General features: G+C 72.2%; 52 protein-coding genes and 1 pseudogene (1 of these 53 only partly in view). 22 read left to right on the top strand and 31 right to left on the bottom strand.

Annotation, left to right across the window (positions count from 1 at the left end; genetic code table 11):
• The first annotated feature begins 306 nt into the window (after window positions 1-306).
• The 3 genes from ACYUD3_RS18900 (at window position 307) to ACYUD3_RS18890 (ending at window position 4,032) form a co-directional block, all read left to right on the top strand.
• On the top strand, window positions 307-726 hold the full coding sequence (locus tag ACYUD3_RS18900; RefSeq protein ID WP_470971237.1) for a hypothetical protein: 420 nt from the start codon (window positions 307-309) through the stop codon (window positions 724-726).
• A gap of 117 nt (window positions 727-843) precedes the next feature.
• Window positions 844-1,143 carry a hypothetical protein gene (locus ACYUD3_RS18895; protein WP_470971234.1) on the top strand — a complete coding sequence of 100 codons (300 nt, stop codon included), beginning with the start codon at window positions 844-846 and terminating at the stop codon, window positions 1,141-1,143.
• Window positions 1,144-2,742: 1,599 nt separating this feature from the next.
• Window positions 2,743-4,032, top strand: coding sequence for a cytochrome P450 (locus ACYUD3_RS18890; RefSeq protein WP_470971232.1), 1,290 nt, complete (start codon window positions 2,743-2,745; stop codon window positions 4,030-4,032).
• Window positions 4,033-4,336: 304 nt separating this feature from the next.
• Here the strand turns inward: ACYUD3_RS18890 and ACYUD3_RS18885 are convergent, their stop codons facing one another.
• Window positions 4,337-5,461: a M20 family metallopeptidase gene (locus ACYUD3_RS18885; protein ID WP_470971230.1), complete on the bottom strand. Its 1,125-nt coding sequence runs from the start codon at window positions 5,459-5,461 to the stop codon at window positions 4,337-4,339.
• A complete protein-coding gene (locus ACYUD3_RS18880) occupies window positions 5,458-6,474 on the bottom strand; it encodes a LacI family DNA-binding transcriptional regulator (protein WP_470971227.1) in 1,017 nt (338 codons plus the stop codon). Before ACYUD3_RS18880 ends, ACYUD3_RS18885 begins: the two co-directional genes overlap by 4 nt.
• A gap of 219 nt (window positions 6,475-6,693) precedes the next feature.
• On the opposite strand from ACYUD3_RS18880, the gene ACYUD3_RS18875 reads away from it, so the two are divergent.
• The 6 genes from ACYUD3_RS18875 to ACYUD3_RS18850 are packed head-to-tail and all read left to right on the top strand — an operon-like array spanning window position 6,694 to window position 11,912.
• Window positions 6,694-7,680 (top strand): substrate-binding domain-containing protein, encoded by a 987-nt coding sequence (locus ACYUD3_RS18875; RefSeq protein ID WP_470971225.1) that lies wholly within the window; start codon window positions 6,694-6,696, stop codon window positions 7,678-7,680.
• Window positions 7,681-7,691: 11 nt separating this feature from the next.
• Window positions 7,692-8,462 carry an ATP-binding cassette domain-containing protein gene (locus ACYUD3_RS18870; protein WP_470971222.1) on the top strand — a complete coding sequence of 257 codons (771 nt, stop codon included), beginning with the start codon at window positions 7,692-7,694 and terminating at the stop codon, window positions 8,460-8,462.
• The gene (locus ACYUD3_RS18865; protein ID WP_470971220.1) at window positions 8,459-9,472 is read left to right on the top strand and encodes an ABC transporter permease; all 1,014 of its coding nucleotides are present in this window, start codon (window positions 8,459-8,461) and stop codon (window positions 9,470-9,472) included. The genes ACYUD3_RS18870 and ACYUD3_RS18865 overlap by 4 nt, the downstream gene beginning before the upstream one ends.
• Window positions 9,469-10,521 carry a phosphotriesterase family protein gene (locus ACYUD3_RS18860; RefSeq protein WP_470971217.1) on the top strand — a complete coding sequence of 351 codons (1,053 nt, stop codon included), beginning with the start codon at window positions 9,469-9,471 and terminating at the stop codon, window positions 10,519-10,521. Before ACYUD3_RS18865 ends, ACYUD3_RS18860 begins: the two co-directional genes overlap by 4 nt.
• On the top strand, window positions 10,518-11,276 hold the full coding sequence (locus tag ACYUD3_RS18855; RefSeq protein WP_470971215.1) for a glutamine amidotransferase: 759 nt from the start codon (window positions 10,518-10,520) through the stop codon (window positions 11,274-11,276). Before ACYUD3_RS18860 ends, ACYUD3_RS18855 begins: the two co-directional genes overlap by 4 nt.
• A 39-nt stretch (window positions 11,277-11,315) precedes the next feature.
• Window positions 11,316-11,912: a TetR/AcrR family transcriptional regulator gene (locus tag ACYUD3_RS18850; RefSeq protein WP_470971212.1), complete on the top strand. Its 597-nt coding sequence runs from the start codon at window positions 11,316-11,318 to the stop codon at window positions 11,910-11,912.
• Between the two features lie 81 nt (window positions 11,913-11,993).
• Here the strand turns inward: ACYUD3_RS18850 and ACYUD3_RS18845 are convergent, their stop codons facing one another.
• The gene (locus tag ACYUD3_RS18845) at window positions 11,994-12,572 is read right to left on the bottom strand and encodes a TetR/AcrR family transcriptional regulator (RefSeq protein ID WP_470971209.1); all 579 of its coding nucleotides are present in this window, start codon (window positions 12,570-12,572) and stop codon (window positions 11,994-11,996) included.
• Between the two features lie 124 nt (window positions 12,573-12,696).
• Between ACYUD3_RS18845 and ACYUD3_RS18840 the strand changes: the two genes are divergently transcribed.
• The 4 genes from ACYUD3_RS18840 to ACYUD3_RS18825 are packed head-to-tail and all read left to right on the top strand — an operon-like array spanning window position 12,697 to window position 17,314.
• On the top strand, window positions 12,697-13,923 hold the full coding sequence (locus tag ACYUD3_RS18840; protein ID WP_470971206.1) for a cytochrome P450: 1,227 nt from the start codon (window positions 12,697-12,699) through the stop codon (window positions 13,921-13,923).
• Window positions 13,924-13,967: 44 nt separating this feature from the next.
• Window positions 13,968-14,768 (top strand): SDR family NAD(P)-dependent oxidoreductase, encoded by an 801-nt coding sequence (locus ACYUD3_RS18835; protein WP_470971203.1) that lies wholly within the window; start codon window positions 13,968-13,970, stop codon window positions 14,766-14,768.
• Between the two features lie 49 nt (window positions 14,769-14,817).
• The gene (locus ACYUD3_RS18830; RefSeq protein WP_470971202.1) at window positions 14,818-16,245 is read left to right on the top strand and encodes an MFS transporter; all 1,428 of its coding nucleotides are present in this window, start codon (window positions 14,818-14,820) and stop codon (window positions 16,243-16,245) included.
• The gene (locus ACYUD3_RS18825; RefSeq protein WP_470971199.1) at window positions 16,166-17,314 is read left to right on the top strand and encodes an anhydro-N-acetylmuramic acid kinase; all 1,149 of its coding nucleotides are present in this window, start codon (window positions 16,166-16,168) and stop codon (window positions 17,312-17,314) included. Before ACYUD3_RS18830 ends, ACYUD3_RS18825 begins: the two co-directional genes overlap by 80 nt.
• On the opposite strand, the gene ACYUD3_RS18820 is transcribed toward ACYUD3_RS18825, so the two are convergent.
• The 7 genes from ACYUD3_RS18820 to ACYUD3_RS18790 all read right to left on the bottom strand — a co-directional run bounded on the left by ACYUD3_RS18820 (window position 17,304) and on the right by ACYUD3_RS18790 (window position 22,779).
• Window positions 17,304-17,606 carry a MazG nucleotide pyrophosphohydrolase domain-containing protein gene (locus tag ACYUD3_RS18820; protein ID WP_470971197.1) on the bottom strand — a complete coding sequence of 101 codons (303 nt, stop codon included), beginning with the start codon at window positions 17,604-17,606 and terminating at the stop codon, window positions 17,304-17,306. The genes ACYUD3_RS18825 and ACYUD3_RS18820 overlap by 11 nt on opposite strands.
• Window positions 17,607-17,689: 83 nt before the next feature.
• On the bottom strand, window positions 17,690-18,199 hold the full coding sequence (locus ACYUD3_RS18815; protein ID WP_470971194.1) for a nucleoside/nucleotide kinase family protein: 510 nt from the start codon (window positions 18,197-18,199) through the stop codon (window positions 17,690-17,692).
• On the bottom strand, window positions 18,184-19,119 hold the full coding sequence (locus ACYUD3_RS18810; RefSeq protein WP_470971191.1) for a nucleoside 2-deoxyribosyltransferase: 936 nt from the start codon (window positions 19,117-19,119) through the stop codon (window positions 18,184-18,186). Before ACYUD3_RS18810 ends, ACYUD3_RS18815 begins: the two co-directional genes overlap by 16 nt.
• A 19-nt stretch (window positions 19,120-19,138) precedes the next feature.
• Window positions 19,139-19,963 carry a PfkB family carbohydrate kinase gene (locus ACYUD3_RS18805; RefSeq protein ID WP_470971189.1) on the bottom strand — a complete coding sequence of 275 codons (825 nt, stop codon included), beginning with the start codon at window positions 19,961-19,963 and terminating at the stop codon, window positions 19,139-19,141.
• Between the two features lie 17 nt (window positions 19,964-19,980).
• Entirely contained in the window at window positions 19,981-20,790 is an 810-nt protein-coding gene (locus tag ACYUD3_RS18800; RefSeq protein WP_470971186.1) for a hypothetical protein, read from the bottom strand.
• Window positions 20,787-21,455: an aspartate racemase/maleate isomerase family protein gene (locus ACYUD3_RS18795; RefSeq protein ID WP_470971183.1), complete on the bottom strand. Its 669-nt coding sequence runs from the start codon at window positions 21,453-21,455 to the stop codon at window positions 20,787-20,789. The genes ACYUD3_RS18800 and ACYUD3_RS18795 overlap by 4 nt, the downstream gene beginning before the upstream one ends.
• Complete coding sequence (locus ACYUD3_RS18790; RefSeq protein WP_470971181.1) at window positions 21,445-22,779, bottom strand: radical SAM protein; 1,335 nt, start codon at window positions 22,777-22,779, stop codon at window positions 21,445-21,447. The genes ACYUD3_RS18795 and ACYUD3_RS18790 overlap by 11 nt, the downstream gene beginning before the upstream one ends.
• A 365-nt stretch (window positions 22,780-23,144) precedes the next feature.
• Here ACYUD3_RS18790 and ACYUD3_RS18785 point away from each other — a divergent pair, with 365 nt between their 5' ends.
• Both ACYUD3_RS18785 and ACYUD3_RS18780 read left to right on the top strand, forming a co-directional pair.
• Window positions 23,145-23,870, top strand: a complete 726-nt coding sequence (locus tag ACYUD3_RS18785) for a hypothetical protein (protein WP_470971178.1) — start codon at window positions 23,145-23,147, stop codon at window positions 23,868-23,870.
• Between the two features lie 13 nt (window positions 23,871-23,883).
• The gene (locus tag ACYUD3_RS18780; RefSeq protein WP_470971176.1) at window positions 23,884-24,594 is read left to right on the top strand and encodes a hypothetical protein; all 711 of its coding nucleotides are present in this window, start codon (window positions 23,884-23,886) and stop codon (window positions 24,592-24,594) included.
• Between the two features lie 34 nt (window positions 24,595-24,628).
• Here the strand turns inward: ACYUD3_RS18780 and ACYUD3_RS18775 are convergent, their stop codons facing one another.
• The 3 genes from ACYUD3_RS18775 to ACYUD3_RS18765 form a co-directional block, all read right to left on the bottom strand.
• The gene (locus ACYUD3_RS18775) at window positions 24,629-25,186 is read right to left on the bottom strand and encodes an SMI1/KNR4 family protein (RefSeq protein WP_470971173.1); all 558 of its coding nucleotides are present in this window, start codon (window positions 25,184-25,186) and stop codon (window positions 24,629-24,631) included.
• An 85-nt stretch (window positions 25,187-25,271) separates the two neighbouring features.
• Window positions 25,272-25,841, bottom strand: a complete 570-nt coding sequence (locus ACYUD3_RS18770) for a hypothetical protein (protein WP_470971171.1) — start codon at window positions 25,839-25,841, stop codon at window positions 25,272-25,274.
• Window positions 25,842-25,868: 27 nt separating this feature from the next.
• A complete protein-coding gene (locus ACYUD3_RS18765) occupies window positions 25,869-26,195 on the bottom strand; it encodes a hypothetical protein (protein WP_470971168.1) in 327 nt (108 codons plus the stop codon).
• 152 nt (window positions 26,196-26,347) lie between these two features.
• On the opposite strand from ACYUD3_RS18765, the gene ACYUD3_RS18760 reads away from it, so the two are divergent.
• A complete protein-coding gene (locus ACYUD3_RS18760) occupies window positions 26,348-28,012 on the top strand; it encodes a subtype B tannase (RefSeq protein WP_470971166.1) in 1,665 nt (554 codons plus the stop codon).
• 12 nt (window positions 28,013-28,024) lie between these two features.
• On the opposite strand, the gene ACYUD3_RS18755 is transcribed toward ACYUD3_RS18760, so the two are convergent.
• The 4 genes from ACYUD3_RS18755 to ACYUD3_RS18740 form a co-directional block, all read right to left on the bottom strand.
• The gene (locus ACYUD3_RS18755; RefSeq protein ID WP_470971163.1) at window positions 28,025-28,456 is read right to left on the bottom strand and encodes a PPOX class F420-dependent oxidoreductase; all 432 of its coding nucleotides are present in this window, start codon (window positions 28,454-28,456) and stop codon (window positions 28,025-28,027) included.
• A 129-nt stretch (window positions 28,457-28,585) separates the two neighbouring features.
• Window positions 28,586-30,106, bottom strand: coding sequence for an aldehyde dehydrogenase family protein (locus tag ACYUD3_RS18750; protein ID WP_470971161.1), 1,521 nt, complete (start codon window positions 30,104-30,106; stop codon window positions 28,586-28,588).
• The gene (locus tag ACYUD3_RS18745) at window positions 30,103-30,963 is read right to left on the bottom strand and encodes an alpha/beta hydrolase (protein ID WP_470971158.1); all 861 of its coding nucleotides are present in this window, start codon (window positions 30,961-30,963) and stop codon (window positions 30,103-30,105) included. The genes ACYUD3_RS18750 and ACYUD3_RS18745 overlap by 4 nt, the downstream gene beginning before the upstream one ends.
• Window positions 30,960-32,348: a carotenoid oxygenase family protein gene (locus ACYUD3_RS18740; RefSeq protein ID WP_470971156.1), complete on the bottom strand. Its 1,389-nt coding sequence runs from the start codon at window positions 32,346-32,348 to the stop codon at window positions 30,960-30,962. The genes ACYUD3_RS18745 and ACYUD3_RS18740 overlap by 4 nt, the downstream gene beginning before the upstream one ends.
• Window positions 32,349-32,469: 121 nt before the next feature.
• Between ACYUD3_RS18740 and ACYUD3_RS18735 the strand changes: the two genes are divergently transcribed.
• On the top strand, window positions 32,470-33,756 hold the full coding sequence (locus ACYUD3_RS18735) for a PucR family transcriptional regulator (protein ID WP_470971153.1): 1,287 nt from the start codon (window positions 32,470-32,472) through the stop codon (window positions 33,754-33,756).
• A 69-nt stretch (window positions 33,757-33,825) separates the two neighbouring features.
• On the opposite strand, the gene ACYUD3_RS18730 is transcribed toward ACYUD3_RS18735, so the two are convergent.
• A complete protein-coding gene (locus tag ACYUD3_RS18730; RefSeq protein ID WP_470971152.1) occupies window positions 33,826-34,017 on the bottom strand; it encodes a cytochrome P450 in 192 nt (63 codons plus the stop codon).
• A gap of 446 nt (window positions 34,018-34,463) precedes the next feature.
• On the opposite strand from ACYUD3_RS18730, the gene ACYUD3_RS18725 reads away from it, so the two are divergent.
• Window positions 34,464-35,957, top strand: coding sequence for a GAF domain-containing sensor histidine kinase (locus ACYUD3_RS18725; protein ID WP_470971149.1), 1,494 nt, complete (start codon window positions 34,464-34,466; stop codon window positions 35,955-35,957).
• Window positions 35,954-36,616, top strand: coding sequence for a response regulator (locus tag ACYUD3_RS18720; RefSeq protein WP_470971147.1), 663 nt, complete (start codon window positions 35,954-35,956; stop codon window positions 36,614-36,616). Before ACYUD3_RS18725 ends, ACYUD3_RS18720 begins: the two co-directional genes overlap by 4 nt.
• A 20-nt stretch (window positions 36,617-36,636) precedes the next feature.
• Here the strand turns inward: ACYUD3_RS18720 and purU are convergent.
• The 3 genes and pseudogenes from purU to ACYUD3_RS18705 all read right to left on the bottom strand — a co-directional run bounded on the left by purU (window position 36,637) and on the right by ACYUD3_RS18705 (window position 39,719).
• A pseudogene (gene purU, locus ACYUD3_RS18715) lies at window positions 36,637-37,495 on the bottom strand (formyltetrahydrofolate deformylase).
• A gap of 26 nt (window positions 37,496-37,521) precedes the next feature.
• The gene (locus ACYUD3_RS18710) at window positions 37,522-38,805 is read right to left on the bottom strand and encodes a hypothetical protein (RefSeq protein ID WP_470971144.1); all 1,284 of its coding nucleotides are present in this window, start codon (window positions 38,803-38,805) and stop codon (window positions 37,522-37,524) included.
• Window positions 38,806-38,834: 29 nt separating this feature from the next.
• Window positions 38,835-39,719: a bifunctional methylenetetrahydrofolate dehydrogenase/methenyltetrahydrofolate cyclohydrolase gene (locus ACYUD3_RS18705; protein WP_470971142.1), complete on the bottom strand. Its 885-nt coding sequence runs from the start codon at window positions 39,717-39,719 to the stop codon at window positions 38,835-38,837.
• 327 nt (window positions 39,720-40,046) lie between these two features.
• Here ACYUD3_RS18705 and ACYUD3_RS18700 point away from each other — a divergent pair, with 327 nt between their 5' ends.
• Together ACYUD3_RS18700 and ACYUD3_RS18695 are read left to right on the top strand one after the other, a co-directional pair.
• Window positions 40,047-40,541, top strand: a complete 495-nt coding sequence (locus ACYUD3_RS18700; RefSeq protein WP_470971140.1) for a hypothetical protein — start codon at window positions 40,047-40,049, stop codon at window positions 40,539-40,541.
• 28 nt (window positions 40,542-40,569) lie between these two features.
• The gene (locus tag ACYUD3_RS18695) at window positions 40,570-40,893 is read left to right on the top strand and encodes a hypothetical protein (RefSeq protein ID WP_470971137.1); all 324 of its coding nucleotides are present in this window, start codon (window positions 40,570-40,572) and stop codon (window positions 40,891-40,893) included.
• A 94-nt stretch (window positions 40,894-40,987) separates the two neighbouring features.
• Here the strand turns inward: ACYUD3_RS18695 and ACYUD3_RS18690 are convergent, their stop codons facing one another.
• The 6 genes from ACYUD3_RS18690 to ACYUD3_RS18665 form a co-directional block, all read right to left on the bottom strand.
• Window positions 40,988-42,409 (bottom strand): copper resistance CopC/CopD family protein, encoded by a 1,422-nt coding sequence (locus tag ACYUD3_RS18690; RefSeq protein ID WP_470971135.1) that lies wholly within the window; start codon window positions 42,407-42,409, stop codon window positions 40,988-40,990.
• A 729-nt stretch (window positions 42,410-43,138) separates the two neighbouring features.
• Window positions 43,139-44,791, bottom strand: coding sequence for a sensor histidine kinase (locus ACYUD3_RS18685; RefSeq protein WP_470971132.1), 1,653 nt, complete (start codon window positions 44,789-44,791; stop codon window positions 43,139-43,141).
• Complete coding sequence (locus ACYUD3_RS18680; RefSeq protein ID WP_470971130.1) at window positions 44,784-45,437, bottom strand: response regulator; 654 nt, start codon at window positions 45,435-45,437, stop codon at window positions 44,784-44,786. Before ACYUD3_RS18680 ends, ACYUD3_RS18685 begins: the two co-directional genes overlap by 8 nt.
• 105 nt (window positions 45,438-45,542) lie before the next feature.
• Window positions 45,543-45,932, bottom strand: a complete 390-nt coding sequence (locus ACYUD3_RS18675) for a hypothetical protein (protein ID WP_470971128.1) — start codon at window positions 45,930-45,932, stop codon at window positions 45,543-45,545.
• A complete protein-coding gene (locus tag ACYUD3_RS18670; RefSeq protein ID WP_470971125.1) occupies window positions 45,919-47,526 on the bottom strand; it encodes a multicopper oxidase family protein in 1,608 nt (535 codons plus the stop codon). The genes ACYUD3_RS18675 and ACYUD3_RS18670 overlap by 14 nt, the downstream gene beginning before the upstream one ends.
• 7 nt (window positions 47,527-47,533) lie before the next feature.
• A complete protein-coding gene (locus tag ACYUD3_RS18665) occupies window positions 47,534-48,688 on the bottom strand; it encodes a fibronectin type III domain-containing protein (protein WP_470971123.1) in 1,155 nt (384 codons plus the stop codon).
• 728 nt (window positions 48,689-49,416) lie between these two features.
• On the opposite strand from ACYUD3_RS18665, the gene ACYUD3_RS18660 reads away from it, so the two are divergent.
• On the top strand, window positions 49,417-51,516 hold the full coding sequence (locus ACYUD3_RS18660) for an AfsR/SARP family transcriptional regulator (protein WP_470971121.1): 2,100 nt from the start codon (window positions 49,417-49,419) through the stop codon (window positions 51,514-51,516).
• Here ACYUD3_RS18660 and ACYUD3_RS18655 read toward each other — a convergent pair.
• The 4 genes in view from ACYUD3_RS18655 to ACYUD3_RS18640 are tightly spaced (each overlapping or abutting the next) and all read right to left on the bottom strand, a layout consistent with a single transcriptional unit that may run on beyond the window.
• A complete protein-coding gene (locus tag ACYUD3_RS18655; RefSeq protein WP_470971118.1) occupies window positions 51,418-52,317 on the bottom strand; it encodes a prephenate dehydrogenase in 900 nt (299 codons plus the stop codon). The two genes, ACYUD3_RS18660 and ACYUD3_RS18655, sit on opposite strands and share 99 nt — an antisense overlap.
• Window positions 52,281-53,897: a glycoside hydrolase family 13 protein gene (locus ACYUD3_RS18650; protein ID WP_470971116.1), complete on the bottom strand. Its 1,617-nt coding sequence runs from the start codon at window positions 53,895-53,897 to the stop codon at window positions 52,281-52,283. Before ACYUD3_RS18650 ends, ACYUD3_RS18655 begins: the two co-directional genes overlap by 37 nt.
• On the bottom strand, window positions 53,894-54,550 hold the full coding sequence (locus ACYUD3_RS18645; protein ID WP_470971114.1) for an HAD family hydrolase: 657 nt from the start codon (window positions 54,548-54,550) through the stop codon (window positions 53,894-53,896). Before ACYUD3_RS18645 ends, ACYUD3_RS18650 begins: the two co-directional genes overlap by 4 nt.
• Window positions 54,532-54,650, bottom strand: partial view of a sugar O-acetyltransferase gene (locus ACYUD3_RS18640; protein WP_470971111.1) — the final stretch only. The gene runs 466 nt beyond the window's last position; the window shows 119 of its 585 coding nt (coding positions 467-585); its start codon lies off the right edge, out of view — the gene reads right to left on this strand; it ends in the stop codon at window positions 54,532-54,534. Before ACYUD3_RS18640 ends, ACYUD3_RS18645 begins: the two co-directional genes overlap by 19 nt.

Here is a 54,650-nt window from a genome sequence, read left to right as displayed (position 1 = left end):
TTGTCTCCTTCGGGTGGGCAGGACACTCCTAAGTTAGGGGGCGCCACTGACAATGGGCCTTTGGATCAAGGGAGTCAGAGGTCACGAGGAGCTAGCCGCTCGGCGGCTGCTAGGTGCTCGGCCCGGCCGTCGAGGACGCGGCAGTTTCCCGGAGGTGGCGACCTCGCCGAGATGACCTCGCCCTCCGGTCTGATCACCTCCTACACCTACACCTACAGCGGTCTCGGCCGGAAGATCGCCTAGAAGCAGCTCTCCGGCGCCTTCCACGTAGGCGTCACCACCACCTCCGCCTACGCCCGCTGCGGGTTGCTGCTCACCGTTGTCAGTCCGCGCGGCAACAACACCACCTACCGCTACGACACGTTCGGCTGCCTCGTGCAGGAGACCGTCCAGGCCGAGGAGAACGGCAACGCACCCGTCACCTTCAATCCGTCCGCCCTGACCGGCTACAACACCTTCGGCGAAGCCACCGAGGCCAAGGACCCCGCAGCAACGTCACCTGTGGCCAGGTCGACCATCGCGGGCCGCACCAGCGCCGTCACCTTGACGACCTACGGTTACGGCCTCGGTGAGAAGGAGGCAAGCAGCGCAGGCGCCAACCCTCACAACCAGGCCAACCGCATGACTTCCTGTACCAAGGACGGCATGACCACCGCTTATGCCTGGGACGTGTCTGGGAACTGCACCCAAGCCGGCAGCAAGACAGCGATCTGGCGAGGCACTTGAAGAGTGGGGGGCGATTTCTGTTTCGGAATGGGGAAATTTAGTGCCTACTTTGGGGTTTATTCGTCTCCGGGTGGTGAAGTCGTCGAAGCTGTTCAGGTGTTGGAAGATTTTCATCAGATGGCTGACGAGCATCCGGTGGTCCGGCGATTGTATGAACCTTACGGTCTGTTCGTTCCTGGCGAGGGAGGGCTGATTCCCTGGGGAGTTTCAGTGACCGCTGTGGAGTACTACTGGATCGCTCATCCAGATAGTCCCTCCGAGGAGTGGGTGCTGGCTGTTCGAGAGCATGGAGGGGAACTTAAGGAGTACAGGATGCCGATGTCGGAGTTCGTTTACAGAATGCTTACTGATGTGGGATTCGGGCACTTCGGTATCGCTGACCTGGTTCCTGATCCCTTTTATGTTCAGATTCATTGACAGGCGGTCGGGTCATGGGATCGGCCGCGCGCTGGGACGGGCAGAATGTGCGGCGCTGGCTACCTTCGCGGGTGGCCGATGGGCCCCCGAAGCAGGGCGACCAGCCGAAACCGGTGGCACTGCGCGGCAGCCTAGACGCGGAAGAATAGAGGGAGGGGTGGCACCCGGCCGGCCTGTTAACCGGTGTTCCACTCTCATGGCATCGGCCTCGACGGTCAGCGTGAAGGGGGTGTGGCGCCGGCAGCGGGACACCGTATACCCGAGACGCCGTAGGAGTACCGGGCGTGCTCGCCGACCGTCAGCATCCTGGCCGCCGCGAGCACCTCGCCTTGGTGGTGGGTGAGGCAGAGGTATATGCGGCCGGGGTTCTCGGTGTTCAGTACGGTCCGTATGCGTTGGAAATAGGCTGGCGGGTGGGGAGTTGAGTGGCCCAGTTCGGCGGTCTCGGCACCGTCTTCGCTGCCCAGCCCACGGGTCGGCGATCGCCGCTTTGACCTCCTCGGCTCCAGCCACCGCTGAAGATCCGACGCGGCCCGATCACCCGGCCATCGGACAAGTAGGCCAGATAGTGCTTCAGCCTCGGCAATGGCTGCAGCAGCTCCACGCCGACAAGATGGCTGTTCCTCACCCTCGATGCAACGCCCCTCCAATTCCCGTCAGCGGGGTGACACCACAAGAAGTCGGCCTTCCGATCTCACGGCTCCCGCTAAGCTGCGCCAGCATCTGCCGCACCGCTCCGAGTTCTCTAACCCGTCGCCCTGAAGGACGAGCGGCGTGCTTACGAACGCAACGCGCATGGAGTGCGGATCAGAACGAGCAGCGACTGACCGTCTGCCCGCATACCGGAACCGGGGCGCACATCTCACGGAGGTAGAGGGCGGCATACTGCCTCCGCTGGAAAGATGAGGGGAACTCGGTTTGTTCGTCTGCTCATGCCGGCGGCGGTAGTGCGCCTTCGCTCCGGGCCAGGTCCTGAGTGATGCGAAGGCCTGCACATGCCTGGTGCGGTTGAGGCGGTCGTCCTTGATGCCGGCGAACGCCCGGCTGCCAAGCTGGACGCCGAGATCGGGAAAATCGCGTCAGCTCCTGGGCGTTGGAGGAAAGCCTCCTCCAACGTCTTCGTGAGATCGCCCGCAGCCATGCAAGCGGTCTCCAACTGGCGCAGCAGGGCGAGCATCCGCTTGCCGGGTGCGTCCTCGGTTGATGGTGGGCTTCGTGTGCCGGGACCGTGCGCTTTTTCCTCCGGGGTGGTCGGATCCTCGAAGTGCTGCGGACGTTCGCCGACGGCGTCGAACCTCGCCCGCATAGGCATCCCCGACGAGAAACCGCCTGCCCACCCCCCATATGCCGCCAGCTCCACGCCGCTGAGAAGGAACGCGCGCCCCGCGTAACCGCAAGCCCAGACACACGACCTAGGCGCGGCGCCAGCCAGTCAGAGCTCCCCGCGTGCGCTCACACCATCGGGTTATTTCCGGCATACCTCAACTCCGGTGTGGAAGTACCCATTTGGATCCCATCGGCTACCAGAGCCGATCCAGGAAGGCAGTAGCCGGGAGTGCCCCGCGCTGTCGCCGGCTTCTGCTGCAAGGGACCGTCGCCATGCCTGACAAAGAACACCGGACTCGGCTCAGCCCCCGCGCGGGCCTGGTGCGGTCGGGGTACAGGATCCGGCTGCGGCGCGACCCCCTTGCCTACATCGAGGAGTTGAGCCGCCGCAGCACCGCGGGCGTGATGCAACTTCCCTGGGGCGGCTGGTGTGTTCGCGATACCGAGTTGGCGCAGACACTGCTGCGGGACCCGGAGTATCACATCGGCGGGTCGGTTTTCTTCGGTGAGTTGCTGCCCGCCCGCGATGCGCAGATCGAACTGGGGCGTGCGGTGCGCGGGCTGCTGCGCTCCGGACTTCCCCGCTACCGTGCCGCGTTGCCCGAAGCAGTGGCCGATCTGCCAACCGCCAGTCGGTGGCCGGACGCCGGTACGCGGCTGGTCCACCGTTGTCTGGCGGACTTGCTGCTGCATCCCGGTACGCCTAGCGGCAGCCGTGAACTGGTGCGGCAGGCCGCGTACGGAGGTGTCGCGGTGCGGTCGGTGTACGTGTGGCAGCGGGGCCGGGCCGAGGTGGTGCGGGCCAGGTACGTCGCCGCCTTGGCCGAGGAGGCGCGCCGTCGGCGTCGGCAACCTGCCGGTGAGGCACGGGACTTGCTGGACGCGGTGCTCGCCGTGTGCCCGGAAGCGGAGGTGTCCGACCGGACGGTGGCCGGGCTGCATCTGATGATGTTCCGGGCGATCCTGGCTCCCGTCAGCGCCGCGCTGGCGTGGTCGGTGCTGCTGGGCTGTCTGCATCACACCGAGGCTGCGCCGTATCGCACCGAGGTCGAGCCCCATCACACCGGGGCCGAGCCCCATCACACCGAGGCTGCGCCCCATCCCACCGAGGCCGCGCCCTGGCCCTGGCCGGTCGATCACGTCGTGCGCGAGGCGCTGCGCCACCGGCCGGTGCCCTGGATGCTCGGGCGCACCCTCCCGCGCGCCATGGAACTCGGCGGCACCGTCTTCGCGCCCGGCGATCTGCTCTCCGTCTGCCCGTATCTGCTGCACCATGACGAACGGCACTGGGACTCCCCGTACGACTTCCGGCCCGGACGCTGGGCCGACAGCACCGGGCATGGTCCCTACGTCCCCTTCGGCACAGGGCCCTTCAGCTGCGCCGGCGCGGCGGTGGCGCACACGCTGCTCACCGAGTCGCTGGCCGCTCTCACCGATCACGCCCGCCTGGCGGTCACCGGCGCCGAGACGCGTGCCGCCATGTCGGAGGGCAACGTCCCGCGGCCGTTCGTCCTGCACCGCACCCCGGACCACCCGCCCGCACCCGACACGAGAAGGAGGTGAGCAGCATGGCGGCGATGATGCGACGCGTCTTCACCAACAAGCCGGCCCGGCGCTGGTACTGGTACTGATCTGACCGGCCAGGAACCAGGAACCAGGAACCAGGACACGATCGGCCCGGACGTCACCGGCGTCCGGGCCCCCACCCGTCAGCCGCAAAACCCACAAACTCGCAACCTCGCAACTCCGCAAACCCCGCAACCTCACAAACCCGCAAACCCGCAAACCTCACAAACCTGCAAACCCCACAAACCCGCACCCCCAGCCACCCCACACCCCCAGCCACCCCGCCCCCTACAACCCCCCCTCACACCCCACACCACCCCCCAACAACCCCCTCATACACCCCCACCGCCTCCCCCAACCGCCGCACCGAACACCACTCATCCGTCACATGCGCCTGCCCCGGCTCCCCAGGCCCATAGATCAGCGTCGGAGGCGTCCCAAGAGCCGGCGTCAACACCGCCGCGTCCGTGAAGAAGGTCGCCGTGCGCGGCGCGTACGAGGTGTCCGGAGCCGCCGCCGTCGCCAACTCCCCTACAGAGCAGGCCCATTCGTCCCCCGGGTCGGTCCACACCGGCGGCAGGTCGACGAGCGGTTCCCAGCTCACCTCCGGGCCCGCCTGACCGGCGAGCTGGGCCAGCACTTCGGTGTGGTCCTGCCCCGCCACCGTCCGCACGTCGACGGTGGCCGTCGCGAGGTCCGGCACGGAGTTGGCGTTGAGGCCCGCGCTGAGCGTCGCCACGTTGAGGGTGGGCCGGCCCATCACGGGGTGCGCGGGGACGGGGAAGGCGAAGTCGGCGAGGCGGAGTACCGCGTGGGCGAGTTTGTAGGCGGCGTTGTCGCCGAGGTGCGGCATCGAGCCGTGGGCGGTGACCCCGGTCGTGCGGGCCCGCAGCCACAGGGCGCCTTTGTGGCCGTGGACCACTTGGCCCGCGGTGGGTTCGGCGATGAGCAGCGGACCGCTGCGCACGCCCCGCAGCAGGGGCGCGACATGGCGCGCGCCGAGCGCGCCGGTCTCCTCGGCGGCGGTCAGCACGAGCCGCAGACCCGCCCGGCGCGGCCGGTGGGCCGCCACCCGCACGGCGGCCAGCACCATCGCCGCGACGCCGCCCTTCATGTCGCTGGTGCCCCGCCCGTACAGCCGGTCGCCGTCCAACTCGCCCGCGTACGGGTCGTGTTGCCAAGGGGCGGCGCCCAGCGGGACCGTGTCCAGGTGCCCGGACAGGCACAGGGGCGGCACGTCCAAGCCGGTGTGCCATTCGGCGATCAGGGTCGCCCGGCCGGGCGCGTGCTCGTGGACGCGGACGGTGAACCCCGCCCGCTCCAGCAGCGGTGCCACGACCGCCTGGGCGGCCGACTCGGCGGCGTCGACCGTGGGGAGCGCGACGAGCTTGCGGGTGAGTTCGATGACTTCGGTGATGTCCGTCATGCGGGGGCGATCCTCGGTGTCGAGCCTCTGAGCTGGAGGAGCGGGGCGATCGCGATACGGCGGGAGCCGCCCGCGGGGTCCTGGCGCAGCAGCCGGGCGCACTCGTCGGCCATGACGTCCCACTGCTGGCGCATGGTGGTCAGCGGCGGATCGGAGATCTCGGCGAACGCGATGTCGTCGAAGCCGGTGACGGCGACCTCGTCCGGGACGGAGATCCCCGCGCGGGACAGCCCGCGCAGGACGCCGAGCGCGATCAGGTCGTCGCCGCAGACGACACCGTCAGGCCCCCGGTAACCTCCGTCACCGCCGTAGTCGTCGGCCAGCCCCTGCGCCGCCTCAAGCCCCCACGACACGTCGAACCGCCCCAGCAGCGCCGGAGCCGCCGGCTTCAGCCCGTGCCGGGCGAGGGACTTCTCGAAGGCCTGGGCGCGGTCGCGGGCCGAGGAGTTGTCGAGCCGTGAGCTGACGAAGACCAGGCGCCGCCGGCCCCGGGCGACCAGCAGGTCGACGAGCTGGGAGAAGCCCACGGTGTCGTCGACGCCGACCCAGTGCCCCGGCAGGCCCTCCACCTGGCGGTCGATCTGGATCACGGGGACGTGCTCCGCGGCCGTACGGATCGCCGGGGCGCTGTCGGTGGCGTGCAGGGGGCTGATGATGATGCCGTCGACGTGCCGGTCGGTGAGGGTGCGCAGCCGGCGGGCCTCGACGTCGAGGTCGTGGTGCGAGTCGCACAGCAGCAGGTCGACGCCGTCCTGCTGGAGCCGGCGCTCCACCGCCTCGACGAGCAGCGGGAAGAACGGGTTGGAGATCTGCGGGACGACCATGCCGATGGTGCGGGAGCGCTGGGTGCGCAGCGCCCGGGCCAGGGCGTTGTGCCGGTAGCCGAGCCGCTCGGCCGCCTCCTGCACGCGCCGCTTCACCTCGGGGCCCACGGGACGTGAGCCCGACAGGGCGCGGGAGACGGTCGCCGTGGAGACCCCGGCGAGTTTCGCGACGTCCTGGATCGTGGGCATGGACCTTCTCTCCGCGTCGGCCGGCGTCAGGCTCGGTAATCGTTTTCCGGGCGAGCGCCCTTCCTACCACGCGGATTCATTTGGCAGAAATCTCTTGACTGTCCGGATTTCTTCCTTCTACATTCACCGCACCTCGGCAATCGATTACCCGACGGTGGCGACGACGCCCCCGGGGTCGCCGAGCCTCTCTCCACAGCTCTCCCGCCCGAGAGGAACCCCATGCCCAGCACAGCTCTGCGCAGAATCTCCGTCGCCACCCTCACCGCCGCCCTCGCCCTCGGCGTCACCGCCGGCTGCTCCCGCGAGGGCGACTCCACCACCGCCAAGGCCAAGCCCGCGGCCTCCGGCGGCAAGGTCCGCATCGGCCTGGTCCAGGTCAACCAGCAGGCCATCTTCTTCAACCAGATGAACGACGGCGCCAAGGCCGCGGCCGAGAAGACCGGCGCCGACCTGACGGTGTTCAACGCCAACGACGACGCCGTCCAGCAGAACCAGGCCGTCCAGAACTTCGTCCAGCAGGGCTACGACGCCGTCATCGTCGAGGCCATCGACGTCAACGGCATCAAGCCCGCTCTCAGGGCCGCCGCCAAGGCCGGGGTGAAGGTGATCGCCGTCGACGGCATCATCGACGACCCGTCCGTCGACGTGCAGGTAGGCGTCGACAACGCGGCCGCCGGCAAGCTGATCGGCGCGTTCGTCGACGACTACGACAGCGCGGGCAGGATCACCGCGAAGATCGGCGTCGTCGGCGCCCTCAACTCGTACATCCAGAACCTGCGCAAGGACAACTTCGTCGCCACCGTGAAGGCGAAGGGCGCCAGCGTCCTGCAAACCGTCGACGGCAAGAACACCCAGGAGGGCGCGGCCACCGCCGCCGAGAACCTGCTCACCGCCGAGAAGAGCATGAACACCGTGTACGCCACCGGCGAGCCCGCGCTCCTCGGCACCGTCGCCGCCGTCAAGAGCGCCGGTGCGCAGGGCCGCGTCAAGGTCTTCGGCTGGGACCTCACCAAGCAGGCCATCGACGGCATCGACGCCGGGTTCGTCGCCGGCGTCGTCCAGCAGGACCCCAAGACCGAGGGCGGCAAGGCCGTCGAGGCCGCCGTGGCCCTGGCCAAGGGGGAGACCGTGGCCAAGAAGATCGACGTGCCGGTGACCATCGTCACCGAGAAGAACGTCGGCCCCTACCGCTCCGTCTTCAAGTGAGGGCCGCGGACATGAGCACGCAGACCGCTTTGCCCGAGTACCGCGCCGAGATGATCGGCGTACGCAAGCGCTACGGCATGATCGACGCGCTGCGCGGGGTGACCATCCGCGTCCGTCCCGGCGAGGTCGTCGGGCTGGTCGGCGACAACGCGGCCGGCAAGTCGACCTCGATGAAGATCCTCTCCGGGGCGGTGATCCCCGACACCGGGGAGATCCGCGTCAACGGCCGGGCCGTCGCCTTCAGCACGCCGAAGGAGGCCCGGGACGCCGGCATCGGCATGGTCTACCAGGACCTCGCCCTGTGCGACGACCTCGACGTCGCCGCCAACCTCTTCCTCGGCCGCGAACCCCGCACCGCCGGCGGCCTGTTCCTCGACAAGAAACGCATGCACGCCGAGGCCCGCGAACACCTCGACGCGCTGCGCATCCGCATCCCGCTCACCGACGTCGCCGTCCGCAACCTCTCCGGCGGGCAGCGGCAGGCGGTCGCCATCGCCCGCGCGGTCTCCTTCGAGCCGCAGGTGCTCATCCTGGACGAGCCGACCGCCGCGCTCGCCGTCACCGAGGTCGAGACGGTCCTGGAACTCATCCGCACCGTCTCCGCCCGCGGCGTCAGCGTCATCCTCATCACCCACCGGCTCCAGGACCTGTTCCGGGTCTGCGACCGGCTGACCGTCATGTACGAGGGCACCGTGCGCCGCGACCTCGACGCCCGCAGCACGTCCCTGGAAGAACTCGTCGCCGAGATCGTCGGCGAAGGCCACCCGACGGAGGCGGCATGAGCAGCCAGAGCGCGGTGCGCGGCGAACGGGTCGTCACCACCCGCTCCGCCCGCACCCACGCCTATCTCGGCACCCACATCCAGACCGTCGCCATCGGCGGCATGCTGCTGGCCGTCCTCGCGGTCTTCTCGCTGACCGCCGACACCTTCCTCAGCACCGACAACTTCCTCAACGTGCTGCGCCAGAACGGCCCCGCGCTGATCGTCGCCGTCGCGATGACCTTCGTCATCACCACCGCCGGCATCGACCTGTCCGTCGGCTCGGTGCTCGCCCTCAGCGGCTCCCTGCTCGCCATCCTCATCGAGCACGGCACCAGCCCCACCCTCGCCTTCCTCGCCGTCCTCGCGCTCGGCGCCCTGACCGGCGTACTCAACGGCTGGCTCTCCTGCTACCAGGGCATCCCCGCCTTCATCGTCACCCTGGCCACCCTCGGCATCATCCGCGGCACCGCGCTGCGCTCCACGAACGGCTACTCCCTCTCCATCCCGGAGAACAGCTGGGTCGGCTTCCTCGGGCAGGGGCTGATCGGGGGCGTCCCGGTCGCGGCCGTCCTCGCCGTGGCCGCGGCGGTCGCCGGCTGGATCGGCTACGCCAAGACCCCGTTCGGGCAGTACGTCGTCGGACTCGGCAGCAACCGCGAGTCGCTGCGCCGCGCGGGCGTCAACGTCCGGCTGGTCGGACTGTGGGTCTATCTGATCTCCGGGGTGGCCGCCTCCCTCGCGGGCGTCCTGGTCGCGACCCGGCTCGGCAGCGGCTCCTCCAACCAGGGAGTCGGCTTCGAACTCACCGTCATCACCGCCGTCGTGCTCGGCGGCACCAGCCTCTTCGGCGGCCGGGGCAGCGTGCTCGGGACCGTACTGGGTGTGCTCACCCTTGGTTTCATCGAGAACGGCCTCGACCTCAGCCACGTCAACCCGTTCTACGTCCAGATCGTGCAGGGCGCCATCCTGCTCGCGGCCGTCCTCGCCAACACCCGCCTGTTCACCCGCTTCTCCACGGCCAAGTCATGACCGCCGTACAGACCGTCCTCGGCCCGGTGGACTCCGCCGCGCTCGGGGTGACCCTGATGCACGAGCACCTCCTCAACGACTGCTCCGCGTGCTGGCACCCGCCCGCCCCCGACGACGCCGAGGGCCGGGAGATCGCCGAACGGCCGCTGGACATGGCCTACTTGGGCCGGCTGCGCAACGACCCCTTCCTGTCCCGCGACAACATCCGGCTCGCCGACGTGGACCTCGCGGCCGAGGAGGCCGCCCGGTTCGCCGCCGCCGGCGGGCGCACGATCGTCGAGCAGACCTGCTCCGGCATCGGCCGCGACCCGGCCGGACTCGCCGAGATCGCCCGCCGCACCGGCCTCAACATCGTGATGGGCTGTGGCTTCTACCTGGAGCCCAGCCACCCCGCCGCACTGCGCGGCATGACGGCCGAAGACATCGCCGCGCACCTCGAGAGCGAGGTGCGCGACGGGGCCGAGGGCGGCGTCCGGGCCGGACTCATCGGCGAGATCGGGATCTCCGCCGCCTTCACCCCGGCCGAGGAGAAGGTCCTGCGCGGCGCCGCCCGCGCCCAGCGCCGCACCGGCGTCCCCCTGTCGGTGCACCTGCCCGGCTGGGAGCGCCACGGCCACCGCGTCCTGGACGTGGTCGCCGAGGAGGACGGCGACCTCGGCGCGACCGTCCTGTGCCACCTTAACCCCAGCCTCGGCGACCCCGATTACCAGCACGCCCTCGCCGAACGGGGCGCCTGGCTGGAGTACGACATGGTCGGCCTGGAGTTCTACTTCGCCGACCAGGACGCCCAGTCGCCGGCCGACGAGGACAGCGCCCGCGCGATCGCCGCGCTGGTCGCCGCAGGCCACCGCGACCGGCTGCTGCTCTCCGGCGACGTCTTCCTCAAGACCATGCTGACCCGCTACGGCGGCTACGGCTACGACCACCTCATCACCAGTTTCTCCCCCCGCCTGCGCCGCCACGGACTCACCGCGGCGGACGTCCGGCGGCTGCTCGCGCACAACCCCGCGGCCGTCTTCGAGGCCGCGGCGAAAGGAGCCCGTCCATGAACCGCGCACTCCGCGTCCTCGTCGCAGGCGAGTCCTGGGTGAGCGAGGCGACCCACTACAAGGGGTTCGACGCCTTCACCTCGGTCACGTTCCACACCGGCATCGACCCGCTGCGCGACGCGCTGACGGCGGCCGGCATCGAGGTGACCTACCTGCCCGCCCACGAGGTCCCAGGACACTTCCCCGAGTCGGCCGCCGAACTGGCGGCGTACGACGTGGTCGTCCTCTCCGACATCGGCGCCAACAGCCTCCTGCTGCACCCCGACACCTGGCTGGACGGCCGCTCCCGCCCCAACCGCCTCAAGGTCCTGGCCGACTGGACCCGCGCGGGCGGCGGCCTGGCCATGGCCGGCGGATATCTGAGCTTCCAGGGGTTCGAGGGGAAGGCGTTCTACCACCGCACGCCCGTCGACGACGTCCTGCCCAGCGTGATCGCTCCCTACGACGACCGGGTCGAGACCCCTGAGGGGGCGGTGCCCGAACTCGCCGACGGGGCGCACGAGATCGTCGCCGGGGTGCCGGGGGAGTGGCCGGCGCTGCTCGGCTACAACCGGTTCGGGGTCAAGCCCGACGCCCATGTCATCGCCCGGGTCGGCGGGGATCCGCTGCTGGCGGTGCGGGAGGTGGGGGAGGGGCGGACGCTCGCGTGGGCCTCGGACATCGCGCCGCACTGGTGTCCGCAGGAGTTCCTGGACTGGAAGGGGTATCAGCCGTTGTTCGCCAACGCGTGCCGGTGGTTGGCGGGGCGGGGCTGATCGGTGGGGTACAGGTGGGCCCCGGCGTATTCTCGTGCGGTGATCCCTGGTCTGCGTGAGCGCAAGAAGGCGGCGACCCGTCTCGCGCTGCACGACGCCGCCGTGCGGCTGGCCTTCGAGCGCGGGGTCGAGAACGTCACCGTGGAGGCGATCGCCGAGGCGACCTCGGTTTCCCGGCGGACCTTCTCCAACTACTTCGAGGGCAAGGAACAGGCGCTGCTGTACCGGGACCGGGCGCGGGTGACCCGCCTGGTCGAGCTCGTCGGCGCCCGCCCCGGCACGGAGGACCTGCTCACCGCGCTGACCCGCGCGGTGGACGGGCTCGTCGCCGAGTACGCCACCGACCCCGACGCCGACGCGCGGTACGGGGAGCTGTGCCTGCATCCCGCGCTGCGCGCCGAACAGGCGGCTCTGCACGCCGCGGTGGAGCAGGATCTCGCGGTGGTCGTCGAGCGCCGACTCGCTCCGGGGGAGGGGGGTGCTTTGCGGGCGCGGCTGGTGGCGGCGACTTTCCTGGCGGTGATCCGGGTGCTCCGGCAGGAGTCGCTGAGTCGGCCGGACCGGGGGAAGGGGGAGTTCGTGGGGGAGGCGTTGGCGCAGGTGTGCGGGGAACTTCTTCCGGGGGCCCGGAGTTAAGAGGGGTAGCGCGGGGGCGCGGCGGGCGGGTCAGCGGGGGAGTCCGGCGGAGGGCGCGGCGGCTGGCGGGGAGTGCGGCGGCTAGCGGAACCCCTCCCGCACCGTAGCCATGGCCTGCTGGACGAACTCCACCGGATCGAGTTCGCCCTCGCTGATCACCCGCTGCCTGGTGACCCGGAGAACCGTGAGGAAGGCGGCGGCGAGGACCGGCGCGCGCAGGGGGACGTCGGTGGGGGGAAGCCGTTCGGCGATGGCGTCGGCGAGGTCCTGCTCCACGGCGACGTAGGTGGCGACGAGTTCGGTGAGCAGCGCGGGGTGCAGCCGCAGATCCTCGTACCGCGCCTCCTGCTCGGGGGCGGCCGTGTGCTCGGTGACGAGCTGTTCGACGGCCCGGGTGAGGGCGGCGGAGAGGGGTTCGTGCGCGGGGGCGGAGCGGACCAGGCCGGACAGCAGGGCCACGCGGGTCCTGTCCCGGTGCAGCAGCGCCTGTTCCTTGCTGGCGAAGTAGTTGGAGAAGGTACGCCGGGACACCCCGGCGGCGTCGGCGATCGCCTCCACCGTCAGGCTCTCGACACCGTTCTCGGCGGCCAGGCGTACGGCCGCCGCGTGCAGCGCCTCCCGGGTCGCCGCCTTCTTGCGGTCGCGCAGGCTCGTGATCATCCCTGTGAGCGTAGACCAGAGATTTGGTTCCCGTTGGGAAAACTTGCACAGTGGGAAAGTTCCTGGAAGGGTGAACCGGCCGATCGTTGCGCAGCACTGACGACTGTGAAGTGAGGACACGACGATGACCAGCACCCTGAACCCCGCCGCCGCGGACCGGGCCGAGATCCCCGCGTTCCCGATGGCCAGGGCGGCGCGCTGCCCCTTCGACCCGCCGCCGGGACTGCGCGCCAAGCAGCAGGAGGCCCGGCTGGCGCGGGTCCGGCTGTGGGACGGCAGCACCCCCTGGCTGGTGACCCGGTACGCCGACCAGCGCACCCTGCTGGGCGACCCGAGGATCAGCGCCGACAACACCCGCCCCGGCTATCCGCTCCAGGCCCCGATGCGGCTGGGCGGTTCGAGCAGCTTCATCCTCATGGACGACCCCGAACACGCCCGGATGCGCCGGATGGTGACCGCGCCGTTCGCCATCCGGCGGATGGAGGCGATGCGGCCGGCCGTCCAGCGGATCGTGGACGACCTGATCGACGAGCTGCTGGCCGGGCCGAAACCGGTGGACCTGGTGGAGGCGTTCGCCCTGCCCGTGCCCTCGCTGGTGATCTGCGAGCTGCTCGGAGTGCCGTACACCGAGCACGACTTCTTCCAGGAGAACAGCAAGAAGCTCATCCGCTGGAGCCTGCCGGCCGAGGAGCGCGCGGCGGCGCAGGAGCGGCTGTACGCCTACCTCGACGACCTGGTCGGCAAGAAGATGGCCGACCCCGCCGACGACCTGCTGTCCGGACTGGTCGGACGGGTCCGAAGCGGCGAACTCACCCGCGCCGAGGCCGCGCAGATGGGCGTCCTGCTGCTGATCGCCGGGCACGAGACCACCGCGAACATGATCGCGCTCGGCACCCTCGCGCTGCTCCAGCACCCCGAGCAGCTCGCCCAGTTGCGCGACGGCGACAGCCCTGAGCTGGTCGCCTCGGCGGTCGAGGAACTGCTGCGCTACCTCAACATCCCGCACAGCGGGCGCCGGCGCGTGGCGCTGGAGGACATCGAGTTCGCCGGGGAGGTCATCCGCGCCGGCGAGGGCATCATCCTGCCCAACGACATCGCCAACCGCGACCCCGAGGCCTTCGCCGACCCCGACCGCCTCGACATCCGGCGCGACGCCCGCCGCCATGTCGCCTTCGGCTTCGGCGTCCACCAGTGCCTCGGCCAGCCCCTGGCCCGCATGGAGCTCCAGGTCGTCTACAGCACCCTCTACCGCCGCATCCCCACCCTGCGGCTGGCCGCCGATCTGGACAAGCTGCCGTTCAAGCACGACGGGTCGGTCTACGGGGTGTACGAACTGCCCGTGACCTGGTGACCGGGCGCATCACCGAATCCGCCAGGCAAGTCAAGGAGAATCAAGTGGCAACAGCATTCGCCGGCAAGTACGGACCGTGGAGCGTCATCGCCGGCGGTTCCGACGGCGTCGGCAGCGCGTTCGCGCACAAGATCGCCGCCGAGGGCGTCAACGTCGTCCTCGTGGCGCGCCGCGTCGCGGTGCTGGAGGAGGCCGCCGACCGCATCCGGGCGGAGCACGGCGTCGAGGTCCGCACCGTCGCGCTCGACCTCAGCCTCCCCGACGCCCTGTCCCTGCTCGCGCAGGCCACCTCCGACCTCGAGGTCGGCCTGCTGGTGTTCAACGCGGGCGCCGACGACGCCGGCGTCCCGTTCCTCGACAAGGACCTCGACGCCCATCTCCAGCTGGTCCGGCGCAACTGCACCGCGGTGCTGGAGGCGGCCCACCGCTTCGGCGCCCCGATGACGGCGCGCGGCCGCGGCGGCATGGTGCTCGTGACGTCCGGCGCCGCCTGGGCGGGCGGCGCCACCCTCGCCGCCTACGGAGCGACCAAGGCGTTCGACCTCGTCCTCGCCGAGAGCCTGTGGGTGGAGTGGCGCCAACTCGGCGTGGACGTCCTGGCGTTGGTACTGGGCCGCACCGACACCCCGTCCCTGCGGCGCACACTGGAGGAACAGGGCACCACGGCCGGCGAACTCGCGGCCCCGGAGGACGTCGCGGAGTCGGCCCTGAGCAACCTCGGCGCCGGTCCCACCTGGATCCACGGCAGCGCGGATCCGGGCGGGGCGTCTCCGGTGGGGGCGTTGAGGCGGCGGGATGCGGTGCTGGCGATGAGTCGGGGGTGGGCGGGGTTGGGCACGGCGTAGGCGCCTTGCTCCCGTAACGAAATCGCGCGGGGCTGCCGATACAGGTGACATGAAGACGTTTCCCGGTCGGCCGGTCCCGGGCAAGCCCGCGGTGCGGGCTCTTGTCGCGGGGTCGGTGGGGAATTTCATCGAGTGGTACGAGTTCGGTGTCTACGGCTACTTCGCGACGGTGATCGCGGAGCGGTTCTTCACCCCGGACGGCAGCGGCGGCGCCGAGGGGCTGGTGCGGACGTACGCCTCGTTCGCGCTGGCGTTCTTCTTCCGGCCGGTCGGCGCCGCGCTGTTCGGGCGGCTCGGTGACCGGGTGGGGCGGCGGCCGGTGCTGATCGTGGTGATCGCGCTGATGAGCGGGGCGACGACGCTGATCGGGGCGCTGCCGACGTACGCGACCGCCGGCGCCCTCGCGCCCTGGCTGCTCACGTTTCTGAGGGTTGTTCAAGGGCTGTCCGCAGGTGGGGAGTTCGGGGGCGCGGTGTCGGTGCTGACGGAGTTCGCGCCGCCGGGACGGCGCGGGTTGTACGGGGCGTGGCAGTCGTTCACGGTGGCGCTCGGGCTGCTCGGCGGAGCGGGGGTCGCGGCGCTGCTGGCGACCGTCCTGGAACCGGCCCAACTCGCCGACTGGGGCTGGCGGTTGCCGTTCCTGCTGGCGCTGCCGATGGGGCTCGGCGCGCTGTGGCTGAGGCTGCGGCTGGAGGAGACGCCGTCGTTCCAGGGGGAGTTGGCGCGGCGGGTGCCGGCGGGAGGGGTCGGTGCGGCGATCGTACGGGTGCCGGCGGGCGAGGTCCGTGCAGCGACCGTACAGGTGCCGGCGGGTGAGGTCCGTGTGGCGATCGTGCTGGGCGCCGGGCGGGTGATGGGGTGGTCGGCCGCCGGGTACACCTTTCTCGTCGTGCTGCCGTCGTATCTACAGAGCACGCTCGGTGCGAGTTTCCGGCAGGCGCTGCTGGCGACGGTCGTGGCCAATGCGGGGTTCGCGGTGACCGTCCTGCCGGCGGGGTGGCTGAGCGACCGGGTGGGGCGGCGGCCGGTGATGCTGACGGGGGCCGTGCTGGTCGTCGTGCTGTCCGTGCCGCTGCTCAACCTCCTTCAGGACAGCGGGACTTCGGATGTCGTGAAGGGCGCGGGGGTGTTCGGGGCGGGCGCGGTGGTGGGGCTGATGGCGGGGCCGGGACCGGCGATGCTCTCCGAGCTGTTCCCGACGAGCGTGCGCTGCACGGGCCTCGGACTCGCCTACGCCCTGTCCAATGCCGTCTTCTCGGGCTGCGCCGGACTCATCATCACGCAGAGCGTCGCGCGCACCGGCAACGCGGACATCCCCGCGTACTACGCGGCGGCGGCCTGCGCCGTGAGCGCGCTGGCGCTCGCCAAGAACCGTACAGAAAAGGGGAGTCGGACGGATGCGGGTGATCGGGCTGATGTCCGGGACGTCGTACGACGCGATCGACGCGGCGGCGGCCGAGCTGACCCTCGACGGTGACAGCCTCGTACTCAAGCCGCTCGGAATGGTGAGCGAGAGGTACGGCGACGTGCTGCGGGAGGCGCTCGTGGCGGCGTTGCCGCCGGCGGCCACCACGCTGGCCGAGGTGTGCCGGCTGGACACCTGGATCGGGCAGGCGTTCGCCGCGGCGGCCGTCCGTGCGAACGCCGAACTCTGCGACGGGCAGGCCGAGTTGGTGGCCTCGCACGGGCAGACCTGCTACCACTGGGTGACGGACGGCACGGCGCACGGCACCCTGCAACTGGGCCAGCCGGCCTGGATCGCGGAGGCGACCGGGCTACCCGTGGTCGCCGACTTCCGGCCCCGCGACATCGCCGCCGGAGGCCAGGGCGCCCCGCTGGTCAGCCTGTTCGACACCCTCTGGCTGCGCGGCCGTCCGGGCACACCGGTCGCGCTCAACCTCGGCGGCATCGGCAACCTCACGGCACCCGACGGCACGGCGTTCGACACGGGCCCGGCGTGCGCCCTGCTCGACGCGGCGGCCCACGAGTTCGCCGCCGGGCGTCCGCCGTACGACGCCGACGGCGCCCTCGCGGCCTGCGGGACCGTCCACGGGCCTTTGCTGGAGCGGCTGTTGAGTGAGCCGTACTATGCGCTGCCCGCGCCGAAGACGACCGGCAAGGAGCTCTTTCACCTCGGGTATCTCCGGGAGGCGCTGGCTGGTGTGCGGCCCTTGCCGGCCGAGGATGTCCTCGCGACCCTCGCCCTGCTCACGGCCCGCACGGTGGGGGAGGCGGTGCGGTCGGTGGGGGCGACGGAGGTCATCGCGTCGGGTGGGGGTACCCGCAATCCGGTCCTCATGGCGCTGCTTGCCGCTGAGCTTCCGGGTGTTGAGCTGCGGACCTCCGACGAACTGGGGCTGCCGGCTGCGGCGAAGGAGGCGTATGCCTTTGCCGTTCTTGGCTTTCTGACGGCGCATGGGATGCCGGGGACGGTGGCGGTCAGTACGGGGGCTCGGCATGCGAGTGTGTTGGGGGCGGTGACGCCTGGGGGGAGGGCGGGGAGTGGGTGGGAGGTGGGGAGGATCGTGGTGGGGACTACCCCTTGACCCGCTGGAGCGTGCCGTTGGCCCCGGGGGCGTAAGCGCGACGGCTGTTCTTCTCGATCTTGCGGGCGACCTCCTGGGCCAGGTCGACGTTCTGCATCTGGGCGAGGGCGACGAGGTACAGGAACACGTCGGCGAGCTCCTCGCCGGCGTCGGGCAGGCCTTTGCGCCAGGCTGTGAACGCCTCGCCCACCTCGGCGTTGAGGAGCCCGAACTCGAGTGCGACGTCTTGGGTGTTGAAGCCCTTGGCGAGCTTGTTCTCCCAGGCCAGCTTCTGGGCTTCGGTGATGTCCACGATGGGTCCCCTTGACAGTGCCGCGCGACTTGTGGGGAACCCTAGCGAGACACGGGGGCCTGATGTGAGCGAAAGGGCGGGGTTCAGCCGGTGGGGCGGGTCATGTTCGAGACGGTGTCGTACGTCAGGACGGGCGTGTGGTCGCCGAGGGCACGGAACGTACGTGTGTAGGCGTCGGCGAGGGCGGATATCTCCCGCGTCGGGGGCGCCTGTCCGTCACGGTTCTTGAGCCGTTCATGGACGGTCGCCGCGGGGGCGACGAGATGGAGGAAGACGCCGTCGCGGTCGGTGACGAGTTCCGCGAGGTCGAGCGCCTGGCTCCACGAGATGCGGGAGCGGCCGCGGTAGAGGGGGCCGTAGACGAGTTCGCTGAGGAAGCTGCGGTCCAGCACGAGCCGGCCGGGGCGGGCGAGGAGGTCTCGGTAGCGGCTGACGAGGTCCTGGTGGTCGGGGGTGCGGGGGGAGTGGACGCGGACGAAGCCGTGTCCGGTGACGAGGGCGCGGGCGAGGGTGCTCTTGCCGACACCGTCGCCGCCTTCCAGGACGACGGTGCGGTGGGAGGCGATCTCTTCGACGGTCATCCGCGCAGCCACGCGGTCACCTCCTGCTGGGTGTGGAGTGTGCGGTCGACGCCGTACTGGATCATCAGGTTGCGGTGGTTGGGCTCGCGGCCGGCGGCGTGGGTGAAGGTGCTGCGGGGCAGGTAGGCGGCCACCGGCAGGCCGGTGGCACAGGCGGCACCGATCAGCAGGGCGGCACCGGGCGGTGTCTCCGGGCCGCGGACGTCGGCCAGGAGACGCTCCGAGTTCAGGGCGCAGGCCCAGTCGGCGGCCGCGGCCCCCACGGGGTCGGCCGCCGTGAAGCGGTCCGGGCGCCGGACGGTGATGCCGGCGCACCCGGTCCTGGTCGGCCATCTGGAGGAGACCGGGGTGTAGGGGGAGGGCTCGGCGTACACCGTCGCGGCGGTCGGGGCGGTGCGCACCGGTGGGGTCGGATCGGGGAGGTGGAGAGCGGCTTCGAGACAGGCGGCGACGGCCTGGTGGACCTGGGCGTGGTTGCGGGCGGCGAAGTCGGCGTAGCGGGTGGGCCCGGGGGTGTTCGGGGACGGGCCCAGGCGGGGGACGCGGACGATGCGGGTGGCGAGGGCGTCGAGGAGGGGGTCGGGGAAGACGGTGTGCGGTCCGTCGCGGGTGGGGGAGTAGTCCTGGAAGTCGGTGGTCATCAGGATCACGGGCGTACCGAGGGCCGCGGCGTAGCCGATCTCCATGCACACGCCGTCGTCGGGGCCGGGTCCGTGGACGAGGGCGATGAGGGCGGTCAGGCGGCAAAGCCGGTCGCGGTCGAGTTCGAAGAGCCTGCGGCCTTTGACGTCGGCGGTGAGGGTTTCCTCGTCGGTGTCGCAGAAAGGGAGGAAGACCTGCTCCCGGCCGAGCTCGAGGGCGAGCCGATGGGCCAGTCCGGCGGCGAGGGCACGGTCGTGGGCGGCGAAGAGACGGTGGGCGACGTAGTACACCGGGGCCTCCTTGTGCCGGTCAGGACGGGGCGCGGCGTGGGGCGGGAAGGAACAGGGGCGCGCGGGTGAGGTGGCGGCCGGCGGCCCGGACGGCCGAGGTCAGGGCGCGGGCCGGGGGAGTGCCGTGGGCGCGGTGGGCGAGGTAGGTGCCGGCCACGGTGTCGCCGGCGCCGGTGATCTGCCGGACGGCCGCGACGGGGAGCGGGGCGACGGGCGGCAGGGGGCGGCCGTTCAGGAGGACGCGGGCGGGGCGGGGGCCGTCGGTGACGACCAGCTCACGCAGCGGACCGGTCCTGGCGGCCTCGAGGACGGCGTGCTCCTCGGCGTTGACGAAGACGCCGGTGGCCAGGGGGAGCCAGGGAGCGGCGGCCGGAACGAGCTGCGGGGCGCTGGGGAGGTGGAAGTCCACGCTGAACGCGCAGCCGTGCCGGGTGAGCGCGGCGAGGACGGCGGGGACGTCGAGAGGGCGGCGGCAGCAGACGTGGAACACGGCCCCGGGGTGTGTGGCGATCAGGCGCAGGGCGTGGCGGGTGAGGCGGGCGGCGACGGACATGTCGCTGCCGACGGCGCTGACGGTGCCCGCCTGGTCGTAGTGGATGGTGAACGCGGCCGAGGAGCCGTGGGCATGGTGCACGAGGGACCAGTCCAGCGCCGGCAGCCGGACGTCGGCCGTGAGATCGGCGAGGTCGTGGCCGACGACCGCGGCCGGGGCGGCGGGCAGGCCGGCGCGGGCCGCCGCGGCGGACACGTGCAGGGCGGCCCCGCCGAGCTGGTGGGCCACCCGGTGCCCGGGGCGGTGGACGCGGTCGAGGGAGATGTTGCCGATCACGATGATGCGCTGCATACCGCCCCCTGGTGCGGTCAGGTCGTGGTGTGGGCGCAGCCGGTCACGGCGGGGCACAGCGGGCGGCGCCGGCACAGGCGCGCGGGCGGCCGGTTGAGGTAGAGGCGCTTGAAGTAGATCAGCGTCAGGTGCGTGAACCAGGTCGGTGCGGCCCCGGCCGGGAGGGTGACCGCGCAGCCGTCGGCGACGGCGCGCAGTGGCTCGGCGTGGCGGGCGACGGCGTGTTCGAGCAGGGCACGCAGGTGCTCGTGGGCGGCCGGGCCGGCCGGCAGGGTGAAGCCGAGGGCGGGGGCGAGCTTGGTGACCATGCCGGAGTCGACGGGGATGACGCCGCAGTGGTAGCCGCGGACGTACAGGGCGGCGCACTGGGCGACCTTGTAGGAGGCGCCGAGCACGTCGCGGGCGAAGGCGGTGACGAACTGCCCGGTGTCCCAGGCGTCCGGGTCGGTGCCGTCCTTGTCCCAGCGGGTGAGCGTGTCGGCGAGGGAGCGGAGGTAGGACAGGCGGGCCCGGGGAAGTCCGATCGGGGCGGCGAGTTCGCGGACCTGGTCGTCGTCGAGGTCGGCCAGGGCGTCGAAGCCGAGCGTGTCGGCGCGGGCGAGGACGCCGGCGTAGGTGTCGATCATGCGGTAGCCGACGCGGGCCGACCATCCCGCGGCGAGCATCCGCAGCCGCGGGTCGGTGATCGAGGGCGGCCACCAGCGGTTGGTGTCGTGGTTGGCCTCCACCTCGGCGCGGACGTCGGCGAGCCCGGCCGCGTGCGTCACGAGCGCCAGGACCCGGTCGTCGGCGCGCTTGCCGGGTCTCGTCGGGGACTTGGCGGTCATGGCGTTGCTCCTGGGACGGGGACCGGGGTGAGGGCGGCGAGGGCGAGGTTGGAGGAGACCGCCGGGATGCCGTGGCGGGCCTGAAGGAGGGGCAGGGCGGCCAGGGTGCGCCAGCCGGTGCAGGACAGGACGAGCGCGTCGGCGCCGGTGAAGGCGCCTGCGGGCAGCCGGGCGCACAGGTCGAGGACCTGCGCGGCGGGGATGTCCGGGTAGCCGTCCGTGCGGCCGAGGCTGACGTGCGCCGCGACCTGGATGCCGCGCTCGCCCAGGGCGTCGGCCTCGGCGCGGGTCACCGCCTGCGGATAGGGCGTGGCCGGCACGATCCGGGTCAGGGCGCGGCGCCGCAGCAGCGCGGTGAGCGCGTCGAACGCGGTGAGCACACCGTCCGGCAGCGCGGGACCGCCGGTGAACCCGGCGGACGTGCACGCCAGCACGGTCGCCTCGAGCGGGAGGTGGCGCAGCGAGTCCACCGCGCCGGTGGCCGAGGCCCGCAGCCCGTGCCAGAACGCGTCGTCGACAGCGGTGGTGCGGGAGGCCGGCACGAGCCGAGCGTAGTGGAACACCGTGCCCCGCTCGCCGAGTTGCGGCAACTCCTCCTCGACCGCCTGGTTGGCCCACGGCAGCAGCACCCCCACATGCCGCCGTGCCGTCGCGTCAGCGGACACGGTGGGTGCCGTGGATGACGCGCGGGGCGTGCCCGGTGACGGTGATGTCCGCCGGCGTCCCGACCGGGACCCGGGCATCGGCGTCGACGATCTGGATCGCGTAGGAGCCCAGGCGGCGGAACCAGGTGCCCCGCTCGTCGACGAAGTAGCTGTGCACGCCGGGGATCTCGAGACCGGCCGGGTAGACCCGCTGCTTCATCGGCCGGTCCCACAGGGCGTCGAGGTCCGCCTTCCACGTCGCGAAGTGCTCCTTGGACGGCAGCCCGTCCCTCTCCGCCTCCTCGTCCGCCAGCGGGGTGCCGGGGAACGCGCGGGCCAGACGCACGTTGGTGCGGTGGCACAGAAAGCCGGCGTCGAGGATCCGCTTCAGGGCGGTGAGGTTCGCCAGGTGCGTGGCGTGGGACTCCCCGGGCAGCCCGTAGACCAGGTTCAGTCCGGGCAGGAGCCGGGGCAGCCCGCCCGGCCCGCGGGCGGCGCCCGCCTCGTTCACGTGCTCCACCGCCCGCAGCAGGATCTCCTCGGTGCAGGTGAGCGTGTTGCGCTCGATCACGGCCGGGTCGAAGGACTCGATCCCCATCGGCGCGCAATTGCCCTCGGTGCACCACCCGGCGACCAGCGCGGCGATCCGCCGGCCCACGGGAGCGGCCACCGCCAGCGGGTCGGCGTTGTCGATGTGCAGCATCTCCAGCTCCGGACACCGCTGACGGATCCCGGCCAGCAGTGCCTCGATCGCCTTCTCGTCGCGCCCCTGATAGGAGAAGAAACAGGTCTGCTGCCCGAGCCGGAAGTGCCGCACCCCGGCCGCGTACAGCTGCTCGGCCTCGTCGAGGACGTCCTCGACATCGCGGTGCGCGACCGCCGGCGCCTTGCCCGGTTCGTTGCAGAACCGGCAGAACGCCTTGCGGGTGCAGCCCCGGTACAGCTCCAGCTCCGCGACCGGCCGCCACGGCAGCTGCTCGATCAGCCCGCCGAACCCGTCCCGGTCCTGCCGCAGCCGCTCGTACGGCGCGGGGGCCCGGCTGCCCAGCGCGAGCGTGCCGGAGGTGAGCGTGTGGGTGTGCACGGCGTCGAACAGCCCCGCCCACGGGCCGGGTTCGGCCAGCGCCCACGTGGCCATCGGGCCCAGCAGACAGCGGCGCCCGCGGACACGGGCCAGGGCGCGGGCGATGTCCTCGGGCGAGCCGTTGACCGCGTGCAGGTGCACCGAGGGCACCTTGTCCCCGGCCACGACCACCACGGCCTCGGCGTCCCGCAGCAGCTCGACGGCCTTGTCCCGGTTCACCGTCGCCGAGTAGGTCCACCGGTCGCTCAGCGGCGGCTCCACCGCCGGCCAGACACCAGCGCACGTCGTCGATCGTCACGTACCGGACCTCAGCGCCCGGGCGGGACCGGCGCAGCGCCGCATACGCCTGCCGCACATAGGCCGACAGATACGGCGGCACGCCCAGACCACTGGGCTCGACCGTGTAACAGTCCAAGATCACCAAGGGGGCGGTCACCGCAGCTCCTCTCAGGACGTCCGGCCCCGGCGGCCACCGGAGGCGCGGGCGCACAGGCGCAGTCTGCGGCCGTCCGTACCCACCGCAGGAGTGCGCACCGGGGTTGTCCGCGAGCACGCGGGTCGCACACACCCGGGACGGTCCGGCTCGACGGGAGGACGAACCGGCGGGGAAAGGGCACCATCCGTTCATGAGCAAGCACACCGGACAGCATCCGAGAGACAACGTTCCGTTACGGGAAACGATCGAACAGGCCGGCTGCTCCCACGCCCGCCTCGCCGCCCGAGTCAACGAACTCGCGGGCCGGCAGCAGATCACCACCCGCTACACCAAGGCCTCCGTGACCCGCTGGATCCAGGGCAAGCAACCCCGCGACCAGACGCCGCAGTTCATCGCCGAGGCCCTCTCCGAACTCGTCGGCCGCGCCGTCACCCCCGCCGAACTCGGCTACCCCGGCAATCCCCGACAGCCGCTCGCCGCCCGCTCCGCCCTCTTCGACGACGACGTCGCCGACACCCTGCACACCGTCGCCGAACTCGGCTCACTGGACATCTCCCGCCGCAGCCTCCTGGGCGACGTCCCCTTCACCTCCGCGAGCCTGCTCGGCCCGCAACGCCACTGGCTGCTCTGGCTGCTGGAGGACGACCGCGCCCGCACCCTCGCCGCCGCGGCCGGCTCCGGGCCCGTGGGACACGTCCACGCGATGATCGCCACGTTCGACGAGATGGACAACCGCTTCGGCGGCGCCGGTGTCCGCGTCGGCATCATCCAGTACCTCACCACCGGAGTCGTCCCCCTCCTCCAGCGCCGCCGCACGCCTGACACCGAGCGCCGCCCCTTGTTCACCGCCGCCGCCAGGCTCGCGGCCATGGCCGGCTGGTGCTCCTGCCCCCTGATCCGGCCAGTAGGGGGATAGGGGTCTCGCGGCCATGGCCGGCTGGTGCTCCTACGACGCCGCCGAGTACGGCCTCGCCCAGCGCTACATGACCCAGGCCCTGCGCCTGTGCGCCGAAGGCGGCGACCGCGTCCTCGGCGGCCAGATCCTCGCCGGCCTCTCCCACCTCGCCACCGGCCTCGGACACCCGGGCGAGGGCATCGCCCTCGCCCGCGCCGGGCTCGCCACCGCCCGCCGCGCCGGAAGCCCGCTCGGCCAGATGCGCCTGCACGCCATGGCCGCCCGCGGCCACGCGGCCCTCCACCACACCCGCGAGGCCACCGCCGCGCTCCGCCACGCCGAGCACGCCGCCGACACCAGCGTCGGCGCCGCCCACGAAGCCGCCTGGGTACGGTTCCTCGACCACCACTACCTCGAGGCCGAGGCCGCCCTGTGCCAGCGCGACCTGAGCAGCCCCCGCGCCGCCGAACGCCTCGCCGCCGCCTCCGTCCGGGCCAACGCCGACCGTGGCCGCCGCCAGGCCATCAGCCGCTCCGTCCTGGTCACCGCCCAGCTCCAGCAGCACCGCCTCGACGAAGCCCTCGCCACCGCGCACCTCGCCCTCGACCAGCTCGGCGGCGTGCACTCCGAACGCTCCGTCCAAGCCCTGCGCGACTTCCGCGCCCGCCTGGCCCCCCACAGCGACGAACCGGCCGTACGGGCCTTCGAACGCCACGCCCGGCTCGTCCTGGGAACGGCCGCGTGAACCTGGGTCCGGGACGACGGAACGCGGGCGCCCGCTATGCCCCGGAGGACAGCCGGCTCGCGGCCTGGGCCCATGGCTGCGGCTCGGCCAGGTCGTCCCCGTCGAAGGCCCCCTCCTCGAACCAGCCCGTCCCCGCCAGCCATGTCTCCAGCCACGCCACGAGGCCGGTGGCGTCGAGGAACCAGCACCCCTCCCACGATCCGCCGCTGTACGGGTTCGGCTCGAAGAGCAGGACCTGGCCGGCCTCGCTACGGCAATCGACGCCCGCGTACATGGCACAGCCCCAGGTCAGGATCGGTACGACGCCTTCGGGCCACTCCGGGTGCTCCGCTGCGGCGGACGCCTCACGGCGCGTCAGGTATTCGCCGACGACACTGGAGCCCGGACCGAGCAGCGGCAGCAGCCGATAGTCAGGGCCGAAGCCGCCGTCGGCGACCTCGCGGTACAGGCGCGCGAGCAGGGGGTGCAGCGTGATGCCCAGTTGCCTCTCGGCCTCCGCGAGATGGGCGGCGTCGACAGGCCCGGGGAGGTCCTCGCTGTCCGACGCGGCCCGGATGGCGACGCGGCGCACGAGGTCGTCGATATCGGACATGGCCGTGATGCTGTCAGAGCCCACTGACATGACGACGGCCAGGGGCGCCGGGCGGAAGCCTGCCGGTATACGCGACCTCGCGGCCTCAGGCGTGCGGCGGCCGGATCTCGATGATCTCGGCGGTGCCGGCGGCGGGCCGGGCCTCGTACATCGTGATCACGTCACCGGGCTTCAGGTGCCGCCACTGCTCGGGCCGCAGGGGGGCCAGGCGGACGCGGGCTGTCTCTCCCGGGCCGAGTCGCGGCGCGGACTCCACCCAGAGCCGCGCGATGTTCAGACCTTGCTGTCCAGCCGCGGGGCGATGACCGATGCCCCACAGGGGCCTGAGCCGGCCGTCTCCGGGGAAGGCACTCTGACGTCCGCTCGCGTCGGCGCCCAGAAGGGTCAAGGCCGCACGGATCGTGCCGTGCCGGGCTTCCCATCCCCGCCACTCGCACCAACGGCTGCTGCGGTCGAGCATCATCTGCCGGGCGGCTTCGGCGAGCTTCTCCCAGAAGACGAGGGGCACCGGCCGGACATCCGCGATCCCGACGAGCACATCGAGCGCCCTCTCCCACTCCTGGAGCCGGATGTCCCTGCGCACGTCGCTCTCTGCCACGGCGTCCTCGGGCAGCAGCTCGACGGCCTGCCGGAGGAGTGTGAACGCGTCATCCATGTACTGGATGATCTCCCAGGCGCTCTGTCACAGGTGCCCGAGCAGACCCGACCACGCCAGCCCACAGCGGATTGTGCTCCGGCGGCAGGAGCCGTACGTGTGCCCCGAACTGCTCGGGAGTGGCGCGTACGGTGCGGCCGTCGGGGTGTGGAGCGGCAGGAGAGATACGACGCCGCCGCCCGTCGGGCCGACCACGGTCAGGACCGCCCGCTGTCCGCCGTCGCTTCCCGGGCCCACGTGCAGCACTGCCGACAACTGCCGTGCCACGCAGAGCACTTGGGCGTCCCGCCGCAGCAGGTCCAGGCTCCCCTCGTCCCCTCGCGGCGCGCCTGCGAAGACTTCCAGTTCGTGCACGGTGCCGAGCTTAAGGCGGCGGCCCAGCAACTTGAATGTCTGCAATATTGCTGTGCATTTTGTTGACAATCTTGTAGCGTGCCTCACACCCCGCCCCCCAGCGAACAGGAGCCCCCCCCATGCGATGGTCCCCGGCCAGCCTTCTGAACGGCGTGGCGTTAGCAGGCTCGCTCGCCCTGGCGGCCAGTACGGTCCCCGCCCCCGCGGTCGCGGCCCCGGCCGCCGGCAGCCGCGCCTTCGACCCGGCCGCCTACACGACGATCTCGGTCACCGTGGACGGCCGCCCCATGAACGTGCGCTGGTACAAGGAGATCTGCTACGTAGCCAGCCCCGTCGCCGCGGCCCCCCAGCAGCCCGCGGGCCCCGGCGGCGGCACCGCCACGATCCCCAACCCCGCCTGCGGATACCAGAGCATGAACGTGTTCGTGCCCGAGAGCGCGTTCACCGACCAGCGCGCCCCCATCTACTTCGCGGTCAACAACGCGGGCTGGATGGCCAGTTACGTCAAGGCGAGCGTGACCGACGGCGCCTCCTACGACACCTCGACCAGCAACGTCGGCGCGGCGCTGAAGGCCGGGTACGTCTTCGTGGACGTCGCCAGCCGCAGCCGCGGACTGGTCGGCGCCGCCGGAGACTCGCCCGGCAAGGCCCCCGCGGCGGTGGTCGACGCCAAGGCCGCCGTCCGCTACCTGCGCCTCAACGACGCCGTCATGCCGGGCAGCGCCGAGCGGATCGTCGTCAACGGCACCAGCGGCGGCGGCGCCCTGGCGTCGGCCCTGGGCGCGTCCGGCAACAGCGCCGAGTACACCCCCTACCTCGCCGCGATCGGCGCGGCGGGCATCGACGCCAAGGGCCGCAGCACCCTGCGCGACGACGTCTTCGCCGTCAGCGAGTACTGCCCGATCACCGACCTCGGCAACGCGGACAAGGCCTACGAGTGGCTCTACAACGCCCTCGGCACCCGCGCCGCCACCGGCACGAACCCCTCGCCCGCCGACGCCGCCGCGCTCGCCGCCCAGTTCCCCGCGTACGAGAAGAGCCTCGGGCTGCGCGACGCCGACGGCTCCGCGCTCACCGCCGCCACCATGCTGGAGACGATCAGGAAAGAGGTCGTCCGGTCGGCGGAGACCTACCTGCGGGCGGACCCCGCCCACACGATCCCCGCGCTCGGCGCCGACTTCGTCGTCCAGTCCGGCGGGCCCGGAGGCACCACGACGCAGTCCTACGTGAACGACTGGATCGACGTCGACGGCGCCACCGGCAAGGTGGTCTCGCTCGACATGGCGAAGTACCTCGCGTTCGTCGCCACCCAGGCCACCCTCAAGCCCACCCCCGCCTTCGACGCGGTGGGCGTCAACGGGAACACCACCAGCACCGCCGAGACCAACCTCTTCGGCCCGTACACGCAGAAGTACATGAACTTCACCGAGTACAGCTGGGACCACAACAACGTCCCCGGCGACGGCAGCGGTCTCGACGACACCGGTCTGACCTGGGCCCAGTACACCAAGCAGCGCGGCACGACCGTCGCCGAACAGGTCCACCTCGTCAACCCGATGGACTTCATCGGCACCAGCGCCGACACCGCCCCCTACTGGTACATCCGCAACGGCACCCGCGACCGCGACACCGCGTTCACCGTCTCCCTCAACCTCGACCGCGCGCTCACGGCGGACCGGCAGGTCAAGGAGGTCGACTACCAACTGGCCTGGAACCAGCCGCACGCCGGGAACTATGACGTGCCGGAGGCTATGGCCTGGATCGCCAAGGTGGTCCGGGGGGCCGGGGATCCGCTTGCGGGCGGGCACCGAGACTGAGGACGGTCGCCCTCAGCTGATATCCGCCCCATAAACACGATCAACCGTCATAGTGATGAGCACCCGCCGATCGGACACCATCACCGCCCGGTACTCCTCCCAGTCCGGATGCTCCCCGGCGGCGAGGCGGTAGTAGTTCACCAGGGCCTCCACCTCGGGGCCGTCGGGGTCGGTGCCGGGGCCGGTGAGCGTGGCGATGCCCTCGGCGGTGGCCCAGGACATGCCGTCGGGGGCGGTCACCTCCAGGGTGGCGCGGGCGTCCCGGCGCAGGTTCGCCACCTTGGCGACGCCCGCGCCGGTGGACACATGGATCACGCCCGCCGACTCGTCGTAGAACGGCTGGACGGGGGAGAGCTGCGGGCGCCCGTCCGCCTTGATGGTCGCGAGTACACCGATCTCGCTCTTCGCGAGCAGTGCGTAGGGGTCGAAGGAAGTAGCGGTCATGCCCCGTTGTCAGCCTTTCGTGTCACCTTGGCGCAGGAGTGCTGCGGCCTTTCCTTGATCTTCCTACCAGGGTGAACCCGCTGTTCCAGCGGCATGATCGGCCATTCTTCGGGGCAAGGTCCGCGCCTGTCAGCTGTCGCGCGCCTCCAGCAGAGCGTTCCAGTGACCGGTCCCCGGCAGCAGGGACGGGTCCTCGTACTCCACGACCGCCTGCAACTCCATGCAGTCGAACACCGAGTACAGGCCATGGGTACGCCCGATCCCGCTGTGCTTGAACCCCCCGAACGGCACCGACGCCGGCGAGGCCCCCACCCGGTGCACGTTGACGAAGACGCTGCCCGCCTCCAGCCGGCGCGCCAGGCTCCAGGCGCGGCCGGTGTCCGTGGACCAGACGGAGGCGGCGAGGCCGAACTCGGTGGCGTTGGCCAGGCGTACGGCCTCCTCCTCGTCGTCGAAGGGCAGGATCGGGACGATCGGGCCGAACTGTTCCTCGGCGACGACGGGGGAGTCGGGGGCGGCGCCGGTCACGATGCTGGGGAGGATGAAGTAGCCGTCCTCCCAGCCCTCGGGGTCCAGCTTCTCGCCGACCGTGGTCACCTCGGCGCCCGCCGCCTCGGTCTGCGCCCGCAGGGCGAGCACGCGGTCGTACTGGGCGCGCGTGGTGACGGGACCGAAGGTCGCGCGGGCGTCCATGCCGTCGCCCACCCGGATACGGGACGCCAACTCCGTGAAACGGGCGGTGAATTCGGGGAAGCGGCTGGAGTGGACGTAGATGCGTTTGATGTTGTAGCAGATCTGGCCGCTGGCGCCGAAGACACCGGCGACCATCTCGCGCAGCATGACGTCGTCGATCGCGGCGTCGTGCAGCACGAGCGCCGCGTCGTTGCCGCCGAGCTCCATGGTGAGGCTCTTCAGGGTCGGCGCGGCGGCCCGCATGACCGCCGTGCCGGTGGCGACCGAGCCGGTGAAGATCATGCGGCGGATCGCCGGGTGGGCGGCGAGCGCGGCGCCCGCCTGGGTGCCCAGGCCCGGGACGCTGCCGACGACCCCGGGCGGCAGCGTGTCCGCGAGCAGCGCCACGGCCCGGCTCAGCGCCAGCGGGGCCTCCTCGGGCGGCTTGACGACCACGGTGTCGCCCGCGACGAGCGCCGGGGCGATGGAGTTGAAGGCGAGGAAGACCGGCGTGTTCCACGGCGCGATGACCCCGACCGGGCCCATCGGCACGTACCGCGTCACCGCGCGGCCCGGCCTCGGCAGCGCCGCCGGGCGCTCGGAGGCGGCGGTGACGTCGTCGGCCAGGGCGGCGAATTCCCGCAGCAGCTTGGGCGCCCCCACCGCGTCGCCGTGCGCGTCGTGCAGGACCTTGCCGGTCTCGCGGGTGATGAGCACGGCGAGTTCGTCGAGTTCGGCCTCGATGACGTCGGCCGCCTTCAGCAGATACGCGGCCCGCTCGCCGGCGGTCAGCGCCGCCCACGCGGGGAACGCGGACACGGCCGCCGACACGGCCAGTTCGACCTCCGGGGCGCCGCCCAGGGCGAACATCCCGACGGTCTCGGTGGCCCGGGCCGGGTTCAGCACGGGCGCGTACCCGGTGGGCAGCTCCTCGCCGGCCACCAGGACCGGGGCCGTGGGCAGTTGTGCGTCAGTCATGCGGCGCTCCTTGCGGTGTGCTGCTCGACGAACCGCAGAAGCGGCCGCCCGAGCGGGCCGTCGTCGACACCGAGCGAGACGATCTCGGAGATGTGGTTGTGCCCGTCGACCTGTACGAAGACGTCGGCCGCCGCCCGCACGGCCTCGGCCTGCGCCCGGAAGAGCGGGGGATCGAACTCCGCCACGGCCGCCAGCAGCGGGACCCCGCAACTGGACAGGGCAGGCAGCGCCTCCCGGGCCGGGTACGCGGCGGGGTCCGCGCCGAAGTACGCGCTCAGCAGCTCGTTGTGCTCCGCCTCGCGCAGGTCGTAGATCCCGGACAGCAGGGCGGCGGCCGTGACGTCGGGCCGCACGCCCCCGTGCCCGGCCAGGTAGCCGGCGACATGGGCGGCGCCGGCGGAGTGTCCGACCAGCACGATCCGCCCGGGATCGCCGCCGTACGCCGCGATGTTCGCCCGCACCCAGCCGACGGCCGCCGCCACGTCCTCGGCGCCGGCCGGGAAGGTGTGCTCCGGGGCCAGCCGGTAGTTGACGGTGACGGCGACGAGGCCCCGGTCGACAGCCCAGCGGCCGATGTGGTCGTAGTAGGGCGTGCCGGGGGTGTGCTTGTCCCCGGCGACGAAGCCGCCGCCCTGCGCGAACACCAGCACCGGGGCCGGGACTCGGCGGGCCCGGCCGGTGTGGACGTCCAGGCGGTGGCGCGGGCCGGGGCCGTACGCGAGGTCGCGTTCGACGGCCGGGGCGCGGTGGCCGCGGGCCTGGTGCGCGGGGGCGAACAGGGCCCACATGTGCCGGACCAGCTCGGGGGTGACCTCCGCCGGGGTCCGCCGGATCACCTCGGCGTGCTCGGAGGTCACGCGAGGTCCTCGTCCGGCACCCAGTTGCCGTGGAAGCCCAGCGGCACCCGCTGCGGGATGTGGATACGCGCGACCGGTCCGCCCGCCAGGTCCTGCGCGTGCAGGACGACGACCTCGGCGCAGTTGTTCGCCAGGTCGGAGACGTACGTCATCAGCCAGCCGTCGTCCTCGGCGGAGTCGGCGGCGCGCGGCACGAAGACGGCCTCCATGCCGTAGCGGCCGGGGCCGTACGCGTACGACTCGTGGGTGCGCTTGGCCAGGTCCTGCTTGAGCAGAATGCTGCCGGCCTCCTTGTCGCGGCTGCTGAAGTAGCCGTAGCGGTGCTCCGCGACGCCGATCAGGCGTTCGTCCAGGCGCGGCATCTCCGGCTGGGTGTCGCTCAGGCGCTCCACGGTGCAGCGGCCGGTGGCCGGGTCGAGGAGGTAGCGGTCGAGCCGGGAGGGCGACTCGCTGGGCCCGGTGCTGTCGTGCTGGAAGAGCTTCTCGTAGCTGATCCCGTCCACGGCGACCCGGCCGTCGGGCAGGTCGAACGCGCCGAGGATGTGGAAGACACTGGTCGGCTCGGTCTCGCACCACACGACCTGGTCCGAAGTGCCCTCGCGGGGCAGCAGTCCCCAGGCCGGGCGGTGGTCGAAGTCCCACGCGTAGGGGAAGTCGTAGCCGCGCTCCAGCAGGTCGGGACGGGCCTGGACCGAGCCGTTGAAGAAGACGGCGTAGCGGGTGCTGAGCGCCATGTCGTGGATGATCGGCCGGCCCTCGAGAGGGATGTCCACGGACTTGCGGATCCTGCCGTCGACGTCCAGGACCAGGTACTGGGCGTAGTTCCAGTCCCAGCGGTAGGCGATGCCGTGCAGTTCGCCGGTGACCGGGTCGCGGTGCGGGTGGCCGGTCCACGCGCCGTTCAGGGTGCCCTCGAAGTTGGAGCGGGCGATCGTGTCGAGCTCGTAGCTCAGCTCGAAGGGCAGGGTGCCCCCCTCGGCGAAGGCGAAGGTGTGACCGCCTTGCGCGAAGGTGTGGGTGTTGCCGTGGTTGTTGCGCACGTAGCGCGGGCCCGGGGCGGACTCCCGGGGACCGGGGGTCTCGGGCCAGTCCCGGCTCGCCACGACTTGGTCATCGCGCACGAAACGGTTGCGGTACCACTCGGCACGGCCCTCGCGCAGCCGGACGCCGTGCACCATGCCGTTGCCGGAGAACCAGTTGTACGTGACGGGGTCCTCGGGGTCGATCGGGTTCGGGCCGACCCGCAGCAGCCGGCCGTTCAGCTCCGGCGGGATCGTTCCGGTGACCGTGAGGTCGTGAACAGTGATTTCCTGGTCGACCGGGGCGAAAGGACCCTCCAGGAACTGGTTGTGCGGGTCCTCGGACTCGGGCTTCGTGGACGTCATGAGCATTCCTTCCGCGCGGTACGGGTCGTACGTCTTGATCGTCGGCGCGGGGGCCCGGAAGGTCACTGGGCTGGGCAGCCAAAGGTCCTCACCCGTATGTGGATTTCGTACAATGCCGTCCATGACGGCGACACCGGGATCACGGCTCACTCCACAGCTCGTCGCGGGGCTCGCGGCCCCCGCCGGGGCGGCTGCCGTCCCGGCGAGCGGACCGGAGCGGATCGCGTCCGCCGCCGAGGTGGTCGGCGCGCGGCCGGTGGAGTGGGCGGTGGCGCTGGGCGCCCAGGGGCTGGCCCAGGTGCTGGCCGAGGTCACCGACGAGCACCGGGCCGCGCTGCTGCCCCTGCTGGCGCCCGCCATCGAACAGACCGGGCTCGATCTGCTGCTGGTCCTGCACGGGCGGCGCCGGCGGTTCGTGCTCGGCCCGGACGAGATCGCGATCAACGCCCATCTGGCCAGGACGGGGGTCCCGTTCCAGCGGATCGTCCAGGGCCTGCGGATGATCCGGCAGCACTGGACGGCCGTGCTCCTCGACCTCGCCGACGGACACCGGCCCGCCGCCGAGCGCGGGCAGCTCGTACGCGAGGTGACCGAGGTGGTGAACGACTTCTTCGACGCCCTCGTGGACGCCGTCGTCGCCGACTACTTCACCCAGCGCCAGCGGCTGCTCGCCCAGCGCGTCGCGGACCAGCGCGTCATGATCACCTCCGTCGTCGACGGCGGACCGGTCGACCCGGACGCGGCCCGGCGCACCCTCGGCATCGACCTCGCGGGCCGGCACCTCGGCCTGATCCTCTGGCTGGACAAGGCCGACGGACCGTACGACTTCACCGAGGCCCTGCGCGAGGTCGCCGCCGCCCTCGGCAACCCGGCGCTGCTCACCCTCGACGCCGGTCCCGCCACCCTGTGGGCCTGGGCCACCTCATCCGGCCCGCGCCTCCCGGACCGCCTCGCGCCGGCGAGGCTCGCGCCGGACGTCAGGGTCGCGGTGGGCCGCCCGGCGCCCGGCCGCGACGGATTCCGCCGCACCCACCTCGCCGCACTCGACGCCTGCCGCGTCGCCCGCCTCACCCGCCCGCCCGGACAGGTCACCGTGTACGACGACGTCGCGCTCGCCGCGCTGCTCACCGAGGACCCCGAGCGCGGACGCTGGTTCGTCACCGAGGAACTCGGCCCGCTGGCCGCCCCGGACCGCACGACCACCGGCCTTCGCCGGACCCTCCTCAGCTACCTGGACCACAGCGGGAGCATCGCCCAGGCGGCACAGGCGCTGTACGTCCACCGCAACACCGTGGTGTACCGGCTGCGGCGGGCGGAGGAACTCCTCGGCCGCCCCGTCACCGACCGCACCCTGGAGACCCACACCGCCCTGCGGCTGGCGACGCTGTTCAGCGCGGGTGAGGACTGAGGCGCACGGGCAGGAGCCGGCTGGGCGGCCCGGCGAGCTCGATCCGCTCCACCCGCCGGACGAGGGCGCTCAGCAGCGCCTCCGCCCCGGGTCGAAGCGGTCGGGGTCGCTCCAGCGGGCCCCGTCCCGGTCGGCCGCCCCGAGGAACAGCAGGACCTTGCGGCCCGCCGGGACGGCCGCACCGGCGACGCGCACGTCCGTCGCGGTGGTGCGGAAGAAGGTCTGCACCGGGGACTGCCAGCGCACCGCCTCGTCGAACACCGTCCTCGGCCAGCGCCTCGCGGGCGCAGCGGGCGCCCACCCACGCCGACAGCCCGGCGGCCCGGGGCGCGTGGGCCTCAGGCCCCTCGGCGAGGACGCGGTCGACGAGGGTCTCGGCGTCCGCGTACCACCGCGTCCGCAGCCGGCGCAGCTCCGTCGGGGCGAGGATCTTCCGCAGCACCCGGCGCGGGGCGTCGTGCGGCGGCGGGTCCGCCTCCAGCGGCAGGCTCGGCGGACGCCACGGCTTCTCGTACCGGAAGTCGGCCGGCCCCACCCCCGCGTCCACACCGCCCGGGACAGGACCGGCGCTGTGTTCCGGCGCTGTGCGAAATGCACAGCCGGGCGGTCCGTGTTGGTCCCGCCGACCGGTGACAGCCGCACCGGGCCGCACGAGGATCGGTGGCGTGCACCTGTGCATCCGTGCGCCTGAGGAAGGGACGTATCTCATGGCAGGCTCCGCTCCCGCGCCGCCGCCGATGGGTCCGGACGGCTGGGAGTCCCTGTTCGACGGGGTGGCCACGGGCATCGCGCTCGTGGACGGCGGCGGTTCCCTCCGCTGGGTCAACCTGAGCGGAGCCCGCATCCTGGGCCGGCCGCGCCATGAACTGACCGGGCTGCCTTCCCCGTTCCCGCCGGGGAGGCCGGGCGAGGAACAGATGTGGGCGCAAGGCTCCCGCCGGCTCGCCTGCACCGAGGGCGCCCGTATCGAGGCGGGCGCCGTCACCCCCGTCAGCTTCCGCGACGTCACGGAGCAGCGGCATCAGCACGGCCGGATCTCCGCCCTGGCGCGCGCCGCCGCGGCCGTCGCGTCGGACAGTTCGCTGGAGAAGGTGCTCGCGGCCATGGCCGTGGAGGTCCGGCGCGCGCACGGGGTCGCGGGCGCGCAGATCATGACCTTCGCTCCGCGCGGGGACGGGCTGCGCCTCATGGGAGCCGCCGGCTTCACCGAGGTCGAGGACTTCTTCGAACTGTTCACGCGGTCGTGCGACCGGGGAGCCGAGCCGGCCACGCACCGCAGCATGAGCACCCGCCGGCAGTACGTGGTCCCGGGCCGCAGGGCGCGGATGCTCGCCGACCCCGCGTGGCAGCCCCTGCACGGGTATGTGTCCCGGCTGGAGTGGGACGACTTCGTCAGCACACCGCTGCTGTCACGGGGAAAGGCCCTCGGCGCGCTCAACGTCTACGTCGCCCCGGGCGTGCGGACGACCCCCGCCCTGCTGGACTTCCTGAGTGCCATGGCCGAACAGGCGGCCCTCGCCGTCGACTACGCCACCCTCATCCGCCAGGGACGGCTGTCCGCGCGCGGTGAGGAACGTGCCCGGCTGGCCCGGGACCTCCACGACTCGGTGGTCCAGCACGTCTTCTCCATCGGGATGCAGGCCAAGGCGGTCCAGGGCCTCGCGCGCCGCCTCCCCGAGCCGTACGGGGAACGCCTCACGGCCGTCGCCGGGGAGGTGACCGGTCTCGTCGACGCCGTGCAGCGCGATCTGCGCGGCGCCGTGCTGGCCCTCTCCCCGCCGGCCTCGGCGAAGCTCGGCCTGCTGCCCGCGCTCAACGCCCTCGCGGCGGGCATCGAACGCCGCTACGACGTCACGGTCGACCTCGACATAGCGGCCCTGGACCGGACGCAGGACGCCGACCTGCGGGAGGACATGTACCGGATCATCAGCGAGGCCCTGCACAACGCGGTGAAGCACGCGGCGCCGACGACCGTACAGGTCAGCGCCGAGACCGACCCCGAGCGGGGCGTCGTACGGATCGACGTGACCGACGACGGGCGGGGCGTCCCCGCCGGGGCGGGCGGCGGGTTCGGGTTGATCTCCATGCGGGATCGCGCGAGCAGGTGGGGCGGTCACGTCTCCCTGACGGCGGCGGACGCGGGAGCGGGGACGAGAGTACGGGCCGAACTGCCCATCCACGAGCGGACGGACGGCACATGAGCGAAGAGCCGAAGGACATCACCGTTCTCGTCGTCGACGACCACGCGGTCGTCCGGCGCGGGATCGCGAGCTTCCTGGAGTTCGTCGACGACATCACCGTGACCGGCGAGGCGGCGGACGGGCAGGAGGCGCTGGAGAGGCTCGCTGCCATGGACGCCCACGGCGAAACTCCCGATGTCGTGCTCCTCGACCTGAACATGCCGCGGCTGGACGGGATCAGTACCGCGGCCGTGCTCGCCGAGCGCCATCCCGAGGTCAGGACGGTCGTCCTGACCAGCTTCACCGAGACGGAACGCGTCCACGCGGCGCTGGCGCACGGCGTCTGCGGGTACGTCCTCAAGGACGCCTCGTCCGACGAGCTGGAGACGGCGATCAGGGCCGCGCGGCGCGGCGAGGTGTTCCTGGACCCGGCGATCGCCCGCAGGCTCACCCAGCGGCTCGTCACCCCGTCCGCCGGCCTGGGCGCGCTCAGCGACCGGGAACGCGAGGTCCTGCGCCTCGTCGCCGAAGGCCTGTCGAACCGCGCGGTCGCCGACCGGCTGGCGATCAGCGAGCGCACCGCCCGCACCCACGTCAGCAGACTGCTGGCCAAGCTCGGGCTCAGCTCGCGCACCCAGGCGGCGCTGGCCGCCGTACGGGAAGGGCTCGTGGCGCCCTGAAGGGGGCGGTGTCCGGACGGTCAGTCCGAGAAGACCACGCTGGTGCGGCCGTTGGGCAGGACCCGGCCTTCGAGGTGGTGGCGCACCGCGCGGGCCAGCACCCGGCGTTCGATGTCACGGCCCTTGCGGACCAGCTGCTCCGGGGTGTCCCGGTGGCTGACCGGCTCCACGTCCTGCGCGATGATTGGCCCCTCGTCGAGGGTCGCCGGTCACGTAGTGGGCCGTGGCACCGATGAGCTTCACCCCGCGCCGGTGGGCCTGGTGGTACGGCTTCGCCCCCTTGAACCCGGGCAGGAAGGAGTGGTGGATGTTGATGCACCTGCCCTCGAGACGGCTCGTGAGGCCGTCCGACAGGATCTGCATGTACCGGGCCAGCACCACGAGTTCGACCCGGTACCCGTCCACCAGCGCCAGCAGCCCGGCCTCCTGCTCCGGCTTGTTCTCCCTCGTCACCGGCAGATGGTGGAAGGGGATGTCCCCGAAGTCGACGTGCGCGTAGACGTCCCGTGGATGATTGGACACGACACCGGCGATGTCCATGGGCAGTTCGCCTATGCGCCACCGGTACAGCAGGTCGGTCAGGCAGTGGTCGAGTTTCGACGTCATGATCAGGACCCGCATCCGTTCACCCGCGCCCCGCACCGACCACGTCGCGTCCAGCGGGGTGAGACTCACGGAGACGTTCTCCTCGACGGCGCTCTTGGGCACCGACGCCGGCACCGCGAACTCGACGCGGCAGAAGAAGCGGCCGGAGATGCCGTCGTTGAAGTGGTCGGCGTCCTGGATGTCGCCGCCGACGGCCAGGAGTCCCGTGGTGACGCGGCTGACGATTCCCGGGCGGTTGTCACAGGTGAAGGTCAGGACGAACGAATGGGGCATGATGTCGGCTCTCGTTCTTCGGATCGTCACGCCTGGCGCAGATCCGCGTGGCGGTGGTCGGGCTTGTAGGGGGCGGGAGCGACGGTCGCGCGGATGGCCTTCTGCGGCCCGTCGGGCGTCCCCCAGTGCACGACGACCTCGGTGCCCGGCTCGCTGTGCGCGACGTCGATGGTGCACAGCGACAGCATCTGCCGGTAGGAGTAGCTGTAGCCGCGGGACGTGGCGACGCCCACGAGGTCGTCCCCGCTCGTGACGTCGTCCGCCCACATGTAGCCGCGCTGGTCACGCGGCATGTCCATGAACGGGTAGTGCTCGCCCTTCCCGAAGAGCGAGGCGAAGACGTCCACGACGTCGTCGCCGTTCCACACCAGGGTCCGCATGACGCGCCGCGGGTTCGCCTTCTCCGCCTCCAGCGCCTCGCGGCCGAGGAAGTCGTGGTCGAACTTGACGTTGCGGCCCCAGCCCAGCTCGACGGGGCTGCGGTAGTACTCGCTGACGTCGGTCCCGGCGTAGGAGCCGGCGATGTGGGCGGGCTGGGCGTAGGCCGGCATGGCGGCGGTGAAGGACGCGCGGTAGTCCGCCATGTCCTCGCCGAAGATGGCCGGGATGTAGTCCGTGGCGATCGTCGGGAAGCACGCCTCCAAGTGGTTGATCATCGTGGTCCGGGCGCCGAGCTTGCGGATGCCGAACTCCTGGCCGGCCTCGACGACGCGGTCGTAGACGTCCTGCTTGTGCTCCATCGGCCCCTGGAGCTCGAAGCCGATCTCCCCGGCCATGCCCTGGCGCAGCGCCCAGATCTCGTGCCCGGCGACCGTGAGCGCGCCGACCCGCATGAAGCCGGTGTCCCGCAGGTTCGAGCGGCCCGCCGCCTTCTCCAGGACGTCGACCGACCGGGGCCCGGAGACCTGGAGGATGAACCAGTCCTCGCGCTCGATCCTCACGTCGTAGCCGGTCCGCGAGCGGTAGTGGTCGACCCAGAATCCGCCGCGGCCGTGCAGCACGAACTCCTCGGCGCCGAAGCGGGTCAGGATCCCCTCGTGGATGACCTTGCCGTTCTCGTCGGTGTGGATGGCGTGCTTCGACTGTCCCGTCGCGAACGAGGCCAGGCTGTTCACCGTGATGTCACCGAGCAGGGCGAGGGAGTCGGGGCCGGTGATGCGGTGCTGCCACAGGAACGACCAGTCCCCGATGTAGCAGGCCTCCTTCCACGACAGGCTCTCGTCGAGCCAGTCGGTGTACTCCGGCTGACCGAAGCGGCTCCAGGCGTAGCCTTCCGGGGGCCTGCGCATACCGCTGACGGTGTATTCCATGGTGCGTCCTTCGTTTTCCGGGGTCGGGATCAGGGGCGCCGGGGGGCGGACGTCAGCGCTCTTTCGGCGGCCTCGACCACGTTGGTCATGAGCATGGCCCGAGTCATGGGGCCCACCCCGCCCGGCATCGGCGCCAGCAGGCGCGCGACCTCGCCCACGCCGGCCGCGACATCGCCCACGATCCCGGCCTCGGTCCGGGTGATACCGACGTCGAGGACGACGGCACCGGGCCTGATGTCGTCCGCCTGGACCAGGGCCGCAGCGCCCGCTGCGGCGACGACGATGTCGGCGCGCCGGGTGTGGGCCGCCACGTCACGCGTCTCCTCGTGGCACATGGTCACCGTCGCGCTCTCCGTGTGCCGCGTCAGCAGCAGCGCCAGGGGCCGGCCCACCGTCACCCCGCAGCCGATGACGACGACGTCGGCGCCGGTCAGCGGGACGCAGTAGCGGCGCAGCAGTTCGACGATGCCGCGCGGGGTGCAGGGCAGCGGTGCCGGGGTGCCGGTGACGAGCCGCCCGAGGTTCGTCGGATGCAGACCGTCGACGTCCTTCTCGGGAGCGACGCTCTCCAGTACGACCCCGCGGTCGATCCCCGCAGGCAGCGGCAACTGCACCAGCAGGCCGGTGCAGCCGGGATCGCGGTTCAGTTCCGCGACCGCTGACACGACGTCCTCCGTGGTGGCGGAGTCCGGCAGTTCGACCCGCAGGGACCGGATGCCGATCTCCTCGCAGTCACGGTGCTTACCGGCCACGTAGGACGCGCTCGCGGGGTCGCCGCCGACCAGTACGGTCGCCAGGCCCGGCCGTACGCCGAGTGCGGCGACGCGTTCTTTGAGTTCCGCGCGGATGGAGCGGGCGGTGGCTCTCCCGTCCAGGAGGTGCGCGGTGGCCGGGCGGCCCGCTTGGATCGTCATGGCACACACGAGAGGCCCTTTCGTCAGGTGCGGCCGGGCGTCGTCCGCGTTTTCGACGCTAGTGGCGGGGGCCCGCGCGGACATCGGACGGACGTCGCCGGTGGCTCGTCGGCTGTGGCAGCTGGGGTGAGGACAAATGACGTACGGCGGCCTTCGCGTTCGCTTGCCGCCGGGCGGCCGGAAACACGCCCCAGAGCATGACGGAAAGCTCCCTTGCCCCGGGGGATGAGTGGCTGGGACTGGACTGGGCCGGGGGCAGGTCCGGTGGAATATTGGGTGCGCTGGAAGGTGGCTTATCGGTCACCTCGAACGCTTTCCGGGGGAATCATGCGTATCAGCGCCCGTGTGCGCGCGGTGTCGGCCGCGCTCGCCGTCGTCGCAGGAAGTCTCACGTTCACCGCCGTCGGCGCCGGAACGGCCGGCGCGTCCGGCTGCCCTGCCAACGGCCAGATCCTCGGGCCCACCCAGACCATCTCGGCGGGCGGGCAGACGATCGGGCGGTTCTACCTCGGGTGGAACTGCAACGGCGCCTACACCGAGGTCAACCTGTGGAACACCAACTACATCAACAACTGGCACAGCGGCCAGGTCGACGTCCAGTCCAGCTCGGACTACAAGGTCGGCCCGAGCGCACCGGTGTACAACAACGGCTCGTACTGGTTCGACGCCGGATACATCCCGGTGTACGTGTCGAACACCCGCCTCTACCACGGCAACTGGAACTTCGTCGCCAACGGCCACTCGTGCAGCGGCGAGACCCCGACGTGGAACTTCTCGAACGGCAGCTACACCAACAGCCCCGTGCCCTCGCGCTGCGACTGACACCGGCCGGTCCCGGCAGAATGCGGGTATGGCTGATGAGGATGGCGCGGCGTTCGTCCTGCCGAGGGGAGCCACAGGTTTCCTCCGGCCGGGGGAGGGGCCGTTGGCGGAAACGGACGTGAGGGCGTTCCGCGGGGCTCTGTACGCGGCTGCCCGCGCCGACGAGTTCCTTGTCCCGCCACCGTGGTCCGGCGCGTTCTCCGCCGCCGGGTTCGTGGTCCTGGCCAGGGAGCGGCTCGTCATGCCGTTGTCCCGTGTGGACACCTCGGGGCTGTCGCGGGCTGAGTGGTGTCAGGTACGCGAGTACGGCATCGGCACGTTGGGCGGTGTGCTGTTCAACTCCTGGGACTGACAGCCATGTCGGGCGCCGACTGGTGAAGGGGGCCGCCGGGCGACGGCGATGTACGGCGCCGCGCCCGCGCGGAACCCGGGAAGCCCCCGCCGGTTCACCCCGGCAACGCGGTGGTGACCAAGACCGCGGTGACCGCCAGAACCGCCGCCCCCGTCAGCAACTCGGCGATCAGCAGCGGCCGTCGGAGGCGGCGGCGGACGATGGCGGCCAGCGTGAGGATCACCGCCACCCCCGCCAGCTTCAGCAACAGGAGCCCGCCGTAGGAGCTGTCCCCGAGGCCGGACACGGACAGCCCCACGCGCCACGACTGATACACCCCCGTCACCGCCAGCACCACCACACACCCGAACGCCACCCGCGAGAAACGCCCCCGCACACTCTCCGGCACCGCCGTCAGCAGCGCGAGCCCCCCGAGCCAGACGGTCATCGCGGCGACATGCGCGAGATCGGCGAGGAACGCGAGGGGCAGTTGCCGTCCGGTCGCGGCGTGGGCGGCGGGGGGCCAGGTGGTGAGGAGTACGACGATGGCGGCGGTTGTGATCGGCGTCAGGAGGCGGGCGGTCCAGCTGACCGGGGTGTGCGGGGCTGTCTGGACGTCGGAGACGGGGAGGGCGGTTCGGTCATTGGAGTCGTGCGGGGTCGTCCGGTCACCGGAGACGAGGTGAGCCGTCAAGTCACCGGAGATGTGCGGGGCTGTTCGGTCATCGGGGACGGGCTGGGCCGTTCGGTCGTCGGGGACGAGGTGGGCCGCTCGGGTACCGGAGTTGTGCTGGGCCATCGCGTCGTCGGAGGCACCCCGTGTCGTCCGGCCGGCCGAGACGAGCCACCAACCGAGTGCCACCACCGCCAGCACGGCGTAGAAACGGACCGTGAGGGAGTTGCCCGGCGGGCCGTGGGTGTGGGCCGTGATCGTGTTCACCGCCGATGAGGTGAGCGTCGCCGCGCCCAGCAGGGCCAGGCCGGCGCGGACGAGGATGCGCACTCTGCGGTGGCCCAGTCCGGCCGGCCACAGCCACAGCACCACCAGCAGGACGCCGGGGCCCAGGGCCAGCCCGGCGTAGCCCAGCCCCCGCGCGGTGAGTTGCAGTGCGTCCGACCAGCCGGTGTCCGTGTCCCCGGGAGGGGGGACGTCGCCCGTGACCGGGCCCGGGGCGCCGAGCGAGAACCGGAACGTGCCGGAGGGGAAGTGGCCGTCCGCCGACGCCACTTGCCAGGCCACGGAGAAGGTGCCCGCGCGCAGACTTCCCGGCAGTGCCACGCGGACCGTGCGCAGTGGCTCCCCGCCGGGGTGGCCTCCGAGGTCGACGCGGCGCATCCGGTCGTCGTACACGCGGATCGCGTCCTCGCCCGCGGTCACGGGGTCGTCGAAGGTGAGCGCCACCTGGGCGGGCCGTTGGGTCAGGACCTGGCCTGCGGCGGGGGTGCTCGACGTCAGGGCGGTGTGGGCGGTGGCGGTGTTCGCCGGGACGAGGGTCAGGCAGAGGGTCGCCAGACAGAGGAGGAGGAAGCGGCGCATGTGCGTTCCTGGGGTCCGTGGGAGGTGGACGACCAGATTCGCGGCGGGGCCGGTTGATCGGGAGCCTCGCGCTGGGGGCTGGGGCACCCCCAAAAGTGAGGGTTCCTGGGGGTGGAGCGGTGTGCGGGGCAGGGGGGGCTTGGCGGCGCGGGGCTCCAAGCGTGGGGCTCGAAGCGCCGGACTTGAACTGTCGGATTTGCAGCACTGGACTCGCAACGCCGGGCTCGAACTGCCGGAGTCACAGCGCCGGATGCGGACCGCCCGACTCGAACTGCCGGGCTCGCAGCGCCGGATCTGCCGAACTGCTCGACTAGCGGCGCCGGGCTTGGATCGTCAGCCGCGCGGCGCGGGACGCGAACGGTTGGGCGCGAAGTGCGGGGTTCCATGCGCGGGGCTCGAACTGTTGGGCTTGCAGCGCGGAGTTCGAACTGCCGGACTCGCAGGCGCCGGGCTCCAGGCGCCGGGTTCGAAGCTGCCCGACTCGCGGCGCCGGGCTTGAACCGTCAGCCGCGCGGCGCGGGACGCGAACGGTTGGACGCGAAGCGCCGGGCTCCAGGCGCCGGGCTCGAACTGCCCGACTCGCGGCGCCGAACTTGAACCGTCAGCCTCGCAACGCGGGACGCGAAGTGCCGGGCTCAAAGCTGCCCGACTCGCACGCCGGATTCGCAGCGCCGGCCCCGAACCGCCGGCCCCGCCCCCCCAACTCCCGCCGCCCCCCAAGCCCCCACCTCAACGCCCCCGAACCCCCCCACCCGGCGACCGCCGCCCCCAAGAAACCCCCCGCCAACCAGAACCCCGAGTCAGCGATCCGGCCGCCTGAAGAACCGGCAGAACCGTCCGCACCTCCGTACCACCCCCCACCCGTTCCCCCACCGTCATACACCCCCCAAGCTCCCGCGCCGCATCCCGAAGCAACCGCAGCCCCAGATGACCGTCACCCCCACAGACCTCCCCCGCCCCCAGCTTCCCCCCGCCCCCCGTCCCGCTGCCCCCACCTGTCCCCGCCCCGTAGGCTCCGCCCGCCCCCAGCTTCCCGTCGCCCCCCGGCCCCTCCTCATCGCCCCCACCGGTCCCCGCCCCACCAACCCCACCCTTCCCAGTCCCGCCAGCTCCCCCTACCTCCATCCACTTCCCGCCAGCTCCCCCCGCCCCCGTCCCGCCAACCCCACCCTCCCCAGTCCCGCCAACTCCCCCCGCCCCTTCCCCCAACCCCCCAACCCCCTTCCCATCATCCGCCACCCGCACCACCACAGTCCTCTCATCCGCAAACACCTCAATCCAAGCCGCCCCCGCCCCCGCATGCTTGAGAATGTTCGTCACGCACTCCTGAGCCGCCTGATACGCCAGCCCCGCCCGATCGGCGTCCGGCGTCGCGCGGATGTCCACCGCTGTCGTGACCGTCAGCCCCTGCGCCCGCAACCGCCCGGCCAGCTGATCCACCGCGTGGGACAGGCCCTCGCCGGTGAGGTCGGGCGGATACAGGCCCGCCATCGTCGTGCGCAGGGAGCGCACCGAATCCCGCACCGCCTGGGTCGCCTTGTCGAGGATGTCGTGGGTCAGGGCGTCCCCCTGCCCGTCCAGGCGGGAGCGGACGGCGGCGAGGGCGTAGCTGGCGCCGGCTAGGTCCTGGACCACGCCGTCGTGGAGATCACGGGCGATCGCCCGCCGCTCCCGCTGCGACGCGGTGAGCGCCCGGCTCAGCAGGCGGATGCGTTCGGCGTCGCCCCGGCTGACGCGGCGCAGCAGGTGTACGGAGAGGGGGAAGCGGGCGGCCAGCACCAGCAGCAGGGGCAGGAACACGAACGGGACGAGGACGCGGGCCAGTTCGGTCCAGGCGGTGGTGAGCGAGGCGTCGGTGGAGTACACCTCCAGCGCCAGCCGCTCGCCGGAGTCCAGCTCCAGGGGGACGTACACCTCGACCAGGCGGGGGCCGAAGGGGAGTTCGGTGACGTTCTCGGGGCCGGATAAGTCGGACAGCCCGGCGTGGCTGGCGCCCCGCTCGATGGCCTCGCGGACCTCGCCGTGCTGGGCGAAGGAACGCCCGGTCGCGCTCGGGTCGTTGGAGTAGACGATCACGCCCTGGCTGTTCCACACCTTGACGCGGACGACCTCGCTCTCCTGCCGCCGGGCGTCGACGGCGGCGTCCAGCCGGGTGCGCACGCTCTGGTCGCCGCCGAGGAGCCCGGGCAGCGCGGGCCGGAAGACGACGTCCCCGACGATCCGCGCGGACCGGGTCGCCTCGCGGAGGGCGGTGCGCTCCGCGACGGTCTGGACCGCGTACGCCGTGGCGGCGCCGATCAGGGCGAGGGTGCCCAGGGCGGTCACCACCATCGCGGTCGCCACCGCGCGCACCCCGGCCGGCCCGCGCAGGGGCTCAGCCATCGTGGCGCGCCGCGATGAGGCCGAGCCGCTGGGCGGTCACCACCGCCTCCAGCTGCGAGCGCGCCCCGAGTTTGAGGTGGAGCGCCTTCACATAGCCCCGGCAGGTGTTGACGCTGATGTGCAGCAGCCGGGCGATCGCCGCCGGGCCGAGCCCCTGGCCCATCAGCGTGAGCACTTGGGACTCGCGGCCGGTGAGCGCGGGCGCGCCGGGCTGCGGCGGAGCCTCCGGGGCGCCGAACGCCGACGCCGGCACCAGCATCTGGCCGGGTCTGGCCTGGCGCAGCGCGTCCAGCATCTCCTCCAGCGAACCGGACTTCGGCACGAACGCGCTGGCCCCGGACCGGGCGGCGCGCACCACCCAGTCGGGGTCGCGGTGCGCGGAGACGACCACGACGGTCGTCTCCGGCAGCGCCTCGCGGATGCGCCGGGTGACGTCGAGGCCGTTCTCCTTGCCGAGGCTGATGTCCATGACCACCACGTCGGGGCGTTCCCGGTGGGCCAGTTCGACGGCCGCCGCACCGCTGTCGGCGTACCCCGCGCAGTCGAAGTCGGGCTGCGCGGCCAGTGCGAGCGCCAGGAGTTCGGCGAAGGAACGGTGATCGTCCACGATCAGCACCCGCACGGCCGTCGATCTGGCTTGCTCCACCCTGCACCCCCGGCTCAGCGGCTCACGTCCCGTAGGCATGTAACCACGGAGTGGTTGAAAATCACACTAGTTGTGTGGGTGGTGTGAATATTTTCGGTCACCGGATCACAGCAGGTCGGAACCGGCCAACCACAGCACCCACGCCACCAGCCCGACCCCGAGAAGCACGTTCCCGGCCCGCGCCCGCACCACACCCGGCGCTTCCCGCAACAGCAGCCACAGCGCCGCCAGTTGGACGAACAGCACCGCCACCGGCAGCGGACCGGCCCACGCCGCCACGGCGTACGCGCCGCTCAGCAGCCCCAGGACGACGGCCGCCGCGCCCGGGACCCGCCGCGCCGCCCAGGCCGCCCCCGCCGCGGCGAGCGCCGCGACGAGGGGGCCGAACGCGACCGCCGACTGCTGCTGGAAGGCGACGAGATGCCCGCAGGCCGCCACCAGGCACAGCGGCGCGACGAAGGAGCGCGGGGCCGGGGACGCCTCAGAGAGCGTCATCACCGGCCCCCAGCTCCGGTCCCGGCTGCGGTGCGGCCGGGGCGGCGAAGACCGGATGGTGCTCGTCGCTCGGCGGACCTACCCGGAACTGGCCCATCATGTCGTGGTCCTCGTGGACCAGGTTGTGGCAGTGCAGCATGTACCGCCCGGTGTGCGGCCCGAACCGGGTCACCACGCGCACGGTCTCGTTCTCGCCGACGTACACCGTGTCCTTGCCGCCCGCCTCCCACACCTCGGGCGGGCGGCCGTTGCGGTCCAGGACCCGGAAGTCGACCAGGTGCGTGTGCACCGGATGCCACCAGCCGCCGGAGTTGTTGACGAACTCCCAGACCTCCACGTCCCCGAGCCCCGGGTCCGCCCACACGAACTCGTAGTCCGACGCGATGACATCGGCCCAGGTCCGCCCGTTGACCGCCCACTGCCCGTCGGTGCGATGGAACCTCAGCGTGCGCGTCCGGGTGGCCATCGCCTCGGTGAGGTCCATCGCCGGCGCGTGCGGATCGAGCACGTCGGGGACGGCGTTGTCGGACAGGTCGGTGGCGTCGCCGACGACGTCGAAGGCCATCACGTCACCGGTCGTGTCGTAGTCCTCGACGTTCTTCACGCCAAGGTTGCGCAGCACCACCCGCTCGCCGACCCGGTACTTGGCGAAGTCGATGACCACTTCGTACCGCTCCCCGATGCCGTGCCGGTACCCCGTCACCGACTTCGGCTCGGGCATCAGGCCCGCGTCGGTGCCGATGAACACGAACGGGTCGCCGGTGCTCAGCGTGAAGTAGAAGCCGCGCGACAGGGCCGCGTTGAGGATGCGGAAGCGGTACTTGCGCCGCTCCACCCGCATCACCGGCCAGGGCCGCCCGTTGACGAGGATCACGTCCCCGAACAGGTCGCGGTGCCCGTCGTCGTCGTACAGCAGCTGCCCGTCCTTGTCGAACATCGCGTCCCGGACGACCAGGGGGACGTCGTAGCGGCCCTTCGGGATCGGCAGCGAGCGTTCCAGCTCGTCGTGGAGCAGGTAGGGGGCGGCCAGGCCCATGTAGGCGTTCTCGGCGGTGTGGTGGACGCCGTGGTCGTGGTACCAGAGGGTGCGGGCGTTCTGGGCGTTGGGGTAGTGGTAGTCCTTGTACTCGCCCGGCCGGATGACGTCGCTCGCGTACCCGTCGTACTCCGGCAGCGAGGCGAGCCCGTGCAGATGGACCGAGGCCCACGCCTCGTAGCCGAGCCGGGGGTGGCGGGCGGGCAGGTCGTTGAGGTGGCGGACGACGACCTGGCGGCCCCGGGTGGCGTGGATCGTGGGGCCGCCGAACGTCCCGTCGTACGACCAGGTCTCGGTGCGCAGGCCGGGCAGGATCTCGGTGACGGCGCTGCGCATGCTGACGGTGTAGTAGTCGGTGGTGGCCGAGCGTTTGACCGGCACGGCCGCCGGGGGCACCGCGAACGGGACGGTGAACGGCTTGGGGAACTTGCTCACCGCGACCCGGTCGGAGGGCGTCCTCTTCGCGATCGTCAGCTGCTCCAGCGGCACCGCGAGGGCCGCCGTGGCGAGGACGCCGTACTTGACCACGTCCCGGCGGGACAGGGGGTTGTCGCGCATCGGGGGGTCACTCGGCCGGGGCGGCTTCGGCGACGGCCGCGGTCACCGCGCCGGCCCGCAGCGCCGGCGGCCAGGACTCGCCGGTCTCGCTGAACGCGTGGACCTCGATCCGCTTGCCCGCGACCGACGCGGGCAGCGTCGCCGTGGTCGCCGCCGGGTCGCTCACCCGGACCCCGAACTCGGCCTGCACCCCGCCCTGCGCGAGCTGGTCCACGGCGCGCACGGCGTAGCCCAGCACCGGCGCCGCCCCCGGGATCCGCGGACCGGGCGTCCAGCTCACCGTCGTCGAGGTCCCGTTGTCGCTCACCGTCACCCCGGCCGGCGGGGCCGGGCGCAACTGGGCCGGGCCCGCCGGGCAGTTGCCCATCGCGGGGCCGCCGACCTCGCCGAACTCCGCGACCGTCTCGCCCTGCGGATTGCCGGCCGCGTCCTGGCTCTGCCAGCTCATCGCCTCGTGCAGCCCGCCGGCCGCGAGCTGTGCCGCCTTGGCGGTGCGGAACTCGTACGTCGCCGTGAACGTGCCGTCCCCGACCCGCAGCCCCGAGCGGTAGCCGCCCTTCGGCGCCGCCACCACCGGACCCGGCAGCGCGCGCACGTCCCGCCGCCCGATCTCGGTGTCCCGCAGCGCGGGCGCGATGATCCGCTGCTCCATGAACGCCGGGGTGCCCGCCGGGTCCAGCCGGCCCTGGACGACCAGCGTGGTCGGCGTGGTCAGCCCGCCCCCGGTGACGGCGGTGCCGAGGGTGACGGCGTCGGCGGCGACCGTGGCACCGAACCGCACCGACACCACGTCACCCGCCCGGATGTCCGGGGTGACCGGCAGCCCGCCGCCCGCGCCCCAGCACAGCCCGCCGGGGTGGTTGATCTCGATCGCCGGCTCGCCGTCCTCGATCGAGGCGGCCGGTGCGACGGTCCCGGTGGCCGACCCGATCACACCGGTGCCGGGGCGCGTCACCTCCACGGTGATCAGCTCGCCCGCCCGGCCGGAGAAACCGTCGATCGAGACGTAGTCCCGGTCCGGGAAGACCGTGATGTTGTCCGGGAACACCGGTACCGCGGCCCGCGCGACACCGGGTCCGGCGACTCCGCCGGCCACCAGCATCGCCCCGGCCGCCCCCGCGACCATCCCGCGTCCCGCCCTGCCCCTGAGAAACCCGCTCATGCCGAATCCCCTTTCCTGCGTGGGTCTTTGCACCGAACGGGCTCAAGGCTGCCGGGGGACCGCGCCGGGCGGCAGCCGCGTCTTGGGGGGTGGGGACACCCCCAAAGTGGAGGAGTACGGGTTGCCGTAACGTTATTCTTTCCGGCGGCCGGCGGTACGGATATGCCCGTGACATCGCGGGGCCCGGCTGTAAGGGAATTCCTTACGGGTGTTTCTTTTCCATTGACGGACCGGCAGTCGGCTGTCCCGTCGCCTGAAGTTGGCCGAGATGTCGATTGATGGACACAGAAGGGTGTGGACACCGCCCCCGGGCGGGGGCGGCACGCTTGCACTGACCTGGTCCGAGTCCACACCGTGTGTACGCTCCCCGGACGCCACCGTCGGTTTTCGGAAACCCGTGGGGTACGTGCATGGTGAGTCCAGTGCATAGATATATGCAAGTTTCTCCGCTGATGGACGGCATTGCGGCCGGCTGCTCGCTTCTGCGGGATTCCCGGGCTGCATGCGCTTTGCAAGCGGATGAATAGGGCGATATTTCAGAGAATGCGGCGGACCGGTCGGGCCTCGGGTGGGCTTTTCTGTGCGGTAATGCTCTTCTCGTATCAGGGGCCGGACGGTAAAAGCGCGTACAAGTGACATCCTGGCCAAGGGATGTCGCGGTCTCGAAAAATAGCCAACCGGCCGAATAGGGGTGGACGGAGTTCTGGGCGGGACGTTAGAAATGTCGAATGAAATTTCAAGCACTCGGCCGCCTGGAAGTGGCTGGATCGAACGGAACCCTCTGCCGGGTCCGGGGGGTGCGGCAACGGATTCTGCTGGCGCTGCTGCTCTTGAATGCTCCGGAACCGGTCTCCAGGGACCGCATGATTGATGTGCTGTGGCCGGAGAAACTTCCCCAGGACCCCATCAACGCATTACATCTCCAACTGGCGAAATTACGCCGCCTTTTCGGCGACGACCGCTCCCGGATCGAACGCAGGGAGGGATTCGGCTACCAACTGCGCCTGTACCAGGGCGAGTTCGATGTGGACGACTTCACCCTGCTGGCCGCCAGGACCGCCCGGCTCGTGACCCGGGAGGCGTGGTGCGAGGTGATCGCCACCGCCGAGGACGCCCTGGCCCTCTGGCGGGGCCCGGCCCTCGCGGACGCCGGTGACCACCCGCTGCTGGACGACTGGCGGGCGTCGCTGGAGGAGTCACGGGTGACGACGTACGAACACCTCGCCGAGGCGCGCATCGTGCAGCGCCAGTACGGCGTCGTCATCCCCGAACTGACCACGCTGATCAGCGACTTCCCGCTGCGGGAGAACCTGCGCGGGCTGCTGGTGCGGGCGCTGTACGGGGCCGGCCGGCAGGCCGAGGCGCTCGATGTGTTCCGCGATGTCGCCAGGGCCCTGCGCGAGAGCCTCGGACTCGACCCGTCCCCCGCCCTCCAGGCGCTCTACCACGCGGTGCTGAACCACGACATCGCCGCGCTGCGGATCGCACCGGAGTCCCGCCCCACCCCGGGGGTCTGGACCGACGGCTCCTCGGGCTGGACCGACAGCGCCGGGCCCGTCTCCCTCCTGCGGGAGCCGGCGAGGCGGGACCCGGCGAAGACGCCCGCGGCCGCCCCCGCCGGCAATCTGCGCCCCGCGCTGTCCCTGCTGATCGGGCGGGACGAGGAACTCGCGGCGCTCCGGGAGATGCTGCGCCGCAGCAGGCTGGTGACGGTGACCGGGCCGGCCGGGGTGGGCAAGAGCCGGCTGGCGGTGGAGGCCGCGAGCGGATTCGGCGAGCGGTTCCCCGGCGGGCTGTGGCTGGCGCAGCTGTCCGCGTTACCGGTCGACGCCCGCCAGTGGCAGGTCGTGGCCGCGCTCGCCGAGGCGCTCGGACTGCCCGGCGTGGGGGAGGGCCACACGGTCGTCGACCAGCTGGTGGAGGTCCTGGGCGAGCGGCGGTTGCTCGTCGTCCTCGACAGCTGCGAGCACGTCCGGGAGGCCGTCGCCACCACGGTCGACGTACTGGCCCGGCGCTGCCCCGGGCTCACCGTGCTGGCCACCGGCCTGGAACCGCTGGCGGTGGAGCACGAGGCGGTGCTGCGGCTCGGGCCGCTGCCGCAGCAGGCGGCCGTCGAACTCCTGCGCGGCCACGCCGCCCGCAACGTGCCCGCCCCCGAGTGGGACCCGGTCAGCCTGGACACGGCGCTGCGGATCTGCCACCGGCTCGACTGCCTGCCGCTCGCCATCGAACTGGCCGGCGCCGCGACCCGGATGCTCACCGTCACCGAGATCGAGGCCCGCATCGAGCAGGGCGACCTCCAGCTGCTGGCCCGCCCGCTCGGCCCCGCGCCCGCCCGGCACACCACGCTCCAGGCCGCCCTCGACTGGAGCCTCAGCCTGCTCACCCCGCAGGAGCGCCGCTGCCTCCAGATGCTCACCCGGTTCCCGGGCGCCTGGGACCTGGAGTCGGCCGAGACGGTGTGCGTCGGCGAGTTCGTGCCCCGGCACAAGGTGGCCTATCTGCTGGGACAGCTGGTGGCGAAGTCGCTGGTGCTGACCGTGCGCACCGGGGACGGAACCCGGTTCCAGATGCTGCGCACGGTCCGCAGCCATGTGCTCGGCCGGATGAAGGCGGCCGGACAGCAGTCGCCCGGCCGCCCCCGGCAGGAGCACACGCGGCCGGAGGAGAAGGCCCCCGCCTACAGAGCGCCGCGCGGCCTGGGCCCCGCGGTGCTCCTGACGACGGCCTCAGTCACCGACGGGCAGCCGGCCCCGGTGCCCCTGGAGCCGTGCACCGGATCCGCCGGCCGGGAGCCTGGCGTGCCCGCGGACGCCGCGCACCAGTAACGCGGTCAGTTCCGCCAGCGCCTCCTCGTCGTCCGCCTTGCTCAGCTCCCGCAGTGCCGCCAGCGCGATCCCGAGTTCGTCGGCGAGGTCGCCCAGCACATCGGCGACCGCCGGCGCGTTGGCCCTGAGGATGTCGGCCCACAGCACCGGGTTGCCGGCCGCGATCCGCGTCGTGTCCCGAAACCCCCTGCCGACCAGCGGCAGATGGGCCGGATCGCTGCCCAGCAGCCGGCCGGCCAGCAGGCCGGCCATCAGGTGCGGGACGTGGGAGGTGAGGCCCACCGCCCGGTCGTGCTCGCCGGGCCGCATGACGAGCGGCCGGCCGCCGCACGCCTCGGCCAGGGCGCGCGCGGTGTGCTCCGCGCGCTCGCCGGCCGCCGGGGGCGGGGTGAGCACCCAGGTGCAGCCGTGGAAGAGGTCCGCGCGGGCCGCGAACGGCCCGGACAGCTCACGGCCGGCCATCGGATGCCCGCCGACGAACCGGGTGAGGTCGCAGCCGAGGTCCGCCGCCTCCTTCAGCAGCGGGCCCTTGACGCTGGCGACGTCGGTGTAGACATGGGCGAGCCCGGCCCGCTGCTGCTCGTCCAGGACGGCGGCGACGCTGCCCGGCGGGGTGGCGAGCACCGCGAGGTCGACCGGGGCGCGGGGGACCTCCGCGCGTCCCGCGCCGAGCTCGGCGGCGGCCCGCGCGGTCTCCGGCTCCCGGTCGATGAGGTAGACGGTGACTCCTTGTTGGCGCAGAGCCAGCGCGACGGAGGTACCGATCAGCCCGGTACCGACGATGGCGACGCTGTGCAGCATGGAACTCTCCGATCCAGGGGGGTGAGCCAGGCCGTGGTGTCGGGGGCCAGCACGGCGGCCGGTGCCTGGCTGGTGAGCAGGACGCCGTACCCCGGGGGCAGGGGGACGTCCCGCTCGGACAGGTTGACGACACAGCGCAGGGCGCCGCGCCGGAAGTCCAGGACGTCCGGCGCCGACGGAAGCCACTCCAGCTCCCGCGCCGCCGGCAGCCGGCGGCGCAGCCCGAGAGCCGTGCGGTACAGCGTGAGCATGGAGTCGGGATCGGCGCTCTGCCGCTCCACGGTGAGGTCCGCCCACTGCGCGGGCTGCGGCAGCCAGGGCGCCCGCCAGCCGAACGGGGGCTCGGCGCCGGACCAGGGCAGCGGGACGCGGCAGCCGTCCCGGCCGGGGTCGGTGCCGCCGGAGCGCACGTGCATGGGATCGCGGCGCAGCGCGGACGGCAGGTCCTCGACCTCGGGCAGGCCGAGTTCCTCCCCTTGGTAGAGGTAGACGGTGCCGGGCAGGGCGAGGGTGAGCAGGGCCGCGGCGCGGGCCCGGCGGGTGCCGAGCGCGAGGTCGGTGGGGGTGGCGTGGACGGCGGCCTTGGTGTCGAAGGCGAAGGAGCTGTCGGCGCGGCCGTAGCGGGTGACCGTGCGGGTCACGTCGTGGTTGCACAGCACCCAGGCCGGGGCGGCGCCGACCGCGTCGTGCGCGGCCAGAGTGGCGCGCACACAGGCGCGCAGCGCGTCCGCCGCCCAAGGGCTGCGCAGGAAGCCCAGGTTGAAGGCGGTGTGCAGTTCGCCGGGGCGCAGATAGCGGGTGAAGCGCTCCAGGTCGTCCAGCCAGAGCTCGCCGACCAGGACGCGCTCACCGGGATAGGAGTCGGCGATCTTCCGCCAGCCCCGGTAGATCTCGTGCAGCTCCTCCCGGTCGTCGTACGGGTGGGGGCCCGTGCGGCCGGCGAGGTCGGGCAGGGCGGGGTCCTTGGCGAGGACGTTGGCGGAGTCGACGCGGATGCCGGCGACGCCCCGGTCGTACCAGAAGCGCAGGATGTCCTCGTGCTCGGCGTGGACCGCCGGGTGGGCCCAGTTGAGGTCGGGCTGTTCGGGGGCGAACAGGTGCAGGTACCACTCGGCGCCGGCGCGCTGCCAGGCCGGGCCGCCGAACTCCGACGGCCAGTCGTTGGGCGGGAGTTCACCGCCCAGGCCGCGGCCGGGGCGGAAGTGGAACAGGTCGCGCTCCGGGCTGCCGGGCGGCGCGGCGAGGGCCCGCCGGAACCAGGGGTGGTCGGTGGAGACGTGGTTGGGGACGAGGTCGATGATCGTGCGCAGCCCCAGTTCCAGCGCCTCGGCGATGAGCCGCTCGGCCTCGGCGAGGGTGCCAAGGCGCGGGTCGACGTCCCGGTGGTCGACGATGTCGTAGCCGCCGTCGGCCATGGGGGAGGGGTACCAGGGGGTCAGCCAGAGGGCGTCGACGCCCAGTTCGGCGAGGTACGGCAGCTTCGCGCGGACCCCGGCCAGATCGCCGCTCCCGTCGCCGTCGCCGTCGGCGAAGCTGCGCGGGTAGACCTCGTAGATCACCGCGTCGCGCCACCAGGTCATCCGGCCGGCTCCAGGTCGAGGGCGGACAGGGAGGGCAGCACCTGGTCGGCGGCCGAGTAGTCGCAGCCGGCGGTGTGCGCGGTGGGGACGGCGACGACGCGCATCCCGGCCGCGCGGGCGGCGGCGAGCCCGGTGAGGGAGTCCTCGACGGCCAGGCATTCGCTCGGCGGCACGGCGAGTTCGGCGGCGGCGCGCAGATACACCGCCGGGTCGGGCTTGCGGTGCGCCACCTGGTCGCCGGTGACCACCACGTCGAAGAAGCCGAGGATGCGGTAGTGCCGCAGCCAGCGGTGCACCCACTCGCCGTCGGACGACGACGCCACCGCGAGCGCCCGCCCGCCCGCGCGCAGCCGCGTCAGCAGCGCCCGCACCCCCGGCATGAGCCGGATGTGCTCCGGCACGAAGTGCACCTCCCGCAACCCGTCCAGCTGCCGCTTCAGCACCTGCGGGTCGCCGCCGAGGAGTTCGGCGAGCCGGTGGTGGCCGTCCGCGTGCCCGCACACCTCCCGCGCCCACACCTCCCGGGGAAAGGGCCGGCCGTGCTCGGCGAACAGCGCGGAACAGGCGAGGAAGTCGGCGGCGACGGTGTCCACGAGGGTCCCGTCGAGATCGAGGACCACCGCCCGCACGCCCTTCACGCGTCCTCGCCCCACGGCAGGTCCCTGAGCGGACGGGCGGGGGTGCCGGCCGCGACGACCCCGGCCGGCAGATCGCGGGTGACGACACTGCCGGCGCCGACGACCGTGTCCCGGC

It is taken from the genome of Streptomyces sp. AMJ-169 (genome assembly GCF_055597585.1).
This window is presented reverse-complemented; position numbering and strand designations above follow the sequence as displayed.

What these genes read in the sequence shown, in the direction of transcription:
- ACYUD3_RS18875 (WP_470971225.1), top strand. Translation starts at nt 6,694, where the DNA reads ATGCCCAGCACAGCTCTGCGCAGAATCTCCGTCGCCACCCTCACCGCC.
- ACYUD3_RS18800 (WP_470971186.1), bottom strand. Translation starts at nt 20,790, where the DNA reads ATGACCGCCAAGTCCCCGACGAGACCCGGCAAGCGCGCCGACGACCGG.
- ACYUD3_RS18780 (WP_470971176.1), top strand. Translation starts at nt 23,884, where the DNA reads ATGGCCGGCTGGTGCTCCTACGACGCCGCCGAGTACGGCCTCGCCCAG.
- ACYUD3_RS18870 (WP_470971222.1), top strand. Translation starts at nt 7,692, where the DNA reads ATGAGCACGCAGACCGCTTTGCCCGAGTACCGCGCCGAGATGATCGGC.
- ACYUD3_RS18710 (WP_470971144.1), bottom strand. Translation starts at nt 38,805, where the DNA reads ATGGAATACACCGTCAGCGGTATGCGCAGGCCCCCGGAAGGCTACGCC.
- ACYUD3_RS18755 (WP_470971163.1), bottom strand. Translation starts at nt 28,456, where the DNA reads ATGACCGCTACTTCCTTCGACCCCTACGCACTGCTCGCGAAGAGCGAG.
- ACYUD3_RS18860 (WP_470971217.1), top strand. Translation starts at nt 9,469, where the DNA reads ATGACCGCCGTACAGACCGTCCTCGGCCCGGTGGACTCCGCCGCGCTC.
- ACYUD3_RS18895 (WP_470971234.1), top strand. Translation starts at nt 844, where the DNA reads ATGGCTGACGAGCATCCGGTGGTCCGGCGATTGTATGAACCTTACGGT.
- ACYUD3_RS18725 (WP_470971149.1), top strand. Translation starts at nt 34,464, where the DNA reads ATGGCAGGCTCCGCTCCCGCGCCGCCGCCGATGGGTCCGGACGGCTGG.
- ACYUD3_RS18685 (WP_470971132.1), bottom strand. Translation starts at nt 44,791, where the DNA reads ATGGCTGAGCCCCTGCGCGGGCCGGCCGGGGTGCGCGCGGTGGCGACC.
- ACYUD3_RS18720 (WP_470971147.1), top strand. Translation starts at nt 35,954, where the DNA reads ATGAGCGAAGAGCCGAAGGACATCACCGTTCTCGTCGTCGACGACCAC.
- ACYUD3_RS18865 (WP_470971220.1), top strand. Translation starts at nt 8,459, where the DNA reads ATGAGCAGCCAGAGCGCGGTGCGCGGCGAACGGGTCGTCACCACCCGC.
- ACYUD3_RS18845 (WP_470971209.1), bottom strand. Translation starts at nt 12,572, where the DNA reads ATGATCACGAGCCTGCGCGACCGCAAGAAGGCGGCGACCCGGGAGGCG.
- ACYUD3_RS18705 (WP_470971142.1), bottom strand. Translation starts at nt 39,719, where the DNA reads ATGACGATCCAAGCGGGCCGCCCGGCCACCGCGCACCTCCTGGACGGG.
- ACYUD3_RS18885 (WP_470971230.1), bottom strand. Translation starts at nt 5,461, where the DNA reads ATGACGGACATCACCGAAGTCATCGAACTCACCCGCAAGCTCGTCGCG.
- ACYUD3_RS18735 (WP_470971153.1), top strand. Translation starts at nt 32,470, where the DNA reads ATGACGGCGACACCGGGATCACGGCTCACTCCACAGCTCGTCGCGGGG.
- ACYUD3_RS18655 (WP_470971118.1), bottom strand. Translation starts at nt 52,317, where the DNA reads ATGCTGCACAGCGTCGCCATCGTCGGTACCGGGCTGATCGGTACCTCC.
- ACYUD3_RS18695 (WP_470971137.1), top strand. Translation starts at nt 40,570, where the DNA reads ATGGCTGATGAGGATGGCGCGGCGTTCGTCCTGCCGAGGGGAGCCACA.
- ACYUD3_RS18785 (WP_470971178.1), top strand. Translation starts at nt 23,145, where the DNA reads ATGAGCAAGCACACCGGACAGCATCCGAGAGACAACGTTCCGTTACGG.
- ACYUD3_RS18700 (WP_470971140.1), top strand. Translation starts at nt 40,047, where the DNA reads ATGCGTATCAGCGCCCGTGTGCGCGCGGTGTCGGCCGCGCTCGCCGTC.
- ACYUD3_RS18670 (WP_470971125.1), bottom strand. Translation starts at nt 47,526, where the DNA reads ATGCGCGACAACCCCCTGTCCCGCCGGGACGTGGTCAAGTACGGCGTC.
- ACYUD3_RS18665 (WP_470971123.1), bottom strand. Translation starts at nt 48,688, where the DNA reads ATGAGCGGGTTTCTCAGGGGCAGGGCGGGACGCGGGATGGTCGCGGGG.
- ACYUD3_RS18675 (WP_470971128.1), bottom strand. Translation starts at nt 45,932, where the DNA reads ATGACGCTCTCTGAGGCGTCCCCGGCCCCGCGCTCCTTCGTCGCGCCG.
- ACYUD3_RS18775 (WP_470971173.1), bottom strand. Translation starts at nt 25,186, where the DNA reads ATGTCCGATATCGACGACCTCGTGCGCCGCGTCGCCATCCGGGCCGCG.
- ACYUD3_RS18690 (WP_470971135.1), bottom strand. Translation starts at nt 42,409, where the DNA reads ATGCGCCGCTTCCTCCTCCTCTGTCTGGCGACCCTCTGCCTGACCCTC.
- ACYUD3_RS18650 (WP_470971116.1), bottom strand. Translation starts at nt 53,897, where the DNA reads ATGACCTGGTGGCGCGACGCGGTGATCTACGAGGTCTACCCGCGCAGC.
- ACYUD3_RS18660 (WP_470971121.1), top strand. Translation starts at nt 49,417, where the DNA reads ATGAAATTTCAAGCACTCGGCCGCCTGGAAGTGGCTGGATCGAACGGA.
- ACYUD3_RS18805 (WP_470971189.1), bottom strand. Translation starts at nt 19,963, where the DNA reads ATGCAGCGCATCATCGTGATCGGCAACATCTCCCTCGACCGCGTCCAC.
- ACYUD3_RS18830 (WP_470971202.1), top strand. Translation starts at nt 14,818, where the DNA reads ATGAAGACGTTTCCCGGTCGGCCGGTCCCGGGCAAGCCCGCGGTGCGG.
- ACYUD3_RS18855 (WP_470971215.1), top strand. Translation starts at nt 10,518, where the DNA reads ATGAACCGCGCACTCCGCGTCCTCGTCGCAGGCGAGTCCTGGGTGAGC.
- ACYUD3_RS18840 (WP_470971206.1), top strand. Translation starts at nt 12,697, where the DNA reads ATGACCAGCACCCTGAACCCCGCCGCCGCGGACCGGGCCGAGATCCCC.
- ACYUD3_RS18880 (WP_470971227.1), bottom strand. Translation starts at nt 6,474, where the DNA reads ATGCCCACGATCCAGGACGTCGCGAAACTCGCCGGGGTCTCCACGGCG.
- ACYUD3_RS18740 (WP_470971156.1), bottom strand. Translation starts at nt 32,348, where the DNA reads ATGACGTCCACGAAGCCCGAGTCCGAGGACCCGCACAACCAGTTCCTG.
- ACYUD3_RS18750 (WP_470971161.1), bottom strand. Translation starts at nt 30,106, where the DNA reads ATGACTGACGCACAACTGCCCACGGCCCCGGTCCTGGTGGCCGGCGAG.
- ACYUD3_RS18890 (WP_470971232.1), top strand. Translation starts at nt 2,743, where the DNA reads ATGCCTGACAAAGAACACCGGACTCGGCTCAGCCCCCGCGCGGGCCTG.
- ACYUD3_RS18770 (WP_470971171.1), bottom strand. Translation starts at nt 25,841, where the DNA reads ATGGATGACGCGTTCACACTCCTCCGGCAGGCCGTCGAGCTGCTGCCC.
- ACYUD3_RS18825 (WP_470971199.1), top strand. Translation starts at nt 16,166, where the DNA reads ATGCGGGTGATCGGGCTGATGTCCGGGACGTCGTACGACGCGATCGAC.